We start from the raw sequence: 47,091 nt of genomic DNA on the forward strand, positions 1-47,091 counted from the left end.
GGCGCCTGGCCCAACAACAGGCACGCATTGCGGCGGGCAACATGCTCGGCGAGGACCTGCGATACACCGATGTGCCGTACTTCTGGACCTACCATTTTGAGAAGCGTCTGGATTACCTCGGCCACGCCGACGACTGGGACGACATCGTCTACTTGGGCGAGCCGGAACGTTTCGATTTCCTGGCGCTCATCTGCAAACAGGGCGTTGTCGCGGCGGTGGTCAGCTGTGAGCGGGAACGGCCCATGGCGATGCTCGCCGAACGCATGAAACGACCGCTGTTCAAAGACGAAGCGCTGATGCGGATCAACCAGATCGACCATTGAGCACGTGCTGCAAATCTGCCATTCACCCTGCACACCGGAGGGCGCCATGCCTGATAAAGAGTCCAATCGCGAAGACCTCGACCACAAGCCTGAAAACGCAGGCAAGGTCGGTGAGGAACACAAACAAGCCAATCAGAGCGGTGAACAACAGCGACCGCCGGAAACGGAGCATCCGGCAGATTCCACTGACGCCAAACCCTGAAACAGCCGGCTTAGCCGCGACTGGTGACCTGCTGGCGATCGTCCCGCCGTTTCGAGCAGCGGTCGGTCGCAGGCTCGGCAGCCTTGTCCACTTTCAGCCACCACGCCTCGCCTCGGCTGGGGTACTGAACGTAAAACGGCTGGCCCATTTCCGGCGTGGTGATGGAAATGCTGCGGTCCCACGCCAGCGCGAGAATCCGGTCGAACGGCTCGTGCCAGGCGTGCATCGCCAGGTCGAAGGTGCCGTTGTGGATCGGCAGCAGCCACTTGCCGCGCAGGTCGATGTGCGCCTGTAGCGTCTCTTCGGGCTGCATGTGCACGTCCGGCCAGTCTTCGTTGTACGCGCCGGTCTCCATCAGGGTCAGGTCGAACGGGCCGTACTGCTCGCCGATCAGCTTGAAACCGGCGTGATAGCCGGTGTCACCGCTGAAAAAGATGCGCTGCTCGCCATCAAGCATCACCCACGATGCCCACAGGGTCTGATTGCCGTCACGCAGCGTACGGCCCGAGAAGTGCTGCGCCGGGGTCGCCACAAAGCGAATGCCATGAATCTCCGTCGACTGCCACCAGTTCAACTGTTGGACCTTGGCGGCCGGCACGCCCCACTCGATCAGCGTGTCCCCTACCCCCAGCGGCGTAATGAAATGCTCGGCCTTGTCCTTGAGCACCTGAATGGTCATGTGATCGAGGTGGTCGTAGTGGTTGTGGGAGAGGATCACGGCCTTGAGCGGCGGCAGGTCTTCGAGGCGGATCGGCGGCTGATGGAAGCGCTGCGGACCGGCCCATTGCACCGGCGAGGCACGCTCGGCAAATACGGGGTCGGTCAGGAAGTATTCACCGCGCAGTTTCAGCAGCACCGTGGAGTGGCCCAGCCGGTAGACCGTGTTGTCGGGCGCCGCGAACAGTTGCTGGCGCGACAGCGGCTGAACCGGGATCTCCCCGGCCGGGCGGGTGTGGTGGGGTTTATTGAACAGGGCGTTCCAGAAGATGCGCAGGGTTTTGCCCACGCTCGAGCGCGCCATCGGCTTGTGATTGAAATAGCGACCTTCACGCCGAGTCAGGACGGGCAGCGCAGGATTTGAATCAAGATTTTTTTCGATCGAGGCCATGAGGGTGCTGACTCCATGAAACGGGTGAAGGTGGCGTTGCGGGAGCTGCAAGCTGCAAGCTGCAAGCTGCAAGCTGCAAGAGCATGCTGTACGCCGTAAGCTTGCGACTTGAAGCTTACAGCTTGAAGCTCTTGGCTGCCTCTACACTACACAGTGTAGTTTCAAGCTTGCACGATGAGCAAAGAGAAGTAAACTGCCCGGTGTAATTTTCTTGTCGGGCGGTTGAGTCGTCCGCGCCACCTCACAGAAGCGAATCCATGACTGCCCCACTGCGACTGACCGACCGTAAACGCGAAGCCATTGTTCAGGCGGCGATAGCCGAGTTCCGCGACAACGGTTTCGAGGTCACGAGCATGGACCGGATTGCCGCCCGGGCCGAGGTCTCCAAGCGCACGGTCTACAACCACTTCCCCAGCAAGGAAGAACTGTTCTCCGAAATGCTCCATCGCCTGTGGTCCTCCGCCGCGACGCAGACCGATGCAGTGTACAAACCCGGCGTGCCCCTGCGCGATCAACTGCGCGAATTACTCGACGCGAAGATGAAAACCCTCGGTGACAGCAACTTCATCGACCTGGCCCGTGTGGCCATCGGCGCGACCATTCACTCTCCCGACCGTGCGCAGATCTGGGTTAGCCGACTCAATCAACGGGAAGAAACCTTCACCGTCTGGGTGCGCGGCGCCCAGCAGGACGGACGCCTCAAGGCCGTCGAGCCGGTGTTCGCCGCGTCGCAGATCCATGCGTTGCTCAAGGCCTTCGCCTTCTGGCCGCAAGTCACCCTCAACGAGCCCCTGCTCGCGCCGGATAAGCAGCGCGAAGTGGTCGAGTCGGCGCTGGACCTGTTCCTCTGCTGGTATGAAATCCCGCTCAATAAATCTCCGATCTAATCCCGCCGTTAATCCATGGCCGCCGTGACGCGCTCGACAATCTGCCGACGCGCCAGCAAACCCTGCATGGCGCGATCGGTGGCGACGGCAAGGATATTCGCCGGTGCGGTGTCCGGTCGGCCGGAATCGTAGGGCGGTGCCGGCGCGTACTCCAATTGCAGCTGAATGGTCCGGGCGGTATCCGCGTCAAACACTTCGCTGATCAGCGTCAGCGCAAAATCGATACCCGCCGTCACGCCGCCGCCGGTCATCAGGTTGCCGTCGCGCACCACGCGCTCGTGCACCGGAATCGCACCGAACTGCTCCAGCAATGAATGGGACGCCCAGTGGGTGGTGGCGCGGCGGCCTTTCAACAGCCCTGCCGCGCCGAGCACCAGCGCGCCGGTGCAGACGGAAGTCACGTACTGCGCCGTGGCCGCCTGATGCTGGATGAAGGCCAGGGTTTCGGGGTCTTCCATCAATGCATCAACCCCTACCCCGCCCGGCACGCAGATCACGTCCAGGTCTATGCAGTCGGCGAAGGTCGCGGTCGGCACCAGGGTCAGGCCGGTGCTGGACTGCAGCGGCTCAAGGTTTTTCCAGACCAGATGCACGACCACGCCGGGCATGGTGGCGAAAACATCGTAGGGACCGGTGAGGTCCAGTTGCTGGACTTTGGGGAATACCAGCAGGCCGATATGCAGGGTCATGGTGTGTTTCCTTGTACTGAAAGTGATTCATCTGACGGTATGAAGTGACGCGGCCGATGGGGCTCGGCCAGCGACTGGACGAAACCACTGTAGCGAGCTAGCCTCTGGCGGATACGCCATAAAGCCGACAATTCACGCCAATCTTCACAGTGAGAGCGCCATGCCCCATCAGCCCAGGCCGGTTCACGTTCTGGCCTTTCCCAACGTTCAGTTACTCGACGTCACCGGACCGCTGCAGGTGTTTGCCTCGGCCAACGTCATGGCCCAGGAAGCCGAGCTGAACAAAATCCCATACCGGCCGGAGGTCATCGCTCGCGAACCCGGCAGCGTGGTCTCCTCCGCCGGGCTCGGGCTGCTTACCCACCCGCTGCCGTCCACGGCTTCGGATACCCTGATCATCGCCGGGGGCGGCGGCGTGCATACGGCGCTGCTGGATCCGGTTCTGGTGGACTGGGTGCGAACGCAATCCGCCAGTGCCCGGCGAGTGGCGTCGGTGTGTACCGGCGCATTTTTACTGGCGGCGGCGGGCGTGCTGGACGGCCATCGGGTGGTCACCCACTGGGACAGTTGCGACGAACTGGCGCGGCGTTTTCCGCAACTGCGCGTCGACCCGGACCCGATCTTCATCAACGAGAACACACTGTGGACGTCCGCCGGGGTGACCGCGGGTATTGATCTGGCCCTGGCGATGGTCGAGGCGGATCTGGGCCGGGACATCGCCCTGGCCGTGGCGCGGGATCTGGTGGTGTTTCTCAAGCGCCCGGGTGGGCAGTCGCAGTTCAGCACGGCGCTGTCGATGCAGCACCAGACCCGTGATCAAGGCAGCCGGTTTGGCGACCTGCACGCCTGGATTCTCGACAATCTGGCCAGTGACCTGTCGGTTGCCACACTGGCGGCGCAGGTGGGCATGAGCGAGCGCAGTTTCGTCCGCCACTACCGCGCCCACACCGGGAATACACCGGCGCGGGCCATCGAGCAATTGCGCGTGGAAGCGGCGCGGCGCCTGCTGGGGGACAGCGCGCTGCCAATCAAGCGCATCGCCGACCGCTGCGGTTTTGGTACGGAAGAAACGTTGCGGCGCAGCTTCATGCGTGCGGTATCAGTGACGCCCCAGGCGTATCGTGAGCGGTTCACTGCGGCATGAAGCGGCCGCGAAGGCTGACTGTCCTTCCCCAGAGAAAGGGGCTGGCTGTCCTGGCCCCTTCGCGAGCAAGCTCACTCCTACGAATTCACTGCATCGACCGGGCAATCGAGGTCGCGCACAGAGACCTGTAGGAGTGAGCTTGCTCGCGAAGGCTGACTGTCCTTCCCCAGAGAAAATGGCTGGCTGTCCTGGCCCCTTCGCGAGCAAGCTCACTCCCACGAGTCTCGGCATGGTTCGAAATCTCAAGTCACCCACGATCCTGTGGGAGCGAGCTTGCTCGCGAATGCTGACTGTCCTTCCCCAGAGAAAGTGGCTGGCTGTCCTGGCCCCTTCGCGAGCAAGCTCACTCCTACAAATTTGACTGCATCGACCGGGCAATCAAGGTCGCGCACAGAGACCTGTAGGAGTGAGCTTGCTCGCGAAGAGGGCCGTTCAGCCAATGAATTTTCTTCGCTGGATAAACCGCATTCGCCAGCAAGGTGGAACGCCACCCCGGTCACTCCCACAAGTCCAACCAACCGGCCGAAATCCTGAGCCAACCCCCGCTCCCACAAATGGATGGGTCGCAAAGCAAAACATCGGAGCGAAATTAATTTTCATGAATTGATCTTTTTATCCTGCTTCGTGTAATTTACTTTCCATCACGAAATCAGAGATAACAATAATGACTGCCTGTGATCGTCCCGCCCCTGCTCTTCTTTCGCCGTTCATGGCGCTTGCAACACCCACTGCCGAGATCGTTTTCACCGCCTGGCTGCGCACCGGTTAACGCCATTGCGCGGGTGAGTCCTGCTCTGTTGTAGCTCGACAGGCTCAGCCCCGCCGCCGCCCAAGCCCTGACCCCCTCATTCTCAGCAAGGAATCCGTTGCATGCCTCCGTCAACCGGCCTGTCTCTGTTGGTCTATGCCGCCGTCGCGATCATCGCCCTGATCGTGCTCATCGCGCGCTTTCGTCTCAATCCGTTCATCGTCATCACCCTGGTGTCCGTCGGCCTCGCGCTGGTCGCCGGCATGCCGGCCAATGCCGTCGTCGCGTCCTATGAGGGCGGCGTCGGCAAGACGCTGGGGCACATCGCACTGGTCGTGGCGCTGGGCACCATGCTCGGCAAAATGATGGCCGAGTCCGGCGGTGCCGAGCAGGTGGCGCGCACCTTGATCGACCGCTTCGGCGAACGCAACGCGCACTGGGCGATGGTCTGCATCGCGTTTCTGGTGGGGCTGCCGCTGTTCTTCGAAGTGGGTTTCGTGCTGCTGGTGCCGATCGCGTTCACCGTTGCGCGTCGGGTCGGCGTGTCGATTCTGATGGTCGGCCTGCCGATGGTCGCCGGCCTGTCAGTGGTCCACGCCCTGGTGCCGCCGCACCCCGCCGCAATGCTGGCGGTGCAGGCCTATCAGGCGTCGGTGGGCCAGACCCTGTTTTACGCCATCCTCATCGGCATCCCCACCGCGATCATTGCCGGCCCGATCTACGCGCGCTTCATCGTGCCGCACATTCGTTTGCCCGATGAAAACCCGCTCGCCAAACAATTTCTCGACCGTGAACCCCGCGCCCAGCTGCCGAGCTTCGGCATCACCATGGCGACCATTCTGTTGCCGGTGGTGCTCATGCTGCTGGGTGGCTGGGCCAACCTGATTTCCACGCCGGGCAGCGGCTTCAACAGCTTTCTGCTGTTCATCGGCAACTCGGTGATCGCGCTGCTGCTGGCCACGTTGCTAAGCTTCTGGACGTTGGGCATTGCCCAAGGGTTCTCCCGCGATTCGATCCTGAAATTCACCCAGGAATGCCTGGCGCCAACGGCCAGTATTACGCTGCTAGTGGGCGCGGGTGGTGGTCTGAACCGGATTTTGGTCGACAGCGGCGTGACCAACGAGATCGTCGGCCTGGCGCAGGACTGGCATCTGTCGCCGCTGCTGATGGGCTGGCTGTTCGCCGCATTGATGCGCGTCGCCACCGGGTCGGCCACCGTGGCAATGACCACGGCGTCCGGCATCGTGGCACCCGTAGCGCTGGGCCTGGGTTATCCCCATCCAGAGCTGCTGGTGCTGGCGACCGGCGCCGGCTCGGTGATTTTTTCCCACGTCAACGACGGTGGGTTCTGGCTGATCAAGGAGTACTTCAACATGACCGTGACACAGACCTTCAAAACCTGGACGGTGCTGGAGACGCTGATTTCGATGATCGCTTTCGTCCTGACCCTCGGGCTGGCGCAGGTGATCTGAGTGGACATTCTTTACCAGATCCGCGCCCGTCAGGAGTCGTTCAGCGCCGGCGAAGGCCGCATCGCCAGACTGGTGCTCAGCGACGTGGCGTTTGCCGCCAGCGCCAGCCTCGACGACCTCGCCGCCCGCGCCGAAGTCAGCAGCGCCACGCTATCGCGTTTCGCCCGCACGGTGGGCTGCAAGGACCTGCGCGACCTGCGCCTGCAACTGGCCCAGGCCAGCGCCGTGGGCAACCGCTTCCTCACCCCGGAGCAGGCGCCGGAGCAGTCGGCGTTTTTCACCCAGATCGTCGGCGACATCGAGTCCACCCTGCGTCAGCACCTGGCCGGTTTCGATGAATCACGCTTCCAGGCGGCGGTGGCCCTGCTCGCGCCGGCCCGGATGATTCACAGCTTCGGCATGGGCGGCGCGTCCAGCCTGTGCAGCGAAGAACTGCAGACCCGGCTGGTGCGCCTCGGCTACCCGATTGCCGCCAGCCGCGACCCGGTGATGATGCGCCTGATCGCCGCGACCCTGGGTCCCGAGCACAGCGTGATCGTCTGCTCGCTGAGCGGGCGCACCCCTGAACTGCTCGACGCAGTGGATCTCGCTCGCAGCTATGGCGCGAAAATTCTCGCCATTACCCTGCCCGACTCCCCGCTGGCGGAGCGGGCGGATGTCCTGCTGCCGCTGCAGATCGCCGAAACCAATTTCATCTACAAACCCACGGCCGCGCGCTACGGCATGCTGCTGACCATCGACGTGCTGGCCACCGAACTGGCGCTGACCGCGCCCGACGCCAACCGCGAAAGGCTGCGACGGATCAAGCTCGCGCTGGATGACTACCGCGGCGGCGACGACGGCCTGCCCCTTGGAGACTGACCCCATGCTTTACGACCTGATCATTCGCGACGCGCTGGTGATCGACGGTAGCGATACGCCCGGCTACCGCGCCGACGTGGCCCTCCGCGACGGCCGCATCCAGCGCATCGGCGACCTCCACGACGTCTCCGCCCGCGAGGAGATCAACGCCGCCGGCCGCGTGCTGGCGCCGGGTTTCATCGATGTGCACACCCACGACGACACAGTGGTGATTCGTCAGCCAGCGATGCTGCCAAAGATTACCCAGGGCGTGACCACGGTGATTGTCGGCAACTGCGGCATCAGCGCCTCACCCGTTTCGCTGGCGGGCGATCCGCCGGATCCGATGAACCTGCTGGGCCCCGCCGCTGCATTCGTTTATCCGCGCTTCAGCGACTACCGCAACGCAGTGGACGCGGCGCGGCCGGCGGTCAACGTCGCGGCGCTGATCGGCCACACCGCGCTGCGCAGCAATCACATGGATGATCTTTTTCGAACGGCGCGCGCTGATGAAATCAGCGCCATGCGCGGGCAATTGCGCGACAGCCTGGCGGATGGCGCGCTGGGCCTGTCCACCGGTCTGGCCTATGCCTCGGCTTTCTCGGCCGAAACCGACGAAGTGAAACAGCTGGCCGAGGAGCTCACAGCATTCGGCGCGGTGTACACGACGCACCTGCGCAGCGAGTTCGAACCGGTGCTGGAGGCCATGGACGAGGCGTTCGAGATCGGCCGTCACGCCAAATCGCCGGTGGTGATTTCCCACATGAAATGCGCGGGCGCAGGCAACTGGGGCCGCAGTCCGCAGCTGCTGGCGTCCCTGGAAAATGCCGCCCTGACCCACCCGGTGGGCTGCGATTGCTACCCCTATGCGGCCAGTTCTTCGACGCTGGATTTGAAACAGGTCACCGATGCGTTTCCGATTACCATCACTTGGTCGACGCCGCACCCGGAACAGGGCGGCCGCGAGTTGAAAGACATTGCCGCCGACTGGGAGCTTTCACTGGGGGACGCCGCCCGAAAACTGCAGCCGGCCGGCGCCGTGTATTACGGGATGGATGAGAATGACGTGCAGCGGATCATGAAGCACCCGCTGTCGATGATCGGTTCTGACGGGCTGCCGGAAGATCCGTTTCCGCACCCGCGCCTGTGGGGTGCATTTCCCCGGGTGCTCGGGCATTTCAGTCGGGATCTGGGGCTGTTTCCGCTGCACACCGCCGTGCACAAGATGACCGGCCTGACCGCCACACGCTTCGGGCTGCATGATCGTGGCTTCGTGCGCGAAGGGTATTGCGCGGACCTGGTGCTGTTCAACGCCGACACCGTGCGCGATGTCGCGGATTTCAAAGAGCCAAAGCGCGCGGCCGAGGGGATCGATGCGGTCTGGGTGAACGGGCATTTGAGTTACGCGGAAGGCAAACCGCAGGGGGAGCGGCAAGGGAGGTTCTTGCCGCGCAGTGGATCTCTGGTGGGTGGGTTTGGTTAATTTCTGTAGGACTGGCTTTAAACGGGAAGACGTAAGCGGCCATAGCTCAAAATTGATGGCGCACACACTGGCCTATTCCCGGCTGAAGCCGGTCCCACTAAAAACATGCGGTCTGTAGGACTGGGTTCAGCCAACCACCACCCCACGGCACTCGCCAAAGCCGATACTCACTTCGTCCTCCTTGCGGCAGCGCGCTTTGAGGATCACCTCATCGCCGGCCTCCAGAAAGGTTCGCGTCTCGCCGTTGGGCAATTCTACGGCGCGCTTACCGCCTTCGGTCATTTCCAGCAGGCTGCCGAGTTGGCCGGGCTGCGGGCCTGACAAGGTGCCGGTGCCGAACAGATCCCCCGCCTGCAGCTTGCAGCCGTTGACGCTGTGGTGGGCCACCATCTGCGCGACGGTCCAGTACATATTTAGCGTGTTGCTGAGGGACAGACGCTGGGGCGCGACGCCCTGCTCTCTCATCTGCGCGGTGAGCAGCAGCACTTCCAGCTCGATGTCCAGCGCGCCGCCGGCCTGATCCTGCTCATCGAACAGATAAGGCATCGGCTGCGGGTCACCCTCGGGGCGCGCCGGTTGAGCCGCGCGAAACGGCGCAAGGGCTTCGGCCGTGACCACCCACGGCGAAATGCTCGTGGCAAAACTCTTCGACAGAAACGGCCCCAGCGGCTGGTACTCCCAGGCTTGCAGGTCGCGAGCCGACCAGTCGTTGAGCAGACAGAAACCGGCGATGTGCTCGCCCGCCTTGCTGATGGCGACAGGCTCGCCCGCCTCGTTGCCCTGCCCGATCCATACGCCCACTTCCAGTTCGTAATCCAGGCGCTTGCTCGGCCCGAAATCCGGCGTCTCGGCACCCGGTTTCAAGGTCTGCCCGCTGGGGCGCCTGACCGGCATCCCGGACACACCCAGGGTCGACGCACGCCCGTGATAAGCGATGGGCACGTATTTGTAGTTCGGCAGCAGCGGGTTGTCCGGGCGGAACAGCTTGCCGACGTTCATCGCGTGATGAATGCCGACGTAGAAATCGGTGTAGTCGCCGACCTGTGCCGGCATGTGCATCTGGCAGTCAGCCATTGGCACCAGCAGACGGTCGCCCATGGCCTGCAAGCGCTCACGCTGCAGGGTTCTTTCGTCGAGCAGGTGCAGCAATTCATGGCGCAGCGCCTGCCGCGACGAACCGCCCAGGGCGAAAAAGTCGTTCAGTTGCCCGCGGCTGGCGGCCTCCACGGCCACGCGCGCGGCGCCGTTGAACAGGCTGGCCTCGAGGGCCGTTTGCAGGTCAAGAATGAAATCCCCGATGGCAACGCCGCCGCGCTTGCCGAAACCGGGGCGGCTGAACACGCCCAGGGGCAGGTTTTGCAGGGGGAAATCGGGATGGTCGTTGGCGCTGGCAACCCAACTGCGCGGGTGGTGTGAAGTGCTCATCGTTGGCTGTCCGTGTCGAAAGGCTTGAACGTTCTGGCGATGCCATCCCAGCAGGCATCGTAGTCGCTTTGCAACTGTGGGCATTCCAGCGCGTGGTAGCTGGGGCGCAGGACTTTGCCGGTCTCGAACATGAACGCCATGGTCTTCTCGATCTTGTGCGGCGTGAGTTCGGCGGCGATGGCTTTCTCGGCGCTGGCGTTGTCCGGGCCATGAGCGCTCATGCAGTTGTGCAGCGACGCGCCGCCGGGCATGAAACCTGCGGCCTTGGCGTCGTAGGCGCCGTCGATCAGGCCCATGAATTCGTTCATCAGGTTGCGGTGGAACCACGGCGGCCGGAAGGTGTTTTCCGCCACCATCCAGCGCGGCGGGAAGATCACGAAATCGACGTTCGCCTGACCGTCGACAGCACTCGGAGACGTCAGCACAGTAAAGATCGACGGATCGGGGTGGTCGTAACTCACCGTGCCCATGGTGTTGAACAGGCGCAGGTCGTATTTGTACGGGACGTTGTTGCCGTGCCACGCAACGACGTCGAAGGGGGAATGACCGAGCGTGGTCGCCCACAGTTCGCCGAGGAATTTCTGCACCAGCACGGTGGGCTGCACGCTGTCTTCAAAATGCGCGTGGGGCACCTGAAAATCCCGCGGATTGGCCAGGCCGTTGCTGCCAATGGGCCCGAGGTCAGGCAGGCGCAAGGCGCAGCCGTGGTTCTCGCAGATGTAGCCCCGCGCTGTGCCGTCGAGCAGCTCGACGCTGAATTTCAAACCACGGGGGAGCACGGCGATTTCCTGCGGCTCAAGGTCGAGCAGGCCCAGTTCGGTGGTGATGCGCAGCCGGCCCTGCTGGGGGACGATCAGCCACTCGCCGTCGGCGTTGAAGAACGCGCGCTGCATGGAGCGGTTGGCGGTGTAGACGTAAATGCTCACGCCCTCGGCCTGTTCGGCAGACGAGGTGCTGGCCAGCGCGTGCAGGCCATCGATGAAGTCGGTCGGCTCGGCGGGAATGTCGAAGGCATTCCAGCGCAGGCGATTGGGTGTCACGGGGCCTTGCTGTTGACCCGTGATCTGGCGCTCAAGGCGCTGAAAGCGGGGGTGCGCGGCGGACGGTTGAATGCGGTAGAGCCAGGTTCGTCGGGCTTCAGCGCGGGGGACGGTGAACGCGGTCCCGGAAAATTGCTCGGCGTACAGGCCCAGCGGGTGACGTTGCGGCGAGTTCTGCCCGTGGGGCAAACCGCCCGGCATCGCCTCGCTGCTGAATTGATTGCCGAAGCCGCGCTGGTAGCGCAAGGGCTCGGACCGGGGTGTTGTCGACATGACGACCTCTTATTGTTTTTATCGTAAGCGTGTTACGCATAACGTAATTTGAGTTTGAGGAAGGGTCAAGCTATAAAGCAGCCTTTCCAGACCGGGGGCCTCCCTTCCATGACCGACGATTCCACCCCCGCCACTGCGCCGCGCCAGCAGAAAGTCCAGTCGGCTGAAGTCGGCGTCGGCATCCTCAAGGCGTTGGCCGAACTGGCGCCCGCCACATCGTTGTCGAAGCTCGCCGAATACGTCGGCATGCCCGCGAGCAAGGTGCATCGCTACCTGCAGGCGCTGGTGGACAGCGGATTTGCCGAGCAGGACCCGGCCAGCAATCACTACCGTCTGGGGCGCTCGGCCTTGCAGGTCGGCCTGGCGGCGCTGAGCCAGCTGGATGTGCTGAAGACGTCCGCGCCGGCATTGATCGCGCTGCGCGACGAACTCAACGAAACCTGCTTTCTGGCGGTGTGGGGCAATAAAGGCCCGACAGTCGTGTATGTCGAACAGTCGCTGGGGGCGGTCACCCTGGTCACGCAGATCGGCTCGGTGTTGCCGCTGCTCAGTTCGTCCACCGGGCTGGTGTTCGAGACCTTTCTGTCGCCGACCGAAACCGCGGCGCTGAGAGAGGCGGAATCGGCCACGTTGAACGCAGCGCAGATGAAGGAGATTGATCGGCACGTGCGAGAGATCCGCAGCACCGGGGTGCATCAGATTCATGGCTTGTTGATGGCCGGCGTCAACGCGGTGTCGTCGCCGGTGTTTGCCATGGGCAACAAGCTGGTGGGCGTGGTGACAGTGGTGGGTTCAGCGTCGGTGTTTACCGATCAGCGCCAGGCCCTCGCCGCGCAAAAACTGCTGCAGAAGGCCCAGGCGATCAGCGCGCGGATGGGTGGGGAAATGTCGCAGGATCAGTAGCACCGCTCGCATCGAGTAGGACCGGCTTTAGCCGGGAAGGCGTCGGCAGCCACACCACACAACTGATGGTGTTCAAACTGCCCTCTTCCCGGCTGAAGCCGGTCCCACTAACAGCGCGCGTGCACCTACTTCAATCCACCGCCAACACCCCGCGTCGCACTTGATCGCGCTCGATCGATTCAAACAACGCCTTGAAATTGCCTTCACCGAAGCCATCGTCGCCCTTGCGCTGGATGAATTCGAAGAACACCGGCCCCATCAGGGTTTCCGAGAAGATCTGCAGCAGCAGGCGCTTGTTTCCGCCGTCGGAATTGCCGTCCAGCAGAATCCCCCGCGCCTTCAGCTCGTGCTCCGGTTCGCCATGGTTAGGCAGCCGGCCTTCGAGCATTTCGTAATAGGTGTCCGGCGGCGGGGTCATGAAGCGCATGCCCAGCGCCTTGAGCCGGTCCCAGGTGTCGATGAGGTTTTCGGTGAAGAACGCGACGTGCTGAATGCCTTCGCCGTTGAACTTCATCAAAAATTCTTCGATCTGCCCGGCGCCCTTGGACGATTCCTCGTTCAGCGGGATGCGGATCATGCCGTCCGGCGCGGTCATCGCTTTCGAGGTCAGGCCGGTGTACTCGCCCTTGATGTCGAAATAGCGCAGCTCGCGGAAGTTGAACAACTTCTCGTAGAAGTTCGCCCAATAGGCCATCCGCCCGCGATAGACGTTGTGGGTCAGGTGATCGATGAATTGCAGGCCGGCGCCCTTGGGATGGCGGTCGACGCCTTCGAGGTACACGAAGTCGATGTCGTAGATCGAGGTGCCTTCACCGAAACGGTCGATCAGGTACAACGGCGCGCCGCCAATGCCCTTGATCGCGGGCAGGCGCAGTTCCATGGGCCCGGTGCCGATCTCGACAGGCTGGGCGCCCAGTTCCAGCGCGCGTTTGTAGGCCAGTTGCGAATCCTTGACCCGGAAGGCCATGCCGCACACCGAAGGACCGTGCTCCGCAGCGAAGTAGGACGCTTCACTGTTGGGCTCGTTGTTGAGGATGATGTTGATCGCGCCCTGGCGGTACAGCGACACGTTCTTCGAGCGGTGTTGGGCGACTTTGGTGAAGCCCATGATCTGGAACACAGGCTCCAGCACATTAGGGGTGGGCGAGGCGAATTCAATGAATTCAAAGCCCATCAGGCCCATCGGGTTTTCGTAGAGATCAGTCACGGTCTTGCTCCTGCTAAATAGTGAGAGGCACAGCGGCTCGGATCACGATTCAGCGGGTGGCGCGCAGGAAATCCCCCGCACGCTGCGGGCGAGGAAGTCGCCGAAGATCAGTTGCAGACCGAAGCTTTTCATGTGGGAAAGATTACTCCGGCTTGTCCGATTGCGCATCGGGATGGGCGGACTGAAACGCTGGATGCTGCAACGCCAGCCCTTCGACCCGGCAAATTCGCGGGTACGGGCTCATGTCGACGTTGAAGCGCCGCGCCGCATACACCTGGGGCAGCAGGTACACATCGGCCAGGCCAACCGCGCCGAAACAAAATCCAGTATCGCCAATCAGGGCTTCCACGGCGGCGAAGCCTTGGTTGATCCAGTGGCCGATCCACGCCGTCACATCGCCTTCGTCATGGCCCATGCCGCGCAAACGATTGAGCACCGCGACGTTGTGCAGCGGATGAATGTCGCAACCGATCAGGGCGGCGACTTGCCGATGGCGCGCGCGGTCGAGCAGCGCGTCGGGGAGCAATGCAGGTTCCGGGGAGAATTCTTCGAGGTATTCGATGATCGCCATGGACTGGATGATCACTTCACCGTCGTCCAGCTTCAGGGCAGGAACCCGGCCCTGAGGATTGATCGCCAAGTAGTCGGGCTGGTGATGCTCGCCTCCGTCGCGGATCAGGTTGACGGGGATTGCGTCGAACGCGAGACCTTTCAGGGCCAGGGCAATGCGCACCCGGTAGCTCGAGGTCGATCGATAGTAGGTGAAAAGATCCACGGGAATGGCCTGTTATTGTTGTTTTGGTTTTTCACTACGGCGTAAGCGGCTTACGCAATGCGTAAACTGCGGCAATGGGTGAGGTCTGTCAAGCGAAGGTCCTATCAAGCGGAACTGCAGGCAAAGCTCCGGTGACTCAAGCCCAACCCTCCAGCCGCAACGTGGCGCGCACCAGCCGCTGCTCTTCGCTTTCGATCTCCCGCAGGTTGTCGCAGATGTTCTGGATGTGCGCCACAGCGGCCTTGCGCGCCTGCTCGGGCAATCGCCCGGTCACCGCGTTATAGAGCCGGGCGTGATGGCGGTCGATCTGCCGTTTTTGCGCGTCGCGGTGATAGAGGTTGTTGACCGAGGCGAATACCGTGTTCAGCAGCAGATCCGTCAACGAACGCAAGGTCTGCACCAGCACCGGGTTGTGGGACGCCTCGCAGATGGCCAGGTGAAACGCATGGTCGAGCCGTGCGTGTTCGGACGCCGCCAACGGGTGGTCATGGCCGGCAACCAAAGCGTCGTAGGCCCGGGTGATCAGAACAAAATCCGCGTCGGTGCCGCGCAGCGCCGCCAGCCGCGCGGACTCGCCTTCCAGCAGGCTGCGCACTTCAAACAGGTCGTACAGCGTGCGCGGCTGGGAAGCGAACAAGTGCATCAGCGGTGAATTGGCGGTCAGCCCCAGCCCGCCCATTTGCGCGACGAACGAGCCCTTGCCCTGACGGGTTTCGATGATGCCCCTGGCGCGCAGCAACTGCAGCCCTTCGCGCAGCGCAGTGCGCGACACCCCCAGCTTTTCGGTCAGTCGCCGTTCGGAAGGCAACAGCTGACCGACCTTGAGCACCCCGTCGACGATCAGCCGCTCGATGCGCTCGCTGACGACATCGGCGACCTGCTGCGGGCGTTTGGTGTGGGACTGGGCCTGAGTGATTTCCATGGGTCGGACCTGCTTCGTTGCGTTGGATGAGTGGGCGTTTATTGCTTGCCCTCACTGGTATGACCATGGACGGCGGTAAAAACCACAAGAATTGGCGTGAGATCTATCTCACTGATAAACAAGTCTTTTAGTTGTTTATTTGATTCAGCCCTATCACGAAACTGGTTCGACCACTGCTCCACCCGGTAGACACTAAGCCCGGCTGAGCCAATGATGCAAGCCAGCCATTCACGTTCCGCCACGGAACGGGCCTCCAATAAAAACAAGACAGGGTTGCGAACCCATCATGAATATCCTGTACGACGAACGCGTCGACGGCGTGCTGCCGGTCATCGACAAACAACAGCTGCTCCAAGCGCTGCAATCCCGCCTGCCTGATCTGGACATCCTCCACCGCGAGGAAGAACTGCGCCCCTACGAATGCGACGGCCTCTCCGCCTACCGTACGACGCCGATGCTGGTGGTGCTGCCCCAGCGCATCGAGCAGGTGCAGACGCTGCTGAAGGTCTGCCACGAACGCGGCGTGCCGGTGGTGGCGCGGGGTGCCGGGACCGGACTGTCCGGCGGCGCCCTGCCCCTGGAAAAAGGCGTGCTGCTGGTGATGGCGCGCTTCAACAAAATCCTCCACATCGACCCCGCCGGGCGTTACGCCCGCGTGCAACCCGGTGTGCGCAACCTGGCCATTTCCCAGGCCGCAGCGCCTTACGACCTTTATTACGCGCCAGACCCCTCCTCGCAAATTGCCTGTTCCATCGGCGGCAACGTCGCGGAGAACGCTGGCGGCGTGCATTGCCTGAAATACGGCCTGACCGTGCACAACCTGCTCAAGGTCGACATCCTCACGGTCGAGGGCGAGCACATGGTGTTGGGCTCCGACGCACTGGACGCGCCAGGCTTCGATCTGTTGGCGCTGTTTACCGGATCCGAAGGCATGCTCGGCGTGATCACAGAAGTGACGGTCAAACTATTGCCCAAACCGCAGGTGGCGAGGGTGTTGCTGGCCGCCTTCGACTCGGTGGAGAAAGCCGGTCGCGCGGTGGGTGACATCATCGCCGAAGGCATCATCCCCGGCGGCCTGGAAATGATGGACAACCTCGCCATTCGCGCCGCCGAGGACTTCATTCACGCCGGCTACCCGGTGGACGCAGAAGCCATTCTGTTGTGCGAACTCGATGGCGTGGAAGCCGAGGTGCACGCCGATTGCGACCGGGTTCGCGCGGTGCTGGAAAACGCCGGGGCGACCGAAATTCGCCAGGCAAAAGACGAGGCCGAACGCGTGCGTTTCTGGGCCGGGCGCAAGAACGCCTTCCCGGCAGTCGGTCGGCTGTCGCCGGATTACTACTGCATGGACGGCACCATTCCGCGTCGGGAATTGCCCGGCGTGCTGGAGGGTATTTCCGCGCTGTCGGAAGAATACGGCCTGCGCGTCGCCAACGTTTTCCACGCCGGCGACGGCAACATGCACCCGCTGATCCTATTCGATGCCAATCAACCGGGTGAGCTCGACCGCGCCGAAGCGCTGGGCGGGAAGATTCTGGAGCTGTGCGTGAAAGTCGGCGGCAGCATCACCGGCGAGCACGGCGTGGGCCGCGAGAAGATCAATCAGATGTGTGCGCAATTCAACAGTGACGAGCTGACGTTGTTTCACGCCGTAAAAGCCGCGTTCGACCCGGCCGGCACCCTCAACCCCGGCAAGAACATCCCGACCCTGCACCGCTGCGCCGAGTTCGGCGCCATGCACGTGCACATGGGCAAGCTGCCCTTCCCTGAACTGGAGCGTTTCTGATGGATGCCCAACGTCAGCCAGCCTTTGTGGCCCAGGACCGCGACGCCAGCGACGCACTGCTGGAACAGGTCAATCAGGCGATTCAGTCCGCCCTGCCGCTGCGGATTCAAGGCGCCAACAGCAAGGCATTCCTTGGTCGCGAGGTGGCGGGTGAAGTGCTGGATACGCGCAGCCACAGGGGCATCGTCACTTACGACCCGACCGAACTGGTGATCACCGCCCGCGCCGGCACGCCGTTGTCGGTGCTGAACGCCGCGCTGGAGGGAGCCGGTCAGATGCTGCCCTGCGAGCCGCCCAGCTACAGCGATGGCGGCGCAGGCGATGGCACCGTCGGCGGGATGGTCGCGGCAGGCTTGTCCGGGCCACGCCGGCCATGGTCAGGCTCGGTGCGTGACTTCGTGCTGGGCACGCGGGTGATCACCGGCCTGGGCAAGCACTTGCGCTTCGGCGGCGAGGTGATGAAAAACGTTGCCGGCTACGACCTGTCGCGCCTTATGGCCGGGAGTTTTGGTTGCCTGGGCCTGATCACCGAAGTCTCGTTGAAAGTCCTGCCCAAGCCGCGACTGTGCACCAGCATTGCGCTGGAGATCGACAGCGCCACCGCCCTCGCCCGCCTGGCGCAGTGGGGTCAGGAGCCCCTGCCGATCAGCGCCGCCAGCCACGACGGCCGCGTGCTGCGTTTGCGTCTTGAAGGCGGCGAAGGTTCGGTCGCGGCGGCCCATGACCGCCTGGGCGGCGAATCCATCGACCCGGCTTACTGGCGCGAATTGAACGAACACCGTCTGGATTTCTTCACCGATGGCCGTCCGTTGTGGCGCCTGTCATTGCCTGTCAGCACCGCTGAGCTGGACCTGCCGGGGGAGCAATTGATCGACTGGGCCGGTGCGCAACGCTGGCTCAAATCCGACGCCAGCGGCAGCGAGATTCGTCGCATCGTCAGCGCCGCAGGCGGCCACGCCACCTGCTACAGCCACGGTCTCGACGACAGCCCGTTTCAGCCGTTGGCCACGCCGTTGCTGCGCTACCACCGCCAGCTCAAGGCACAACTCGATCCGCACGGAATTTTCAATCCGGGCCGAATGTACGCGGAGATCTGAACCATGCAGACGACCCTGAGCGAACACGCTAGAAGCCTGCCCCGTGGCGAAGAAGCGGAAAGCATTCTGCGCAGCTGCGTGCACTGCGGTTTCTGCAACGCCACCTGCCCGACCTATCAGTTGCTCGGCGACGAGCTGGATGGGCCACGTGGGCGCATCTACCTGATCAAGCAAGTGCTGGAAGGCAAGGAAGTCACCGAAAAAACCCAGCTGCACCTGGACCGCTGCCTGTCCTGCCGCAATTGTGAGACCACCTGCCCTTCCGGGGTCGATTACCACAACCTGCTGGACATTGGCCGCGAGGTGGTCGACGCCGCCGTGCCGCGCCCACTGGGCCAACGGTTGCTGCGCGACAGCATGCGCGCCGTGGTCCCCAATGCCGGTCTGTTCAAGTCGCTGACCCAGCTGGGCAACTCCTTCAGGCCGCTGCTGCCGGTTGCGCTGAAGACCAAGCTGCCCGGCAACATTCGTCCCGCCAAGGCTCGGCCGACCCGGCAGCACGCGCGGCAGATGTTGATTCTCGAAGGCTGCGTGCAACCCGGTTTGTCGCCCAACACCAACGCCGCCACGGCGCGAGTGCTGGATCGACTGGGCATCAGCGTCACCTCCATCGCCCAGGCCGGTTGCTGCGGCGCTGTGGATTACCACTTGAATGCGCAGGAACAAGGCCTGCAGCGGGCGCGGCGGAACATCGATGCGTGGTGGCCCAGCATTCAGGCCGGTGCCGAGGCCATTGTGCAGACGGCCAGCGGCTGCGGCGCCTTCGTTAAAGACTACGGCCACCTGCTGCGCAACGACCCGGCTTACGCGCAAAAAGCGGCAGCCATCAGCGAACGCACCAGGGACCTGGTCGAAGTGCTGCGCGCCGAACCCCTGGAGCAGCTCGGTGGTTGCACGCGCCAGACCCTGGCCTTCCATTGCCCGTGTACGCTGCAGCACGCGCAGAAACTTGGCGGCGCCGTTGAGTCGGTGTTGACCCGACTGGGCTTCAATCTCACACCGGTGCCCGACAGTCACTTATGCTGCGGCTCGGCCGGCACCTATTCGATCACCCAGCCGGTGCTGGCGAAACAGCTGCGGGACAACAAGATGAACGCGCTGGAAAGCGGCAACCCGGACGTGATCGCGACGGCCAACATTGGCTGTCAGACCCATCTGGCCAGCGCCAACCGCACGCCGGTCAAACACTGGATCGAACTCATCGAGGACGCCCTGCCTCCAAGTTGATTGCAGGCGCACTGGCTCCGTATCAGACCGACACGCATGACACCCTTTGCCCTTCAGGAGAACTGCATGAAAACCAAATCCGTACTGACCCAGACCGAAGTCACCCAGATCCTCGCCGCGGCCCGCACCGAGGCGCAGAACAACGGCTGGGCAGTGTCCATCGCCGTCACCGATGACGGCGGTCACCTGCTGGGCTTCGAGCGCCTCGACGGCTGCGCGCCCATCGGTGGCTACATCGCCATCGAAAAAGCCCGCACCTCGGCGCTGGGTCGTCGCGAATCCAAGGGTTATGAGGACATGGTCAACGGCGGGCGCACCGCATTCGTCACTGCCCCGCTGCTGACCTCGCTGGAGGGCGGCGTGCCGGTGATCATCGACGGTCAGACCATTGGCGCTGTGGGCGTGTCCGGGGTGAAAGCCGATCAGGATGCACAAGTGGCCAAGGCCGGGGTTGCCGCGGTAAGCGCGCAGTAACGTCCGCAGCGATCGCCTGCAGCAACGCTGCAAACCCAATTCATGATGGAGACCCCAGATGACCGAGTTCGTCAATTGCCACAACCTCAAGGTGGCGGCCAACCTCAAGCGTTTCGTCGACGAGGAAGTGATCCCCGGGACAGGCCTGACCCCGGAGTTGTTCTGGGCCGATTTCGATTCGCTGGTCCACGACCTCGCCCCAGTCAACCGCGAGCTGCTGAAAGAGCGTGACCGCATACAGGCTCAGTTGGACAAGTGGCACAAGTCCAATCCCGGCCCGGTCACCGACATGCCGGCGTACATCGCGTTTCTCGACAGCATCGGCTATCTGAAGCAGGTGCCGGCGCAGGTTCAGGTGTCCACCCACAAAGTGGACATCGAAGTCAGCGAACAGGCCGGTCCGCAACTGGTGGTGCCCGCTGCCAACGCCCGTTACGCCTTGAACGCCGCCAATGCGCGCTGGGGTTCGCTGTACGACGCGCTCTACGGCACCGATGCCATTTCCTCGGCCAACGGCGCCGAAATCAAGGCCGGGTACAACCCGCTGCGTGGCGAGAAAGTCATCGCCTTCGCCCGCGCCCTGCTCGATGAAGCCGCGCCCCTGGCGTCGGGTTCCCACGTCGGCGCCAAAGCCTACGCGGTGGACAGCGGCGAGTTGCTGGTCACCCTGGCGGACGGCAGTCAGTCGCGCCTTGCCCAGCCCGAGAAATACGTCGGCTATCAAGGCGAGCCGCGCCAGCCGAATGCAATCCTGCTGAAGAACAACGGCCTGCACATCGAAATTCAGATCGACCCCGCCAGCCCGATTGGTGGCACTGATCCGGCCGGGATCAAGGACTTGCTGCTGGAAGCGGCGCTGTCGACCATCATCGACTGCGAAGACTCGGTCGCCGCCGTGGATGCCGACGACAAGCTGGTGATCTACCGCAACTGGCTGGGGTTGATGAAGGGCGACCTGACCGAAGCCCTGGTCAAGAACGGCAAGACCATCACCCGTCGCCTTAACGCCGACCGCCAGTACACGGCCGCCGACGGCAACGCGATCACCCTGCACGGGCGCTCGCTGTTGTTCATCCGCAACGTGGGTCACCTGATGACCAACCCGGCGATTCTCTACGACGGCAACAAGGAAATCCCCGAAGGCATTCTCGACGGCGTCATCACCAGCCTGATTGCCTTGCACGACCTGCATAACCGCACCAACTCCCGCGCTGGCAGCGTTTATATCGTCAAACCAAAGATGCACGGCCCGGACGAAGTGGCGTTCGCCGACACGCTGTTCAGCCGCATCGAAGACGCGCTGAAGATCCCGCGCTACACCCTCAAGATGGGGATCATGGACGAAGAACGGCGCACCAGCGTCAACCTCAAGGCGTGCATCGAAGCGGCATCGTCGCGGGTGGCGTTCATCAACACCGGCTTCCTCGACCGCACCGGTGACGAAATGCACAGCTCGATGGAAGCCGGGCCGATGCTGCGCAAGGGCGACATGAAAGCCACGCCGTGGATCAAGGCGTATGAGCGCAACAACGTGCTGGTCGGCCTGGCGTGCGGGCTACGCGGTCGTGCGCAGATCGGCAAGGGCATGTGGGCAATGCCGGACCTGATGGCCGACATGCTGGAGCAGAAGATCGCGCACCCGAAAGCCGGCGCGACCACGGCGTGGGTGCCCTCGCCGACGGCGGCCACCTTGCACGCGCTGCACTACCACAAGGTGGACGTGAAGGCGGTGCAGCAGGAACTGGAACAGGTTGATCTGGACAGCATCAGCGAAGACATTCTGCTGGACCTGCTTAGCATTCCCGTCGTCGAAAAGGCGGAATGGAACGAGGATCAGATTCGCGAAGAAGTGGAGAACAACGCCCAGGGGCTGCTGGGTTATGTGGTGCGCTGGGTGGAGCAAGGCGTTGGCTGCTCCAAGGTGCCGGACATTCACAACGTCGGGCTGATGGAAGACCGCGCGACGTTGCGCATTTCCAGTCAGCACATCGCCAACTGGCTGCGCCACGGCGTGATCTCCGAAGACTATGTGAAAGACGCTTTGAAACGTATGGCGAAGGTGGTCGACCGGCAAAACGCCGGTGATTCGGCTTACACGCCAATGGCCGGCAATTTCGAGAAGTCAGTGGCGTTCCAGGCCGCCAGCGCGCTGGTGTTCAAAGGTCGTGAGCAGCCGAGCGGCTACACCGAACCGCTGTTGCACGAGTTCCGGTTGGCGTTCAAGAAGGAGCATTGATCGAGCGGAAGCGCTGGGGATTGAAGTGGGGGTGACTTGCTCACGAATGGGGTGGGTCAGCAGCACTCAGGCTGGCTGACAGATTGCCTTCGCGAGCAAGCTCGCTCCCGCAGGTTCAGCGTCTGACGCAAGCTTTGCGGTGGATGGAGGCATTGTGGGAGTGGGCTTGCTCACGATGTAGGGGCCAGTCGAGCCCATGCATCTCTAGCGCCTGGAAGTCAGCCTTCGCGAGCAAGCTCGCTCCCACAGGATAGTGGCTCGACTCGAGATTCCGGACCGAGCCGAGGACTTGTGGGAGTGAGCTTGCTCACGAAGGGGTCAGTCCAGCCCATGCATCTCTAACGGCTGGAAGTCAGCATTCGCGAGCAAGCTCGCTCCTACAGGATCAGCGCCTGACTTTGGTTCGGGGCGGATGGAGGACTTGTGGAAATGAGCGTGCCCACGAAAGCACCTATGTGCTTTCCCGCACCACCAGTTCAAACCCGAGATCCACCTGGGCCTCATGAACCGTGCCGTCCAGCAAGCCGAGCAATAGTTGCGCGGCGCGCTGGCCGACCTGTTCGCGCGGGGTGCGGATGGAGGTCAGGCGCGGGACCATGTGCGCCGAGCCCGGCAGGTCGTTGAAGCCGATCAGCGACACCTGTTGCGGAATGCGGATGCCCTGCCGCAGGGCTTCCAGCGATGCGCCCTGGGCCAGGTCGTCGTTGCAGAAAAACACCCCGTCGACGTCCGGATGCGCTTCCAGCAATCGGGCGAACAGCTCGCTGCCCAGGCCAATGGACGACGGCAGCGGCGATGCCATCTGCAGCCCTTCGTCATACAGCCCTTCCTGCTCCAGCACGCCGCGAAAACCGACGCCCCGTTGAATCACCCGTGGATCGAGCTGCGCCGACACGTACGCCAGTCGCCGTCGTCCACGACTCAACAGATGCCGCGCCGCCTCGGCACCCGCCTGTTGCTGGGAAAACCCCACGCAGGGTTCGGCGCGGGTCGGGTCCAGTTCCATCATGTGCACGCACGGCACGCCGCTGGACGCCAGCAATTGCTGCGCCGCCACGCTGCGGTCAAAGCCGGTCAGCAGAATGCCGCGCGGTCGGTGAGACAGATGGCTGCGCAGCAGGTTCTCTTCTTCTATAGGCGAGTAGTGGTAATTACCGATCACCACTTCCAGCCCGCGCGGACGCAAAACCGTCTGAATGGCTTCGAGGGTTTCGATGAACAGCTGGTTGGACAGCGACGGCACCAGCACTACCACCGACTGGCTTTGCGAAGAGGCCAGCGCCCGTGCGGCAGGATTGGCGACATAGCCTAGACTCAGCGCAGCAGCGCGAACCTTTTCTACCAGTTCAGGCGCCACGGTGGCCACGCCACGCAAGGCTCGGGACGCGGTAATCGGCGAGACGGCGGCCAGTTTGGCGACTTCGTTGAGAGTAGGACGACCGGTGGAGCGGGAACCAATACGTGTCATGCGTTGCCAACTGATTGGAAGGAAGCTGCGGGGGTTGCGATTGTGTGGGATGGGCTCTAAGGTAGCGCTATCTCACGGAGGCCCGCAACTTTTCGATCGTCTAAACGACTGGATTGATGCATCTCATGGATCAGCGAGATACCCATAACAATGACTACACCTGGAAACAGTCTCGCCGGACTTGCACACCATTCGGCGAAGACAGCGCTGTCTCCGGGACGAGGTTTTTATGACTACTGCTCCACATGCTATTTCCGCCATCGTGGTAATGGGTGTTTCCGGCTGCGGCAAGAGTGCCGTCGGCGAGGCCATCGCTAAAAACAGCGGCGGTCGCCTGATCGAGGGTGATGCGTTCCATCCTCAAGCCAACATCGACAAGATGAGCGCGGGCCATCCCCTCGACGACAACGACCGCGCCGGCTGGCTGACCCGCCTCGGCGAAGAAGTTGCCGCCGCGGTAAAGAACGGCGAAAAGCCCGTTCTGACCTGCTCCTCCCTCAAGCTCATCTACCGCGAACGTCTGCGTGCAGCCGTCCCGGAGCTGGGCTTCGTGTTTCTGGAGCTGACCAAAGAACTCGCCACCGAACGCTGCTCCCATCGCCCGGGGCACTTCATGCCGGCCAGTCTGGTCGACAGCCAGTTTGCGACCCTCGAGCCTCCGTACAACGAAGACCGCACACTGGTGGTGGACGCAACCAAATCGATCGAGACCATCGGTAAGGAAGCGGCCACCTGGTGGAGCGAGTCTGGCTCCGAATCTCACACCCCATCTGTCACCGCGCGCACCGGCTCTTGATCCTCGATCAGGCGTGAGCGGCAAAGGTAGCGCTGTCTCTGATGACGCTGCCCTCGCTTCACAGGGCAGAGAGCAACAGCGTCAAGCAGTAGCTCCAAAAAAACAAAATACAACGGAGAGACACCCCCATGTTCGGCATGACTCAAGACACGTATCTGCTGGTCGATGCGTTGGTGACCATCATTGGCCTTGTGCTTCTGATCACCAAGTTCAAAGTCCACCCCTTTATTGCATTGACCATCGCTGCAGGCTTTCTCGGGCTGACCTCCGGGATGCCGGTCGACAAAGTGATGAAATCGTTCCAGGACGGTTTCGGCGGCGTGCTCGGTTTCGTCGGCATCATCCTTGGCCTGGGCACCATGCTCGGCAAGCTGATGGCCGATTCCGGCGGTGCTGACCAGATCGCCCAGACGCTGATCCGTCGCTTCGGCAAGGACCGCGTGCACTGGGCCATGATGTTTTCGGCGTTTCTGGTGGGTATCCCGCTTTTCTTCGAAATCGGCTTCGTGCTGTTGATCCCGCTGGTGTTCATCGTTGCCCGTCGCAGCGGTGTGTCCATCGTCAAAATCGGTATCCCGTTGCTGGCAGGTCTGTCGGCCGTCCACGGCCTGGTGCCACCGCACCCGGGTCCGCTGCTGGCCATCGGCATCTTCAACGCAGACATCGGCAAGACCATTTTCTACGGTCTGATCGTGGCGTTCCCGACTGCAATCATCGCAGGTCCCATCTACGGCAAGTGGATTGCCAAGCGCATTCCGGGCAACCCGTCGAAAGAGCTGATGGACCAGATTGCCAAAGAATCAACCAACGAAAACCTGCCGAGCTTCGCCATCACCCTGGTGACGATCCTGCTGCCGGTGTTCCTGATGCTGCTGAAGACGTTCGCCGACGTCGCGCTGCCAGCCGGTCACATCTTCCGCATCTGGATGGACTTCATCGGTCACCCGATCGCTGCCCTGTTGTTCGCCCTGCTGCTGGCGTTCTACACCTTCGGTTCGGCCCGTGGTTTCAGCCGTGACCACATCATCAAGCTGCTCGACCAAAGCCTGGCGCCCGTGGCCGCGATCGTGCTGATCGTCGGTGCCGGCGGTGGCTTCAAGCAGATGCTGGTGGACAGTGGCGTGGGTAACCTGATCGGCCACATGGCCGTGCAGGCGCAGATCTCGCCGATTCTGCTGGCGTGGCTGGTGGCTGCGGTGATCCGGATTGCTACCGGTTCTGCGACCGTCGCCACCATCACCGGTGCCGGGATTGTGGCCCCTGTGGTCGGCATGATCCCGGGCGTGAACCGTGAGCTGCTGGTACTGGCAACCGGTGCCGGTTCGCTGATCCTGTCCCACGTGAACGACGCAGGCTTCTGGCTGGTCAAGCAGTACTTCAACATGACCGTGGCCGAAACCCTGAAAACCTGGACCGTGATGGAAACCATCCTGTCGGTGGTGGGCATCATCCTGATCATGCTGTTGTCGCTGGTCGTCTGATGCTTTGATCGCGGCAAATTGACGCTGCGGTTTCTTCGCTGTTCCCATGCCCACCCTCGCGGTGGGCATGTCGTTTCTGCCCCCCCTCAAACCATTCACCGCCACGCTCCGGATGCTGAGGCTAGCGTCTGCAGGGCAGGTGAACCGGGCCTGATACAAAACCGTTCACACATGCCGTCATCAATTCGATTAAAGTTACCGCGTTTTGCCGGTACTCATTTGGGAAGTCTCCTACACTCCTTTCAGAGAACTCGTACTCAGCAATCTAATGAAAATTTCATCGCTGCCCGGCATGAGTTCTTTGCAATAAAGCTCAAAGGAGTGTGGAATAGGCGCCGCCCGGAATTCGGCTATCAGCCCGATAGCCGATTCGCGCGGGAATTTCCCGCCAGCATCAGGCAAGATTCACCTGCCGTTCGACCCAGGAGCCACGCTAACTGTGACGAGACGATGAACCTGGGGAATTAAAATCGTACCAATGGCGTCATACTGATGACCGCATTTGGATGCATTCGGCAATTACCATCACCCAAAGGCTCACGCCAGCCTCCCGGTAGAGGCGCTTCATGAGGCCATCAAGGAAAAGATTATGTTGATACTCACCCGCAAAGTCGGCGAAAGCATAAACATTGGTGACGACATCACCGTCACCATTCTGGGCGTTCAGGGCCTCCAGGTTCGTCTTGGCATCAACGCTCCGAAAGATGTTTCCGTGCACCGCGAAGAAATCTACAAGCGCATCAAGGCCGAGACTGCACCTGACCAGGATCCGCAATAAACCCACCGGTTTATGCTTATTCGATAACTGTCAGCGGCCACCCGGTGCTGACAGATCGGCGACGGCGACTGACCAGACGCCGTTTTTTTTCGTCTGAACTTTGGATCCATGGAAATCGCCCCGCGGACAACTAAGCCCGAGCGAAGACACTGATTCAGCGTAATTGACGATGCACTTCCGGATGTCGAGGCAAGTTGTCAGACATCGGGTATCGCCAACTAAAAACGGCCGACCTCCATAAGAGATCGGCCGTTTTAGTAACTGACCCGTTTAACCCGATCAGTCCGGGGTGTTCAGGTGACTGGCGATGGTGTCTTTTGCCTGCAACCGTTTTTCCTTGAGTTTCTTCAACTCCTCGTCGGGGATATCGCCCGCCTCTTCGGCGCTGACAATCTGGATGTCCAGCTCATCATAGTGCTCGACCAGGGCATTGAGCTTCGCGTCGCTGCCTTTGCGCTTGGCAAGCTCTTCCTTGGTGATGCTCAGGTCCGCGTACAAATCGTGCTTAACCGGCATGGGATGCCTCTCCTTTGATGGCTGATGTAGGAATGTTGAGGGTAGCCCACCTGAAAGGTTCGACGTTTTTGCTGACGTGAATAACGTGTTTTGACATGCACGATCCTGTGCAACGGGCTAGGGTGTCGATCGAGTCCTCTTCATGCCATTACAAGGATCGACAATGACCTCACCCTTTTCCCGCTCCCTTCTCGCCAGCGCGCTGGCCTTCGGTATCGCGTTTTCAGCGGCAGCCCCTGCGTTCGCCGAGCCCGACAAGCAGGTCCAGGCAGATGCCGAGCAATACAAGGACGAAGCGTTGAAACTGCTGGAGCAGCTGGTCAATATCGATACGGGCTCCGGCTATGAGCCGGGACTGACCCAGGTGCGGGACATCGTCGTCGCCCAGCTCAAGGCGCTTGGCGCAACCATCGAGACGATCCCCAATACCGCGCCGGACAAGAGCCAGCATGTGGTCGCGACGCTCAAGGGCGCCGGCAAGGCGAAGATCTTGCTGATGGCGCACATGGACACCGTATTCAAGGAAGGCTCCGCCGCGGCCCGGCCTTTCCACATCAAGGACGGTCGCGCGTACGGGCCGGGGGTGATGGACGACAAGGGCGGCATCGTCGCCGGGCTCTACGCGCTGAAGATTCTGAAGAAACTCGACTTCAAGGACTACGCGCAGATTACCTTCCTGCTGGACGCCAGCGAAGAAACCGGCTCGGCCGCCGCCACGGCGCTGATTCAGAACGTCGCCAAACAGCACGATGTGACCCTGAACCTGGAGCCGGGACGTCCCGCCGATGGTTTGGTGGTCTGGCGCAAAGGCAGCGCCACCGCCGTGGTCGAGGTCAAGGGCAAGGCGTCCCACGCCGGCGTCGCGCCGGAGCTGGGGCGTAACGCGGCCATGGAGGTGGCGCATCAGATTCTGCAACTGGGCAAACTGGGCGATGCCGAGAAGAAGACCACGATCAACTTCACCGTGCTCAACGCAGGCGATCGTACCAACGTGATCCCCGATCAGGCCACCGCCAAGGCCGATGTGCGCGCCGCCGTGCCGGAGGAATTCGACCGCATCGAGAAGGACCTGGCCCGTGTCTCGGCGGACAAACTGATCCCAGACACCCAAGTGACGACCCGCCTGGAACGTGGCCTGCCACCTATGCCGCAGACGCCGGAAACCGACAAGCTGGTCGATATCGCCCAGGGCATCTACGGCGAGATCGGCCGCAAGCTGACCATCGAGGGCAGTGGCGGCGCGGCCGATGCGAGCCTCTCGGCCGGGGTCGGTGTGCCAACGCTGGATGGCTTCGGCATCGTCGGCGGCAACATTCACACGCCCGAGGAATATGCCGAAGTCGACAGCGTGTCGCCGCGCATTTACCTGCTGACGCGGATGATCATGGAACTGGCGACGCACACCCCGGCCAAATGACTGACACCTGCTCCCCGGCGCTGTCACGCGAGGCGCCGCGCCTCATACGCGCGCAGGTGCAGAGACACGTAATCGAGTGCCGACAGTGAACCTTCAGGTGACCTGTCGGCGCCTGGCCGGCGGGCAATCAGCTCACCGAACACATGTTCCACTTCAATCGGCGCGCCGCGCTCGATGTCCCTGAGCATTGAGGCGGTCATCTTCGAGCCGGGAGCGGTCAGCATGTTCTCGAAGCGCTGGCGGACTTCACTGCGCAGCGGGTGCCCGGCGTGCTCTGCCACTTGGGCGCACTCATCCAGCAACTTCAGAATCAGCCCTTCCCCGCCACTGGCGACCACGTCGCCGATGCTCGCGCGCATCGATCCGGTAATGCCGGCCCCGGTCGCGATGAAGCACCATTTTTCCCACATCTCCTGAGTAATCTGCTCACTCAGAATCGCGTCGAACCCTGCATTGCCCAGCGCCTCGGCGACCTGCTGAATGCGCGGCGTCAGCCCACCGTCCCGTTCGCCAAACGAGAGCTGGTTAGTCTCGTTCAAATGAAGGATGGCGCCCGAGGCATCGCGATCCAGCGAGATCAGGCATTGGCCGCCGAGCACGTTTGCGGGGGAGAACCGCTCGGCAAGGCGATCCAGATGCGCCATGCCATTGAGCAGCGGCAGGATCAACGTCTCCGGGCCGACCGCTGGCGCGAAGGATTCCATGGCGGTGTCAAGGTCGTAGGCCTTGCAGCTGAGGACTATCAGGTCGAATGGCGTGTCGAGCATCGCCGCCATGACCTGCGGCGGCGACGGGTATTCGATGTTACCCAGCGGGCTGCGCACGATCAGCCCGTCACGCTCCAGTTCCTGCGCCCGTCCTTCGCGCACCAGAAACGTCACGTCTCGCCCGGCGTCCAGCAATCGGCCGCCGAAATAGCCGCCGATCGCGCCCGCGCCCACCATCAAAATACGCATTGGTCAGTTCCTGTTCGATGCAACGCCGAGGGTCAGGCAAGCAGAATAGATCAGCGGCCGGACTCTGGCGAACTGCTTATATGGCGGCCAACATCTAGTTTGCGCGACGGCATCACGGGCAAAAAAAATCCCGGGCTGCCTAACCAAAGGAGCGCCGGGATTCGGGTGTTGCAAGGAGCATCAGGACTGCGCGTTAACCAGCACTGGCCAAAGGAATGGCAGGCGTTCTTCGCTGCGACTGGACACCAGCCGTGGCGCAGCAGGGATGGGCTGCACGGCCGGGGTCTGCAAGCGGGTCAGGACCGAGTCGATCACCACGCCGCTGGCGTCGTGATGGAACTGCCAGACGCCGTAGATGCGGCCGTCAAACGACGCTTCGCTCCCCAGTCGCGGATCAACCCCCAGCCCTGCCCCCAGGCCGAACAGGTGCAGGCCGTGCAGGCGCTGACCGCTGGCATCCAGCGGACAGCCCGACGGGTCGGAATCCAGTCCGCCCTTGACCTCCATCAGCGTGATGGCCTCCCCCCCGGCATGACTCAATGCCGGCAGCACCGGCTGATAACCGGTGCACTGCACGACAATGTCGGCTTCCGCCAGCGCCTGACGGGCGCGCTCGAACTGATCGGCCGGGCCCTGATGGGTCTGCAGCAACTGCACGCGGACGCCGGTCTTGCCGATCTGGCCTTTGGACAGGGCTTCACGGCCCACGTCCAGCGCCCGGTAGCGCAAACCGCCCGAGCGGTTGACCCGACCCGAAACCGGGCAGACATCCCTGGCCGCATCGAAGGCATAGCCGGCGTCCAGCGCGGCCTGAGCGGTTTCATAAAACAGGCGGATCGGCGAACGGTGGACCAGCGTCACTTCCTCCAGGCCGGCGAATTCCAGCGCGTCGGCCAGGTTTTCCAGCACCGAGAACGCGCTGTGGGAGCCACCCACGACGCACACACGGCCCTTGGACGCCAGCGTGGTCGCGAAGAGGTGGCGCAGTTGCACGGCGTTCATTCTCAGCAGTGCGTCGGCGCTCTCGATCCGCGCGGAAGGTGGTACCGCGAGGCCTTGATCCGCCAGGCTGTCGAGCAGGTGCTGCGGGTCCTGCCAGCCGCCCAGATTGAGGACGACGGAGCGGCTGCGAATACGCCGACTGCGGCCTTCGGACTCGACCCACACTTGGTAATCGTCACCTTCGCGCACGATCTCGGTAATCGTTGTGCTGCTCCATAGCTTCACGCCGTAGCGCTCGACGATAAAGTCGAGCACCAGCTTCGAGGCTTCCGCCAGCAGTTCAGCGACGTCCGCCAACTGCGGCGCGCTTTGCGCCTGACGACGGATGCGCCAGTAGGCGGGCGAATGCTCGAGAGGTTCGAATACATCACGCAAAGCCGGGTCGCGCAGACAATCAAGGAACACATCGCCCACTGAGTTGGCGGTGATCCGGTAATCGCCCAAACGGCCCGTGCCCGGCGTGGGACTGGCGTCGACAATGATTAAACCTTCCTTGGCCAGTTCTGGCATGGCGCCACTTTTCAAGGCGTTGAAAAGCAGTCCCATCCCCGCAGGTCCGGCACCTCCTACTACGCAACCGCAAACGGTTTCCAGATGATCTCCTTGCATAACTATCACTCCACGCTGGGTCGTTACCGTATCGCCACGTGCGTTATAAACCGCCCCACTTATGTGGGCGTTCAACCGCTACCGCTGAAGCGATGTCTGGACTTTCAAGTTGAAAAATAAATGAGCAATGACTGAACTACTGCACTTCTGGCAGACACGACTACCGCAGTGATTTGCATCACGTCGGTGGTGATAAAGGGTCGGATGACCGACGCGAGGTCGATCGATTGGCGCAGGCTCTGGGACGCCGCTTTCGGGGCAGCAGCTCGTTTCATGAGCCGGCCGGTCGCCACCTGTTGAGGCTTCCCTTCGTCAGGTTTCTTAGAAGGACGCTACCGCCAGCTCATCGCGCGTCTAAAGGGAATAATCCTGAAACGAGAAGTATCGGGCGCTTGCACTAAGCGCGGGGTTATCTAAGTTGAAAACGTAACGTGATGTTTGCAGGGATTAGATGAAGTGTCAATTTTTTGAGAAAACGCTGCATCAGCCTAACTGGAGACATAACTCATTGTTTTTAAAGGAATTAGCAAATATGACGCCATTATTACGTCGCCTCATCAGAGACCCATGTATTTATAAAATAAGAAGGCTTGGCAATTTAGCTGCAAAACTCAGGTCGCCGATGGATAAGTGCTCTTATTCGCAATAAGGCATTGGGGTAAGCGTCATCCTTAGTTGCAGTTGCCAATCACCGGGGACGTCTTGCAGCGTTTATTGACGTCAGAAGTTTTTCAGCTTCATATACATTTACTTCCCCTTGAAGAGCAGAGGCACTCTCTGGCGTATCCGATGAATGGAGAATTATCGTGAGCGGCGATGAGAACTATTCCGCCCTGGCATGTCTCCATTGTCATGCTGAGCACTTTCCCACGGACAGAGAGGTGACCCTGATGAATGCTGATAAAAACCGTCGGTCCAGCATTGCCGAAATTGATTATTCGCGAGATACGCTGTTTGGCCCTATTCCCATGCAGGCCACCTGCCGAGTGCGACTGGCCACCATCGAACATGACGGTCACAGCCTGCGCGAGCTGACGATCATCGGCGACGTGCCGGATTATTTGCACAAGTCAGCGATCATTCGCGTTGCGATGGATGGACGCATGGAAGCAGGGCCTGTGCGAGAACACTATGCGGTTCAAGACAACGGCGAAGAGCAGTTCAAACTGCTCTTCGAAAACGAGCACCGTCGCCGGATGCATTGAGAAAGGTAGGATTACTGCTGGCCGATGTGCACGTGAATGGCCTGAGCGATGCCCAGCGGTTTGCTGGATCGAGTCTCTGAAGCACCCAGCGCTGAGGGGCTCAGCGGTGCAGGCGTCAGTGGTGGTGAGCTGAAGAGCAGCGCCGCTGCGGAGGCAGACGCCTCTTCTGACGTAGCGGACGTGCCGCTCTCCGGCTGACCTGCGGGCGCGATTGCGGCGCCGTAGCGCAGGCCTTCTACTTGGGGTTTGACTTCCAGCACCGGCTCGGCGGGAAGAAGCTGTTGTCGCTCCAGGGATGTCATAGGCGGCCGGAAGCTGGCATTTCGCGTCTCCAGATGCTCCAGCATCGTGACGATCGTCGCCGCGCCCACCACAACAATCCCCAGCAGGCAGCCGACGCCGATCATGACCTTGCGACGGCGGCGCAGAGGCGCCACTCGTTCCTGCTCTCGTATCACCTCGATCCCGGGTTGCGCGTGCGCCATGCAAATCCTCAATATCCCGCCTGGCCGCTTTGGGCCGATACAGACCAACATAAGGCCGAATGGCGATTATTGCTAGAGCCCCGCGCTCACCCCGCCAATGCATGGGGGTAATGCCTGGCGCTTTCGAGCTCGGCCTGGAGATCTCGAATCAGTACGCACAAGGCGTGGCTGTTATCGAGGGAATCCAGGGCAATATTGGAAGCGAACAATTCGACGTGCTCGGTGACGGGGTCGATGACTTCAACCGTCATCACATCCTCCAGCACCGTGCAGTTGCAGCGCAGAGGCAGAAACGCACTTTCTATGATGCTGCGCAGTTCAAGATTAGAGAGCGTACAGGCAATCATCGTCAATCCTCCACAGGCAGGACTGGGTGATGCGTTCAGCCACTCGCCTGACTATAAGTAACCACTTCCAGGACGCTGGAAATGTTTCCCGTGCCTGCCTGCCATTCGGCAAACAGGAATATCCAAGTTATACGCCGCGCCCCAAAGTGAAGCAAACAACCGCGATTGCCCGCACTCAATTGCGCCAGACACAGGTTGGCCGAGCAAAATCGATTCATCGGAATAGAACCTTCCCCGTTAATCGTTTAACTAGCGGGGTCAGTGGATCAATCGACACGATCAGGCGGCGAGCATGCGCTCAGCCATTCGTCGGGCGTCCTTGGGCAGCCCGACGAGTGACGTTATTTGCTGATGGGATCAGCTGCGTGGCAACTTGAGATGAATGAGAGCAACGCGAGCGCCCTTTTTGTCCTGACGCTCTTCAATGGCGAAGGGTTTGAATCCTAGCTTGGGGTAGAAGAGCAATCCGGGAACGTTATGGTTGAAGCAGGAAGCGGTCAGTTCCGCCGCTTCATGTTTGCCGAACGCCAGTTCCATCATGCAGCCAATCATGTAGCGGCCAACGCCCTTGGAGCGAAAGCGCGGGTCGATAATCACGTTGCCCATGGAGCAACGGCCTCTGAAGTCATAGCGGGAGAAGTTGGCGAATCCTACCACTTGGCCGTCCAGTTCAATAACGGTGTTGTCCGAGCGCTGCGCGATGGATTCATTGAGCTGCTCCGGTGTCAGCGGGAACACCGCCTTGGGAAACATATAGAAGAGCTCGTCAATGCTCTGAGGCATGTCGCAGATGAAAGGGACGTCTTTTTCTTCCAGGGGGCGATGGACAAACATGCTGGGTTACCTCTCGAAGAAACAGGGGCTGTGGGCGGACTATAGCTGTCAACCTGCGGGGCTGACGTTATAAGACACCATCCAGGCATAAATGTGCCGGAATGTTGCGCATTGACGGAATCCGTCGCAGAAGATTGTCGCAAACCTCTGACAGCCATGGAAATCCCGTCACCGGGCAGAACGCATCCGCACTTTTGGGACGTTCATGCATTTTGCACGGCCTCTCTAGATAACTGAATTTACAGGTCATTGATTTTTAAGAGTTTTTATTTGAATCCGTAGCTGGCACAGGCAGTGCACCGTAATGGGGAGAAGCACAACATCATTCGCACGGAGCAGCACAATGAACGTCTCACCTGATTCTTATCCTGCCGCTGTAGAAGAGTCCTCCTCGGTCTCGGGCGTGTCCTGGGGAGCCATCTTTGCTGGCGCCGCCGGTGCCGCCGCGTTGTCCCTTATCCTGGTTCTGCTGGGTTCGGGTCTTGGTTTCTCGGCGATGTCGCCCTGGGCCAACGAAGGCGCGAGCGCCAAGACCATCGGTATCTCGACGGTTGTCTGGCTGGCGCTGACGCAGATCGTGGCATCCGGTCTTGGCGGTTACCTCGCCGGTCGTCTGCGCGTCAAATGGGCCAACATGCACGGTGACGAAGTCTACTTCCGTGACACCGCACACGGGTTCCTGTCGTGGGCTGTCGCTACGCTGGTGGCCGCCGTGTTGATCGTCGGTTCGGTCAGCGGCATCGTCGGCAGCGGCGTGAAAGCCGGTGCTACCGCGGTTGCCGGTGTTGCAGGTACTGCCGCCACTGCGGCCGGTTCTGCAGCGGGCAATACCAGCAGTGACCAATACGGTTACTACATCGATTCGCTGTTCCGCGATGATCGTCCTGCTGCTGTCAGCGATGATGCTGCCCACGGCGTGGTGGTGCGTATCTTCACCAAGACGATGGCCAACGATGGTCAGCTGGCTCCGGAAGACCGTACCTATCTGGCACAGCTGGTCGCTCAGCGTACCAACCTGAGCCAGGCCGATGCCCAGGCGCGTGTTGATCAGGTTTACGGTCAGGCCAAGCAAGCTGTTGCCGATGCCAAGCTGAAAGCTCAACAGGCTGCCGATGCTGCCGCCAAAGCCGCTGCAACGGCTTCGCTGTGGACATTCGTTTCGCTGCTGTGCGGTGCGTTCGTGGCCAGCCTTGCCGCCATCTGGGGTGGTCGTCGCCGTGATGCGGTGACGTATGTCGAAACCCGTGCTTATTCCACTACTTCCAGCATTCGCTGATTAAGGAGAGTCATCATGCGTTCACTACTTCTGTGGTTCCTCGGCATTCCAATCCCGATCATTATTTTGATTGCACTGTTTGTGCATTGATTGAGTGATTGATCAAAGATCCGCGCTGTTCTCCCCGAGGCAGCGCGGATTTTTTTCGTCTGTTGGAAAACCGAATTGTCTGTTGTAGAGATCAAGAGCGTCTGCCTAACGGCAGACATTTCGCCTTCGGCGACTTACTTTTGAAAAGCACCAAAAGTAAGCAAAAGTGCCTGCTCCTGGTTGGGCCCTTCCTTCGTCAGGGTACCTTCACTCCGGTCTCGCTCCGTGGGCCCGCGCCGAACGGGCATCCATGCCCTGACGGCGCTCTCGCCGCATCCATGCGGCTCGACCCACTCCACGAGACCTGCGTTCAGCCTGCACCCAAGTCGCGATTGGCAGTGTCTGGACTTTTTGTGTACGAAGATCAAAAGCGGGTTTAAGCAGATCAAGGGCTTCCCGGCTGAAGCCGGTCCTACAAGAGCCAATCGCGCTGACTGCAAAGGTTGCTTTTAGTGGGACCGGCTTTAGCCGGGAAGAGGCCAGTCCAGGCGCCAACAATTTTGCTGATCGCCCCCTGCCTGTGGGAGCGAGCTTGCTCGCGAATGCTGTATTCCAAACACCAAAAATCCGGTGAATGTACCGACCCCTTCGCGAGCAAGCTCACTCCTACAAGTCCTCAGCGTTTGATCTCCCTTGATCTGCCCATGATCGTGATCTGCTGTTGATCTTGATCTGCTGTTGATCTTGATCTGCTGTTGATCTTGATCTTCATGCACAGAAAGCTCAGACGCCGCCAATCGCGACTTGGGTGCAGGCCGAACGCAGACGACGCGCAGTGGGCCGAGCGGCATGGATGCCGCGAGAGCCGCCCCCCGCCATGGATGGCGGATGGCGGCGGGCCCACGGAGCGTCGTCGGAGTGAGGGAACCCTGAGGAACGAAGGGCCCAACCAAGAGCAGGCACCCTTGGTTACTTGGGGTGCTTTTCCAAGTAACTCGCCGAAGGCGAAACGTCTGCCCCTAGGCAGACGCTTGTGATCTTGATCTTAAGCGCATTCAGCCACGCCATGAATCATGGCATCCCCAACCAGTTCGGCAGCGCCAGCGAAATGTACGGCACGTACGTCACCAGCAGCAGGAACACCAGCAGGATCGACAGCCACGGCAACGCTGCGCGAATGGTCTCGCCCAACGTCAGGCCCGTCACCGCAGACGTCACGAACAGATTGAGCCCCACCGGCGGGTGGACCAGTCCGATCTCCATGTTGACCACCATGACGATGCCCAGGTGAATCGGATCAATGCCGAGCTTCATCGCGATCGGGAAGAAGATCGGCGCCAGGATCAGGATGATTGCCGACGGCTCCATGAAGCTGCCCGCGACCAGCAACACAATGTTCACCATGATCAGGAAGCCGATCGGAGTCAGGCCTTCGGAGATGACCCACGCGGTAATCTGCTGTGGGATTTGCTCTGTGGTCAGAACGTGGGCAAACAGCATGGCGTTGGCGATGATGAACATCAGCATGATCGACAGCCGGCCCGACTCCAGCAGCACCATCGGGCAGTCCTTGAAGCTCATGTCCTTGTAGACGAACAGCGCGATGAACGCCGAATACACCGCCGCCACCGCCGCGGCTTCGGTCGGGGTGAACATGCCGCTGTAGATCCCGCCGAGGATGATGACCAGCAGCATCAGGCCCCAGAACGCCCGTTGCGCTGTGTGCAGCCATTGGCGGAACGTGACCCGTGGCTGGGCCGGGAGTTTCTTGACCCGGGCGACGATGTAGATCACCACCATCAGGATCACGCCGAGCAGAATCCCGGGCACCACACCGGCAATGAACAGCTTGCCGACCGAGGTTTCCGTTGCAGCGGCGTAGACCACCATCACGATCGAAGGCGGAATCAGAATGCCCAGCGTACCGGCGTTGCAGATGATGCCCGCGCCGAATGCCTTCGGGTAACCGGAGCGCACCATGCCGGCGACGGCTATCGAACCCACGGCTGCAACGGTCGCGGGCGATGAACCGGACAGCGCCGCAAACAGCATGCACGCCAGCACCGCCGCAATCGCCAGGCCGCCGCGAATGTGGCCGACGCAGGCGTTGGCAAAATCGATCAGCCGCTGCGCGACCCCGCCCGTGGTCATGAAGGCGCCAGACAACAGGAAGAACGGGATCGCCAGAAAGGTGTAGCTGTCGGAGGTTTCGAACAGTTTGATCGCCAGCGAACTCAACGAGTCCGGGCTGAACAGCAGGATCGAAACGGCCCCGGACAAGCCCAGGGAAATGGCGATGGGCACACCCAGGAACATGAAAACGAACAGCAGCAGGAACAGGCAGATAACGGTCATCAGTGCTGCTCCTCGGCAGGGTTGGCGAGTTTGCTCGCTTCAGCCGCTTCATCGGCCAGACCCAGCCCGGTCTGCCGGTGCGTCCAGATGCGGTAGAGGATTTCCAGGTAACGGGCGATAACCAGAGCAAAGCCGATCGGCACGATGACCGCGATGTACGCGACCTTGATGCCGTAACGATCCAGGTCTTCGGCACCGATGCCGGCCACGAACAGCGCTGACACCCACTTGTAACTGGCAACGAGGAACAGACCGGCGTACGCCAGGCAGCAGGCACAGGCCAGCATCGCCAGAATTCGCTGAACCGGCTTGCTGGTTTTCTTGACCAGCGCGTCGACCCCCAGGTGGCCCGCCGTGCGCACGCCGTAGGAAATCCCGAAGAAGATCAGCCAGCCAAACAGCGCTTTGGTCAGCGCCACGCTCCAGGTCATGCCTTGGGCGTAGCCCATCAGGTGGTCGCCGATGGCGGCGAAAAAGTCGCTGCTCACCGTCCATTGATCGCTGAGGGAATAAAACAGGGTGTAGATGTTGTTCAACGCCACGTAGACGAAAGTCACGAGGGTCATGGCAGCCAGCAGGAAGGCAATGATGCCCTCCTCCAGATGCTCCCAGAGTCGCGTCAGCGGGTGCATAAGCATTCTCCGAACGAAGCCGAATGTAGCCGGGCAGAGCGACGGCCGTGGAGGCAGACCACCCGCGAAACGGGTGGCCGCCGGGCCGTCACGGTCTGTATCGAGAAGCGTAGGAAGGGCTCAAGGCGCCTTGTTCGAATCGTCGGCGGCCTTGATCAGGTCAGCACCGATTTCTTCGGAGAATTTGTCCCAGACCGGCTTCATGACGTCACGCCATTTGGCGCGCTGCTCGGGGGTGAGCGTCACGATTTCGCTGGTTTTGGAATCGATGATTTTCTGCTTGGCCGTCTGGTTCAGCGCTTCGGCCTGCTTGTTCACCTCGACGGTGACCTGATCGATGATCTTTTGCAGTTCGTCACGCACATCCGCCGGCAGGCCGTTCCAGAACTTGGAGTTGGTGATCACCATGTAGTCGATTAGGCCATGGTTGGACTCTGTGAAGAACGGCTGCACCTCGTTGACCTTCTGGCTTTCGTAGTTCGACCAGGTGTTTTCGGTGCCGTTGACGGTGCCGGTCTGCAGGCCCTGATAGACCTCGGCGAAGCTCATCTTGCGCGGGTTGGCGTGCAGGGCGACGAATTGGGCTTCGAGCACGCTGGAGGCTTGAACGCGGAACTTCAGGCCACGGGCATCTTTCGGTTCAACCAGCTTTTTGTTGGCGGACAGTTGCTTGAGGCCGTTGTGCCAATAGGCCAAACCATGAATGCCCTTGTCGTCCATTGCGGTCAGCAGCGCTTTGCCTTGAGGGCCCTGCTGGAAGCGGTCAACGGCGGCGAGGTCGTTGAACAGGAACGGCAGGTCGAAGATCTGCACTTTCTTGGTGTACTGCTCGAATTTCGCCAGGGACGGCGCCAGCATCTGCACGTCGCCGAGCAGCAGGGCTTCCATTTCCTTGCCGTCACCGAACAGCGAAGAGTTGGGATAGACCTCGACTTTGACCTTGTCCTTCAAGGCCGGGTCGGCGGCGACCATCTTCTGGAAAAGCAGCGCGCCCTGCCCCTTCGGCGTGTTTTCCGCCACCACGTGGGCGAACTTGATCGTGATCGGGTCAGCGGCCTGTGCAAGGCCGGCCATAGACACCGCAGCCGCGCAGAAGAGCGCTTGGGTCAGCTTCAACATCGATATCACCTTTTTATTTTTGTAGGAGCTTATGTTTGAAGGAGCAGGTGGAGCGCATGAGCATAGTGCAAACCCACGATGACGAAGCCCCGGTGTTTAGAGAATCAGCATTTGTGTAAGCCGGCGTTCGGGGTTGATGAACGCGATAACGCGTTAACGCGATCGCCGGAGATGGGACTTACCCTGCCGCCAGCGCCAACAACCGTTGAGCCCTGAGCAGCACCGGCGCGTCGACCATTTGTCCTTCCAGCTGAAACGCACCTGCCCCCTTGGCCGCCGCGCTAGCCTTGATGACCTTTTGTGCCCAGTTCAGGTCATCAGCGCTGGGGGTCAGAGCGGCATGGATCACCGGCACCTGGGCGGGATGGATGCACAGCGCGCCGCCGTACCCCATGTCGTAGGCGTGGCGAATGGCGCGGTGCAGGCCTTGGGGGTCGCCAATGGCCGGGTGCACACCGTCCAGCGGTGGCAGCAAATCCGCGCCTCGTGAATGCAGTTGCACCGACATCCGCGCCTGATCGAGAAACATCTGCGCGGCGTGGGTGCCGCTGTTGAGGTTCAGGTCCAGCGCCAGGTCGAGCCCGCCAAACGACAAACGCTCGACACCCTGGGCACGGGCGATCTGCTCCAGGGCCAGCAGGCCCTTGGCGCTTTCGATGATCGGCAGGACCGGTTTGCCGGTCTGCCAGACCGCCGCGACGTGAGCAGCGCTTTCGACCTTCGGCAGCAGCACCCCGGCGACGCCCGAGTGGTGTCGGCAAAACCCTAGATCATCGGCGTGTTCGGCATGAGTCGGCGCATTAACCCGCACCCACACAGAGGCTTGGGGGTTGTCGTTCAGGAAGGTCGCGAGATTGTCCCGGGCCTGGCGCTTGAGGGGTTCTTCGACGGCGTCTTCGAAATCAACGATGACCGCATCGGCGCCGGCCGCCAGCGCTTTGGCAAAACGATCGGGGCGACTGCCGGGGACGAACAGAGCGGAGCGGATGAGGGTGTGAGCCATGTCGGTGTCCTGAGGGTGTCCTGTAGGAAGGGGTGCGCCGCGCAAAAGAGCCTTTTGCAGAAACAGGCGCTAGACCACTCCGCCCGCCGCCATCCGCGCCTGGTCTTCCGCCGAAAACCCCAGCTCGCCGAGGATGCTGCCGGTGTGCTGGCCCAATCCCGGCACGCCGTCCATGCGCGGTGTGAACGCAGTGTTATGGCCCGGCGGCAGCAGCGACGGCAGCGGGCCGGACGGGCTATCAACTTCGCGCCAGCGATCGCGGGCCTTGAGCTGCGGGTGGTCCCAGACGCCTTGCATGTCGTTGACCCGCGCATTGGCGATTTGCGCGTCTTCCAGACGGGCCACCACGTCATCGACGCTCAAGGACGCGAAGCCGTCGACGATGATCTGCCGCAGCACCTCACGGTTTTCCGAGCGTTTGAAATTCGCCGAAAAGCGCTCGTCGGTGGCCAGCGCCGGATCGAGCAGGACCTTTTCGCAGAACAGCGCCCATTCGCGTTCGTTCTGCAGCCCCAGCATGATCGTGCCACCGCCGCCGGTGGGAAACGGCCCGTAAGGATAGATCGTCGAGTGGGACGCACCGGCCCGTGGCGGTGGCGGCGCGCCGTTGTAGGCGTAATACATCGGGTAGCCCATCCACTCCACCAGGCTTTCCAGCATGCTGACGTCGATGCGGCTGCCCTCTCCGGTCTTGTCCCGCAGCATCAGCGCCGACAGAATCCCGGTGTAGGCGTACATGCCGGCAGCGATATCGGCGATGGAACAACCGGCCTTGGCCATCTCGTCTTCGCCAGGGCCTCCGGTGACCGACAAAAAGCCGCCCTCGCTCTGGATCAACAGGTCGTAGGCCTTCTTCTTCTCGTAGGGCCCGCCTTCGCCGTAGCCGGAAATGTCGCAGACGATCAGGCGCGGGAAGCGTTCGTGCAGGGCGTCGAACGACAAGCCCATGCGTGCAGCGGCGCCGGGTGCCAGGTTCTGCACCAGCACGTCGGCCTTGGCGAGCAGCGATTGAAGAATGTCGCCGGCCTCGTCCTGCTTGAGGTCCAGGGTCAGGCTTTCCTTGGAGCGGTTGGTCCAGACGAAATGCGAGGCCAGGCCGTCGACGCGCTGGTCGTAGCCGCGGGCGAAATCGCCGACGCCGGGGCGCTCGATCTTGATCACGCGGGCGCCCAGATCCGCCAGTTGACGGGTGCAGAACGGCGCCGCGATGGCGTGCTCGAGGCTGACGACGGTGATGCCGTCCAGAGGACGCGGGGGTTGTTGAGTCATGTTCGTAAACCTCTTCAAATCCCCTGTAGGAGTGAGCTTGCTCGCGATAGCATTTTGTCAGTCAGGGCTGATGGGGCTGACACACTGCAATCGCGAGCAAGCTCACTCCTACAAGGGTTGGCGTTCGCCTTAAATCAAATTGACCAAATCGCGCGCATCGCGCAGCTGCCAGACCCGCTGAATCAATGCCGTGCCCTGCTCCACCGTGCGTGCGCCGGAGAACGCCAGCAGGCGCTGAAACTTGTCTTCCAGCTCAGGCCGCGACAGGGTGTTGCCCGGATCGCCTTTCGGCTCATCAATGCCGGCGCTAAGGGTGCGGCCATCGGTGGTGGTCACGATCACTCGACCCAACCAGCGCCCGGGATAGGCGCCATCCACTTCCGGGTCCAGCTCCATCGTTACCTTTTCGCGGAAAGCGGCGACGTCGGCATCGGTCAGGGCCAGGTCGCGGAATTCGATCAATTGCGCGCTGCCGTGAACGGCGATCAGCCCGAGCACCGCGCCCATGGAAAACTTGGCCTGGTGCACGGTCTGCGGCACATCGACCCGGCCGAGCACATCAATGGCGCCTTGATGAACCCGCGTGACCACCTTGGCGATCTGCTCATGGCGCAGGCCTTCGCGCTGCATCAGGTGCAGCAAAGCATCGGCCGCCGGGTGGGTGTGGCGACACGAAGCGTGAAACTTGAACGACGTCTCGACCAGCGCCCAACGGCTGCCAAGCCGATCGGACAGCTTCGCGGGATCGCTGTCGCTGGACATCCCTGCGGCCATGCCCTGATCGCCTTCGAGAATATTGCGCGCGCCGGTGAGGCCGTCTTCCGTGAGGTACGCTGCCAACAGGCCATCGGCCGCCGCCTTGGCGGTGTGCAGCTGTTTGGAATCCGCCGCGTCACGGAGAAACTCCCACAGCCCGGCGGCCTGGGTGCCCGCCGTGCCCAGCAGGTTGATGAACTGCTCTTTGTCGAAGTTCAGCAGCTTGCCCACGCCCACCGCCGCCGCGAGGGTGCCGACCGTCGCGGTGGTGTGGAAGATGCGGTAGTGGGAGCGGCCCATGAATTCGCCGATGCGGATGCCTGCTTCATAACCGGCGACCGACGCCAGCAATAAATCCTGGCCGGTTTTGCCGAGGTCCTGAGCCGCTGCCAGTACGGCCGAAAACACCACGGTCGCGGGGTGCAGCACCGAGCTGTTGTGCAGGTCATCCTGCTCGACCAGGTGCGAAGACGCCCCGTTGACCAGCGCGGCGAAGTACGCCGAGGTGCCGCGACCGCTGACCAGAATCTTCGCCTTGCCCTCTCGCGGGCCCATGCGTTCGGCGTAGCGCTCAAACAGCGGGATGGGCCGCGCGCCCTGGCTGGCCAGCGCCGAACCGATCCAGTCGAGGAACAGGTCTTCGGTGCGGTCCAGCACGACGCCGGGAATCTGCTCGTAGGTCAGCTCGGCGAGAAAACCCGCCAATGCCTGGGTATGGCTCATTTCGGCGTCCTCAGAAGCTGCGTGGCAGGTCGAGCAGGTGCTCGGCGACGTAGGAAAGAATCAGGTTGGTGGAGATCGGCGCCACCTGATACAGACGGGTCTCGCGGAATTTGCGCTCCACGTCGTACTCGCAGGCGAAGCCAAAACCGCCATGGGTTTGCAGGCAGGCATTGGCAGCTTCCCACGACGCTTTTGCCGCGAGGTATTTGGCCATGTTGGCGCTGGCACCGGCGTTCTTGCCGCTGTCGTATTCCTCGCAGGCGCGCCAGCGCATCAGGTCCGCCGCTTCGATTTCGATGTGCGCTTCGGCGATGGGGAACTGCACGCCCTGGTTCTGCCCGATCGGGCGGCCAAACACCACGCGATCACGGGCGTAGGCGGCGGACTTTTCAATGAACCAGCGGCCGTCGCCAATGCACTCGGCGGCAATCAATGTGCGCTCGGCGTTGAGGCCGTCGAGGATGTAGCGGAACCCTTTGCCTTCCTCGCCAATCAAGCTGTCGGCGGGCAGTTCGAGGTTGTCGAAGAACAGTTCGTTGGTTTCGTGGTTGACCATGTTGGCGATGGGCTGAACGGTCAGGCCGTTGCCGATGGCGTCGCGCAGGTCGACGATGAAGATCGACATGCCTTCGGACTTTTTCGTCACTTCCGCCAGCGGCGTGGTGCGCGCCAGGAGGATCATCAGGTCGGAATGCTGCACGCGGGAGATCCAGACCTTCTGGCCATTAATCACGTACTTATCGCCCTGCTTCACCGCCGTGGTCTTGATCTTGGTGGTGTCGGTGCCGGTGCTGGGCTCGGTCACGCCCATGGACTGCAGGCGCAGTTCGCCGCTGGCAAGTTTGGGCAGGTAATAGCTTTTCTGCGCGTCGCTGCCGTGACGCAACAGGGTGAACATGTTGTACATCTGGCCGTGCACGGTGCCGGAATTACCACCACAGGCGTTCACTTCTTCGAGGATCACCGAGGCTTCCGCCAAACCGAGCCCGGAGCCGCCGTATTCCTCAGGGATCATCGCCGACAGCCAGCCCTCATCGGTCAGCGCTTTGACGAAGGTTTCCGGGAAGCCTTTCTGTTCATCGATCTTGCGCCAGTATTCGGCCGGAAACTGGGCACACAGCGCGCGCACGCCGTCACGGATGGCATTGAGGTCTTCGTTTTCGTAGGGATTCATGGTGTCCACTCGCATCGGCCGGCGGCCATGGGATCGGCGCGCCTGGCTGTGTAAAGGAAGGATTCAGTCAAAAACGACTTCGGCGCTCTGGGCGACGCCGGCGTCATTGCCGGCCCACAGCTGCGCCTTGCCCGGCTCGACGACTCGCCCACCGGCGCGGAAGGCAGCAGGCACGTTCAACGGGCGCACGCCGCGATAGGCGAAATGCCGCACGCGCTTACCGGGGTTGGCACGAATGAATGCGCGCAGGTTGAAGGTGGCGATCATCGGGCCGTGCACGACCAGCCCGGAATAGCCCTCGGTGTCGGTGACGTAGGGGTAGTCGTAGTGAATGCGGTGGCCGTTGAAGGTCACGGCGGAGTAGCGAAACAGCAGCGTCGGCGTCGGCTCAATGACCTCGCTCCACTCGCCCTGCTCTGGCGCGTCACCGCTGTTGAGCTTGGGTGGATTGGGCTCGCGGTAAACGATGTCCTGCTCTTCACGCAAGCACAGCTCGCCGTGTTGCGAGTAGTCGTGGCGCACGGTCACGAACAGCAGCGAGCCGGTACGGCCGTGCTTTTCCTCGATGTGCAGGATGGTCGACAGGCGATGGGCATCGGCGCCGACTTTCAGCGGCTGAATGAACTCGACGCGGCCACCCGCCCACATGCGGTTGCGGTTGTCCGCGGGGGGAAGAAAGCCGCCACGGGCCGGGTGGCCGTCACCGCCGAGTTGCGCTTCAAACACCGGCTCTTGAAAAAAGCACCACTGCCACAGCGGCGGCAACGGGTCGCCGACAGCGGGCGTGGGCTCGCCAAAGGTGGCTGCGATGCGCTTGATCAGGTTTACGCTCAGATGATCCTGGGCTTGTTCGGTGCGGCCAATCCAGTCCGTAAAATCCACGGATGACTCTGCAGCGCTCATGGGCGGGAACCCTCTGGGTTTGTTGTTATGGCCCGATCATGGAAGTGCGCCGGCATTCTGTGAATTTGCATTTGCGTATAGCGGCGTTCGGGTATGCTGAACGCCTTCTGCAGCGTACGGACACCTCCCATGCATTTCGACCTGGCTGACTTGCGTCTCTTCATTCATATCGGCGAATCACCGAGCCTGACCCAGGGCGCGCGCCGGGCGTTTCTCTCCCCTGCGGCGGCCAGTGCGCGGATCAAGGCGCTGGAAGGCCAACTCGGCACGCGCCTGCTGTACCGCGACAGCCGCGGCGTCGAACTGACCCCGGCCGGCCAGCGCCTGCTCAAGCACGCGCGACTGATCATGAGCCAGGTGGATTATCTGAAAAGCGAGTTCACCCGCTACGGGACTGATTCGGCCGGGCACATTCGTATCTTCGCCAACACCACCGCTGTCACCGAGTTTCTACCCGAAGTGCTGGCCGGGTTTTTGGCGAAACGGCCCGGCGTCACGGTGGACCTGCAGGAGCGTCTGTCCCGGGACATCGTGCGCGGCGTGCTCGACGGCAGCACCGACATGGGCATCATCGCCGGGCCGGTGGAAGCGGCGGGTTTGCAGGTCATCCACTTCAGCACCGACCGGCTGGTACTGATCGTGCCCGTGGGCCATGAGCTGGCGGCCGAGAAACAGGTCACCTTCAAGCAGACCCTGGCGTTCCAGCACATCGGCCTGCACGAAGGCAGCACGCTGCTGAGTTTTCTGCGCGATCACGTTGAGCGCCTGGGGCAGAGCCTGTCGCTGCGGATTCAGGTATCGAGCTTCGAGGCCATATGCCGGATGGTGGAAGCCGGGGTGGGCATCGGGGTGATCCCGGAGTCGGCAGCGTCGCGGCACAGCCGGACGATGGAGCTGGTCACCATCGAGCTCGACGAGCCATGGGCGGTGCGCGAACGGAGCATTCTGGTCCGCGAACTGGACGCCCTGCCGGGTGTGGTCAGGGCGTTGATTTCGGTTTTGTTGCCTGCGCCCGAAGCTGAAACCGAGCCCGCAACGCCCGAGGCGTAATCAGATCCAGACGTCGTTCTGCGCGGTGCGCTCGTTAGTGTCGTCACCGGTGTTGATCACGCCGCTGGGCTCGATCAGCATCAGCTTCACTTCCCTCTCGGCGTAGGGTTTGTGCTCGACGCCCTTAGGGACTACGTACAGCTCGCCCGCGTTGAGCTCGACGAAACCGTCGCGAAAATCGATGCGTAAACGGCCTTCGATCACGATGAAGGTTTCGTCGGTGTCAGCGTGGCTGTGCCAGAGAAACTCCCCTTCCAGCCGCGCCAGCTTGAACTGGTAGTCGTTCATCTGCGCGATGACTTTGGGCTGCCACTGCTCGGTGAACAGGCTGTATTTCTGGGCGAAATTGACGGGGGTGTGTTGGGTGGTGGACGTGGACAAGAGGGCGGCTCCGAGGGGGTTGATGTGAGGCCAATCTAGAGCGCAGGGGTGGGTGGGGTCTTGTACGTTATTGCAGGGTGACGGGTGGGTTGGTGTTGCGGTGCTTCAACTGATGCCTTCCCGGCTAAAGCCAGTCCTACAAAAAGCGCGCGGTGTGTCAGGAGGGATTTTGCGGTGTGACGTCTGTAGTGGTCAACTAATTCCGGACACCTCGATAGGTGGTTTCAAGGCCATCGTCCGTTCGTAAACGGTCGGTGGCAGATAA

44 protein-coding genes (1 of these 44 running past the window's edge) are annotated in these 47,091 nt (G+C 61.8%); 20 read left to right on the forward strand and 24 right to left on the reverse strand.

The window, feature by feature from the left end; all coding sequences use genetic code 11:
* On the forward strand, nucleotides 1–323 hold the end of the coding sequence (locus IFT47_RS23295; protein ID WP_192174313.1) for an FAD-dependent oxidoreductase. 1,225 nt of this gene lie to the left of the window's left edge; only the last 323 of its 1,548 coding nucleotides appear in the window; its start codon lies off the left edge, out of view; the stop codon is at nucleotides 321–323.
* A gap of 46 nt (nucleotides 324–369) precedes the next feature.
* Nucleotides 370–525, forward strand: coding sequence for a hypothetical protein (locus IFT47_RS23300; protein ID WP_192174314.1), 156 nt, complete (start codon nucleotides 370–372; stop codon nucleotides 523–525).
* Nucleotides 526–535: 10 nt separating this feature from the next.
* Here IFT47_RS23300 and IFT47_RS23305 read toward each other — a convergent pair whose 3' ends face one another.
* Complete coding sequence (locus tag IFT47_RS23305) at nucleotides 536–1,633, reverse strand: MBL fold metallo-hydrolase (RefSeq protein WP_192174315.1); 1,098 nt, start codon at nucleotides 1,631–1,633, stop codon at nucleotides 536–538.
* Between the two features lie 257 nt (nucleotides 1,634–1,890).
* Between IFT47_RS23305 and IFT47_RS23310 the strand changes: the two genes are divergently transcribed.
* Entirely contained in the window at nucleotides 1,891–2,520 is a 630-nt protein-coding gene (locus tag IFT47_RS23310; protein WP_192174316.1) for a TetR/AcrR family transcriptional regulator, read from the forward strand.
* An 8-nt stretch (nucleotides 2,521–2,528) separates the two neighbouring features.
* On the opposite strand, the gene IFT47_RS23315 is transcribed toward IFT47_RS23310, so the two are convergent.
* Nucleotides 2,529–3,209 (reverse strand): DJ-1/PfpI family protein, encoded by a 681-nt coding sequence (locus IFT47_RS23315; RefSeq protein ID WP_192174317.1) that lies wholly within the window; start codon nucleotides 3,207–3,209, stop codon nucleotides 2,529–2,531.
* 160 nt (nucleotides 3,210–3,369) lie between these two features.
* Between IFT47_RS23315 and IFT47_RS23320 the strand changes: the two genes are divergently transcribed.
* The 4 genes from IFT47_RS23320 to IFT47_RS23335 all read left to right on the forward strand — a co-directional run bounded on the left by IFT47_RS23320 (nucleotide 3,370) and on the right by IFT47_RS23335 (nucleotide 8,896).
* Complete coding sequence (locus IFT47_RS23320) at nucleotides 3,370–4,353, forward strand: GlxA family transcriptional regulator (protein ID WP_192174318.1); 984 nt, start codon at nucleotides 3,370–3,372, stop codon at nucleotides 4,351–4,353.
* Nucleotides 4,354–5,223: 870 nt separating this feature from the next.
* On the forward strand, nucleotides 5,224–6,573 hold the full coding sequence (locus IFT47_RS23325; protein WP_192174319.1) for a GntT/GntP/DsdX family permease: 1,350 nt from the start codon (nucleotides 5,224–5,226) through the stop codon (nucleotides 6,571–6,573).
* Nucleotides 6,574–7,434, forward strand: coding sequence for an SIS domain-containing protein (locus IFT47_RS23330; RefSeq protein WP_192174320.1), 861 nt, complete (start codon nucleotides 6,574–6,576; stop codon nucleotides 7,432–7,434).
* A 4-nt stretch (nucleotides 7,435–7,438) separates the two neighbouring features.
* Nucleotides 7,439–8,896 (forward strand): N-acyl-D-amino-acid deacylase family protein, encoded by a 1,458-nt coding sequence (locus IFT47_RS23335; RefSeq protein WP_192174321.1) that lies wholly within the window; start codon nucleotides 7,439–7,441, stop codon nucleotides 8,894–8,896.
* 126 nt (nucleotides 8,897–9,022) lie between these two features.
* Here IFT47_RS23335 and fahA read toward each other — a convergent pair whose 3' ends face one another.
* Nucleotides 9,023–10,321, reverse strand: a complete 1,299-nt coding sequence (gene fahA, locus IFT47_RS23340; RefSeq protein WP_192174322.1) for a fumarylacetoacetase — start codon at nucleotides 10,319–10,321, stop codon at nucleotides 9,023–9,025.
* The gene (gene hmgA / locus IFT47_RS23345; RefSeq protein WP_192174323.1) at nucleotides 10,318–11,634 is read right to left on the reverse strand and encodes a homogentisate 1,2-dioxygenase; all 1,317 of its coding nucleotides are present in this window, start codon (nucleotides 11,632–11,634) and stop codon (nucleotides 10,318–10,320) included. Before hmgA ends, fahA begins: the two co-directional genes overlap by 4 nt.
* Nucleotides 11,635–11,742: 108 nt before the next feature.
* Here hmgA and IFT47_RS23350 point away from each other — a divergent pair, with 108 nt between their 5' ends.
* Nucleotides 11,743–12,537 carry an IclR family transcriptional regulator gene (locus IFT47_RS23350; RefSeq protein ID WP_192174324.1) on the forward strand — a complete coding sequence of 265 codons (795 nt, stop codon included), beginning with the start codon at nucleotides 11,743–11,745 and terminating at the stop codon, nucleotides 12,535–12,537.
* Between the two features lie 130 nt (nucleotides 12,538–12,667).
* On the opposite strand, the gene hppD is transcribed toward IFT47_RS23350, so the two are convergent.
* The 4 genes from hppD to IFT47_RS23370 all read right to left on the reverse strand — a co-directional run bounded on the left by hppD (nucleotide 12,668) and on the right by IFT47_RS23370 (nucleotide 15,683).
* Entirely contained in the window at nucleotides 12,668–13,744 is a 1,077-nt protein-coding gene (gene hppD / locus IFT47_RS23355) for a 4-hydroxyphenylpyruvate dioxygenase (protein WP_192174325.1), read from the reverse strand.
* A gap of 142 nt (nucleotides 13,745–13,886) precedes the next feature.
* Nucleotides 13,887–14,519: a maleylacetoacetate isomerase gene (gene maiA, locus IFT47_RS23360; RefSeq protein WP_192174326.1), complete on the reverse strand. Its 633-nt coding sequence runs from the start codon at nucleotides 14,517–14,519 to the stop codon at nucleotides 13,887–13,889.
* 136 nt (nucleotides 14,520–14,655) lie between these two features.
* Entirely contained in the window at nucleotides 14,656–15,441 is a 786-nt protein-coding gene (glcC, locus tag IFT47_RS23365; protein ID WP_192174327.1) for a transcriptional regulator GlcC, read from the reverse strand.
* A gap of 38 nt (nucleotides 15,442–15,479) precedes the next feature.
* Nucleotides 15,480–15,683 (reverse strand): hypothetical protein, encoded by a 204-nt coding sequence (locus tag IFT47_RS23370; protein WP_192174328.1) that lies wholly within the window; start codon nucleotides 15,681–15,683, stop codon nucleotides 15,480–15,482.
* 44 nt (nucleotides 15,684–15,727) lie between these two features.
* Here IFT47_RS23370 and glcD point away from each other — a divergent pair, with 44 nt between their 5' ends.
* The 5 genes from glcD to IFT47_RS23395 all read left to right on the forward strand — a co-directional run bounded on the left by glcD (nucleotide 15,728) and on the right by IFT47_RS23395 (nucleotide 22,261).
* A complete protein-coding gene (gene glcD / locus IFT47_RS23375; RefSeq protein WP_192174329.1) occupies nucleotides 15,728–17,227 on the forward strand; it encodes a glycolate oxidase subunit GlcD in 1,500 nt (499 codons plus the stop codon).
* The gene (gene glcE, locus IFT47_RS23380) at nucleotides 17,227–18,324 is read left to right on the forward strand and encodes a glycolate oxidase subunit GlcE (RefSeq protein WP_192174330.1); all 1,098 of its coding nucleotides are present in this window, start codon (nucleotides 17,227–17,229) and stop codon (nucleotides 18,322–18,324) included. Before glcD ends, glcE begins: the two co-directional genes overlap by 1 nt.
* Before the next feature lie 3 nt (nucleotides 18,325–18,327).
* A complete protein-coding gene (gene glcF, locus IFT47_RS23385; protein ID WP_192174331.1) occupies nucleotides 18,328–19,551 on the forward strand; it encodes a glycolate oxidase subunit GlcF in 1,224 nt (407 codons plus the stop codon).
* A gap of 66 nt (nucleotides 19,552–19,617) precedes the next feature.
* Nucleotides 19,618–20,025, forward strand: a complete 408-nt coding sequence (locus IFT47_RS23390) for a heme-binding protein (protein ID WP_192174332.1) — start codon at nucleotides 19,618–19,620, stop codon at nucleotides 20,023–20,025.
* A gap of 58 nt (nucleotides 20,026–20,083) precedes the next feature.
* On the forward strand, nucleotides 20,084–22,261 hold the full coding sequence (locus IFT47_RS23395) for a malate synthase G (RefSeq protein ID WP_192174333.1): 2,178 nt from the start codon (nucleotides 20,084–20,086) through the stop codon (nucleotides 22,259–22,261).
* A 451-nt stretch (nucleotides 22,262–22,712) separates the two neighbouring features.
* Here the strand turns inward: IFT47_RS23395 and IFT47_RS23400 are convergent, their stop codons facing one another.
* On the reverse strand, nucleotides 22,713–23,729 hold the full coding sequence (locus tag IFT47_RS23400; protein WP_192174334.1) for a LacI family DNA-binding transcriptional regulator: 1,017 nt from the start codon (nucleotides 23,727–23,729) through the stop codon (nucleotides 22,713–22,715).
* 268 nt (nucleotides 23,730–23,997) lie between these two features.
* On the opposite strand from IFT47_RS23400, the gene IFT47_RS23405 reads away from it, so the two are divergent.
* The 3 genes from IFT47_RS23405 (at nucleotide 23,998) to csrA (ending at nucleotide 26,784) form a co-directional block, all read left to right on the forward strand.
* On the forward strand, nucleotides 23,998–24,525 hold the full coding sequence (locus IFT47_RS23405) for a gluconokinase (protein WP_192174361.1): 528 nt from the start codon (nucleotides 23,998–24,000) through the stop codon (nucleotides 24,523–24,525).
* 128 nt (nucleotides 24,526–24,653) lie between these two features.
* Nucleotides 24,654–26,006 (forward strand): GntP family permease, encoded by a 1,353-nt coding sequence (locus tag IFT47_RS23410; protein WP_192174335.1) that lies wholly within the window; start codon nucleotides 24,654–24,656, stop codon nucleotides 26,004–26,006.
* A 589-nt stretch (nucleotides 26,007–26,595) separates the two neighbouring features.
* Nucleotides 26,596–26,784 carry a carbon storage regulator CsrA gene (gene csrA / locus IFT47_RS23415; RefSeq protein WP_037012727.1) on the forward strand — a complete coding sequence of 63 codons (189 nt, stop codon included), beginning with the start codon at nucleotides 26,596–26,598 and terminating at the stop codon, nucleotides 26,782–26,784.
* Between the two features lie 279 nt (nucleotides 26,785–27,063).
* Here csrA and IFT47_RS23420 read toward each other — a convergent pair whose 3' ends face one another.
* Complete coding sequence (locus tag IFT47_RS23420; RefSeq protein WP_192174336.1) at nucleotides 27,064–27,300, reverse strand: DUF465 domain-containing protein; 237 nt, start codon at nucleotides 27,298–27,300, stop codon at nucleotides 27,064–27,066.
* A 163-nt stretch (nucleotides 27,301–27,463) separates the two neighbouring features.
* On the opposite strand from IFT47_RS23420, the gene IFT47_RS23425 reads away from it, so the two are divergent.
* Nucleotides 27,464–28,717 carry a M20/M25/M40 family metallo-hydrolase gene (locus IFT47_RS23425; protein ID WP_192174337.1) on the forward strand — a complete coding sequence of 418 codons (1,254 nt, stop codon included), beginning with the start codon at nucleotides 27,464–27,466 and terminating at the stop codon, nucleotides 28,715–28,717.
* Nucleotides 28,718–28,740: 23 nt separating this feature from the next.
* On the opposite strand, the gene IFT47_RS23430 is transcribed toward IFT47_RS23425, so the two are convergent.
* Both IFT47_RS23430 and IFT47_RS23435 read right to left on the reverse strand, forming a co-directional pair.
* Complete coding sequence (locus tag IFT47_RS23430; RefSeq protein WP_192174338.1) at nucleotides 28,741–29,673, reverse strand: ketopantoate reductase family protein; 933 nt, start codon at nucleotides 29,671–29,673, stop codon at nucleotides 28,741–28,743.
* A 180-nt stretch (nucleotides 29,674–29,853) separates the two neighbouring features.
* On the reverse strand, nucleotides 29,854–31,221 hold the full coding sequence (locus tag IFT47_RS23435) for a pyridine nucleotide-disulfide oxidoreductase (protein ID WP_407073256.1): 1,368 nt from the start codon (nucleotides 31,219–31,221) through the stop codon (nucleotides 29,854–29,856).
* 869 nt (nucleotides 31,222–32,090) lie between these two features.
* Here IFT47_RS23435 and IFT47_RS23440 point away from each other — a divergent pair.
* On the forward strand, nucleotides 32,091–32,489 hold the full coding sequence (locus IFT47_RS23440) for a hypothetical protein (RefSeq protein ID WP_192174340.1): 399 nt from the start codon (nucleotides 32,091–32,093) through the stop codon (nucleotides 32,487–32,489).
* A gap of 11 nt (nucleotides 32,490–32,500) precedes the next feature.
* On the opposite strand, the gene IFT47_RS23445 is transcribed toward IFT47_RS23440, so the two are convergent.
* The 3 genes from IFT47_RS23445 to IFT47_RS23455 form a co-directional block, all read right to left on the reverse strand.
* Nucleotides 32,501–32,926 carry a hypothetical protein gene (locus tag IFT47_RS23445; RefSeq protein ID WP_192174341.1) on the reverse strand — a complete coding sequence of 142 codons (426 nt, stop codon included), beginning with the start codon at nucleotides 32,924–32,926 and terminating at the stop codon, nucleotides 32,501–32,503.
* Between the two features lie 134 nt (nucleotides 32,927–33,060).
* Nucleotides 33,061–33,321, reverse strand: coding sequence for a DUF1652 domain-containing protein (locus IFT47_RS23450; RefSeq protein WP_192174342.1), 261 nt, complete (start codon nucleotides 33,319–33,321; stop codon nucleotides 33,061–33,063).
* 357 nt (nucleotides 33,322–33,678) lie between these two features.
* Nucleotides 33,679–34,155: a GNAT family N-acetyltransferase gene (locus IFT47_RS23455; RefSeq protein WP_192174343.1), complete on the reverse strand. Its 477-nt coding sequence runs from the start codon at nucleotides 34,153–34,155 to the stop codon at nucleotides 33,679–33,681.
* A 343-nt stretch (nucleotides 34,156–34,498) separates the two neighbouring features.
* Here IFT47_RS23455 and IFT47_RS23460 point away from each other — a divergent pair, with 343 nt between their 5' ends.
* Nucleotides 34,499–35,431: a hypothetical protein gene (locus IFT47_RS23460; protein ID WP_192174344.1), complete on the forward strand. Its 933-nt coding sequence runs from the start codon at nucleotides 34,499–34,501 to the stop codon at nucleotides 35,429–35,431.
* Nucleotides 35,432–36,532: 1,101 nt separating this feature from the next.
* Here the strand turns inward: IFT47_RS23460 and dctM are convergent.
* The 8 genes from dctM to IFT47_RS23500 form a co-directional block, all read right to left on the reverse strand.
* Nucleotides 36,533–37,816: a C4-dicarboxylate TRAP transporter large permease protein DctM gene (gene dctM / locus IFT47_RS23465; RefSeq protein WP_192174345.1), complete on the reverse strand. Its 1,284-nt coding sequence runs from the start codon at nucleotides 37,814–37,816 to the stop codon at nucleotides 36,533–36,535.
* On the reverse strand, nucleotides 37,816–38,448 hold the full coding sequence (locus IFT47_RS23470) for a TRAP transporter small permease (protein WP_192174346.1): 633 nt from the start codon (nucleotides 38,446–38,448) through the stop codon (nucleotides 37,816–37,818). Before IFT47_RS23470 ends, dctM begins: the two co-directional genes overlap by 1 nt.
* 120 nt (nucleotides 38,449–38,568) lie before the next feature.
* Nucleotides 38,569–39,567, reverse strand: a complete 999-nt coding sequence (locus tag IFT47_RS23475) for a TRAP transporter substrate-binding protein (protein ID WP_192174347.1) — start codon at nucleotides 39,565–39,567, stop codon at nucleotides 38,569–38,571.
* Between the two features lie 178 nt (nucleotides 39,568–39,745).
* On the reverse strand, nucleotides 39,746–40,570 hold the full coding sequence (locus IFT47_RS23480) for an HpcH/HpaI aldolase/citrate lyase family protein (RefSeq protein ID WP_192174348.1): 825 nt from the start codon (nucleotides 40,568–40,570) through the stop codon (nucleotides 39,746–39,748).
* A gap of 69 nt (nucleotides 40,571–40,639) precedes the next feature.
* Nucleotides 40,640–41,839, reverse strand: a complete 1,200-nt coding sequence (locus tag IFT47_RS23485; protein WP_192174349.1) for a CaiB/BaiF CoA transferase family protein — start codon at nucleotides 41,837–41,839, stop codon at nucleotides 40,640–40,642.
* Between the two features lie 129 nt (nucleotides 41,840–41,968).
* Nucleotides 41,969–43,318: an MmgE/PrpD family protein gene (locus IFT47_RS23490; RefSeq protein ID WP_192174350.1), complete on the reverse strand. Its 1,350-nt coding sequence runs from the start codon at nucleotides 43,316–43,318 to the stop codon at nucleotides 41,969–41,971.
* A 10-nt stretch (nucleotides 43,319–43,328) separates the two neighbouring features.
* Nucleotides 43,329–44,492: an acyl-CoA dehydrogenase family protein gene (locus IFT47_RS23495; protein ID WP_192174351.1), complete on the reverse strand. Its 1,164-nt coding sequence runs from the start codon at nucleotides 44,490–44,492 to the stop codon at nucleotides 43,329–43,331.
* Between the two features lie 63 nt (nucleotides 44,493–44,555).
* Nucleotides 44,556–45,395, reverse strand: a complete 840-nt coding sequence (locus tag IFT47_RS23500; RefSeq protein WP_192174352.1) for an FAS1-like dehydratase domain-containing protein — start codon at nucleotides 45,393–45,395, stop codon at nucleotides 44,556–44,558.
* Between the two features lie 129 nt (nucleotides 45,396–45,524).
* Here IFT47_RS23500 and IFT47_RS23505 point away from each other — a divergent pair, with 129 nt between their 5' ends.
* On the forward strand, nucleotides 45,525–46,445 hold the full coding sequence (locus IFT47_RS23505; RefSeq protein ID WP_192174353.1) for a LysR family transcriptional regulator: 921 nt from the start codon (nucleotides 45,525–45,527) through the stop codon (nucleotides 46,443–46,445).
* Here IFT47_RS23505 and IFT47_RS23510 read toward each other — a convergent pair whose 3' ends face one another.
* Complete coding sequence (locus IFT47_RS23510) at nucleotides 46,446–46,826, reverse strand: cupin domain-containing protein (RefSeq protein WP_197984105.1); 381 nt, start codon at nucleotides 46,824–46,826, stop codon at nucleotides 46,446–46,448. It abuts the gene before it with no gap.
* Nucleotides 46,827–47,091: the final 265 nt, after the last annotated feature.

Source organism: Pseudomonas sp. CFBP 13711, from assembly GCF_014842265.1.
GTDB lineage: Bacteria > Pseudomonadota > Gammaproteobacteria > Pseudomonadales > Pseudomonadaceae > Aquipseudomonas.

Coding starts and splice junctions, on each gene's coding strand:
- IFT47_RS23460 (WP_192174344.1), top strand. CDS start 34,499: ATGAACGTCTCACCTGATTCTTATCCTGCCGCTGTAGAAGAGTCCTCC.
- IFT47_RS23310 (WP_192174316.1), top strand. CDS start 1,891: ATGACTGCCCCACTGCGACTGACCGACCGTAAACGCGAAGCCATTGTT.
- IFT47_RS23405 (WP_192174361.1), top strand. CDS start 23,998: ATGGGTGTTTCCGGCTGCGGCAAGAGTGCCGTCGGCGAGGCCATCGCT.
- IFT47_RS23435 (WP_407073256.1), bottom strand. CDS start 31,221: ATGGGACTGCTTTTCAACGCCTTGAAAAGTGGCGCCATGCCAGAACTG.
- IFT47_RS23490 (WP_192174350.1), bottom strand. CDS start 43,318: ATGAGCCATACCCAGGCATTGGCGGGTTTTCTCGCCGAGCTGACCTAC.
- IFT47_RS23425 (WP_192174337.1), top strand. CDS start 27,464: ATGACCTCACCCTTTTCCCGCTCCCTTCTCGCCAGCGCGCTGGCCTTC.
- IFT47_RS23455 (WP_192174343.1), bottom strand. CDS start 34,155: ATGTTTGTCCATCGCCCCCTGGAAGAAAAAGACGTCCCTTTCATCTGC.
- IFT47_RS23395 (WP_192174333.1), top strand. CDS start 20,084: ATGACCGAGTTCGTCAATTGCCACAACCTCAAGGTGGCGGCCAACCTC.
- IFT47_RS23305 (WP_192174315.1), bottom strand. CDS start 1,633: ATGGCCTCGATCGAAAAAAATCTTGATTCAAATCCTGCGCTGCCCGTC.
- csrA (WP_037012727.1), top strand. CDS start 26,596: ATGTTGATACTCACCCGCAAAGTCGGCGAAAGCATAAACATTGGTGAC.
- fahA (WP_192174322.1), bottom strand. CDS start 10,321: ATGAGCACTTCACACCACCCGCGCAGTTGGGTTGCCAGCGCCAACGAC.
- IFT47_RS23420 (WP_192174336.1), bottom strand. CDS start 27,300: ATGCCGGTTAAGCACGATTTGTACGCGGACCTGAGCATCACCAAGGAA.
- IFT47_RS23320 (WP_192174318.1), top strand. CDS start 3,370: ATGCCCCATCAGCCCAGGCCGGTTCACGTTCTGGCCTTTCCCAACGTT.
- glcE (WP_192174330.1), top strand. CDS start 17,227: ATGGATGCCCAACGTCAGCCAGCCTTTGTGGCCCAGGACCGCGACGCC.
- IFT47_RS23390 (WP_192174332.1), top strand. CDS start 19,618: ATGAAAACCAAATCCGTACTGACCCAGACCGAAGTCACCCAGATCCTC.
- glcF (WP_192174331.1), top strand. CDS start 18,328: ATGCAGACGACCCTGAGCGAACACGCTAGAAGCCTGCCCCGTGGCGAA.
- dctM (WP_192174345.1), bottom strand. CDS start 37,816: ATGACCGTTATCTGCCTGTTCCTGCTGCTGTTCGTTTTCATGTTCCTG.
- IFT47_RS23470 (WP_192174346.1), bottom strand. CDS start 38,448: ATGCACCCGCTGACGCGACTCTGGGAGCATCTGGAGGAGGGCATCATT.
- IFT47_RS23450 (WP_192174342.1), bottom strand. CDS start 33,321: ATGATTGCCTGTACGCTCTCTAATCTTGAACTGCGCAGCATCATAGAA.
- IFT47_RS23350 (WP_192174324.1), top strand. CDS start 11,743: ATGACCGACGATTCCACCCCCGCCACTGCGCCGCGCCAGCAGAAAGTC.
- IFT47_RS23485 (WP_192174349.1), bottom strand. CDS start 41,839: ATGACTCAACAACCCCCGCGTCCTCTGGACGGCATCACCGTCGTCAGC.
- IFT47_RS23315 (WP_192174317.1), bottom strand. CDS start 3,209: ATGACCCTGCATATCGGCCTGCTGGTATTCCCCAAAGTCCAGCAACTG.
- IFT47_RS23430 (WP_192174338.1), bottom strand. CDS start 29,673: ATGCGTATTTTGATGGTGGGCGCGGGCGCGATCGGCGGCTATTTCGGC.
- IFT47_RS23505 (WP_192174353.1), top strand. CDS start 45,525: ATGCATTTCGACCTGGCTGACTTGCGTCTCTTCATTCATATCGGCGAA.
- glcC (WP_192174327.1), bottom strand. CDS start 15,441: ATGGAAATCACTCAGGCCCAGTCCCACACCAAACGCCCGCAGCAGGTC.
- hmgA (WP_192174323.1), bottom strand. CDS start 11,634: ATGTCGACAACACCCCGGTCCGAGCCCTTGCGCTACCAGCGCGGCTTC.
- glcD (WP_192174329.1), top strand. CDS start 15,728: ATGAATATCCTGTACGACGAACGCGTCGACGGCGTGCTGCCGGTCATC.
- IFT47_RS23325 (WP_192174319.1), top strand. CDS start 5,224: ATGCCTCCGTCAACCGGCCTGTCTCTGTTGGTCTATGCCGCCGTCGCG.
- IFT47_RS23410 (WP_192174335.1), top strand. CDS start 24,654: ATGTTCGGCATGACTCAAGACACGTATCTGCTGGTCGATGCGTTGGTG.
- IFT47_RS23475 (WP_192174347.1), bottom strand. CDS start 39,567: ATGTTGAAGCTGACCCAAGCGCTCTTCTGCGCGGCTGCGGTGTCTATG.
- IFT47_RS23400 (WP_192174334.1), bottom strand. CDS start 23,729: ATGACACGTATTGGTTCCCGCTCCACCGGTCGTCCTACTCTCAACGAA.
- IFT47_RS23500 (WP_192174352.1), bottom strand. CDS start 45,395: ATGAGCGCTGCAGAGTCATCCGTGGATTTTACGGACTGGATTGGCCGC.
- IFT47_RS23480 (WP_192174348.1), bottom strand. CDS start 40,570: ATGGCTCACACCCTCATCCGCTCCGCTCTGTTCGTCCCCGGCAGTCGC.
- IFT47_RS23300 (WP_192174314.1), top strand. CDS start 370: ATGCCTGATAAAGAGTCCAATCGCGAAGACCTCGACCACAAGCCTGAA.
- IFT47_RS23495 (WP_192174351.1), bottom strand. CDS start 44,492: ATGAATCCCTACGAAAACGAAGACCTCAATGCCATCCGTGACGGCGTG.
- IFT47_RS23335 (WP_192174321.1), top strand. CDS start 7,439: ATGCTTTACGACCTGATCATTCGCGACGCGCTGGTGATCGACGGTAGC.